Raw genomic sequence first — 55,144 nt, 5'->3', positions numbered from 1 at the left:
AGCCGTCGGATCCCGCAGTTTATGTTATCTCGAGACGGCCGTGACTCGCCCACGCCGCCCGTGACGCGACCGCTGTATCTGACGGCTCCGCCGTCGCTCGTCCTCGTCGCGTTCGGTGCCCTGACGCTCGCCGCCGCATCGCACATCCACCGACACTCCGGTGTCGAGTACTGGCCGCCTTCGTACGCGCTCGCCGCTGGCGCAGTCGTCGTGTGTGGAATCCTCTTCGCTATCGGCGTAATCTGGCGGACACACCGATACGCCCGAGCGAACGGACCACAGGGGGCAGACGACGAGAACCGAACGCTTCCCGCGGCGGTCGCCACTCAGGTGCTCGCTGTGGCGCTGGCCGGTCCGGTGTTTTACTCCTACGACGCTATCGTCGCCGGCGGTCCTGCGGTCTACTTCGAGCAGGTGGCTCAGACGGTGGGTGCGAGCGGATTGTTCGTTGGCAGCGGGCTGTTGCTGTTCTATCACACGACGATCTGGACCCGAAGCGAGTCGCTGTCGCGGTTCTGGGCCGTGTTCGTTCGGTTTGGATTCGTCGTCGCCGCCGGAGGCCTGATGGCCGGTGCTACCGGACTCTACACCGGTTCGTGGACGCTTCCGGCCGTGATCACGGGCGGTTGCTGTCTGCTCGGTTTCGTCGTGGTCGCGAGCGAGTTCTGGGAGAGACGAGAGTGAAAAGCGCGTCGAGAGCGCGAGCGCAGGCCGGCGTTTTAGTGTCGGTCCGACCGACGGGGGTGTATTTTTGTACGTTCCACGCGGGCCTCGTAGTATGGCGACCTACGTACTTGCGACGAATCACGTCGACACCAGCGCGCAACTGTGCGATTATCTCATCGATCGCGTCTCGCGGAGCGACGAGGTACACGCCGTCAACTCCTTGCCCGGCGGCGACGACACCGACAGCCAGGACGTTCGCGAGGGGGAAGAGTCGCTGAACGTCGTCTCCTCACGACTCGCCGGAGTCACCTCGGTCGAGACGCACCAGTTCGTCCGCAGCAACGCGCCCTACACGGACGTGTTGGAGCACGCCGATGACATCGACGCCGACGAGATCGTCATCGGGATTCGCAAGCGGAACCCCACGGCGAAGGTGGTCTTCGGGAGTACTACCCAGCGAATCCTGCTCCACTCGAATCAGCCGATCGCCGTCGTCCCGCTCGTCGAGGTGGAGTAGGAAGCCGCGTGCGTTTCAGGGTTCGACGGCGGTTTCGAGAAACGCCAGGCCGTGGCCGACTGCTTGTTCGACGCCGTCACCCGCGTAGAGATCGAAATGATCGACCGGGAGTCTGATGAGCGTCGCGTCGAGGAGCGAGTCCGCGGCCGCCTGGACTTCGTCGAGCGCAACGACGTCGTCGCGTGTCCCGCCGACGAAGAGTGTCGGACAGGAGATTCGCTCGCGGTCGTCGTGAGCGGTGTCTCGGGCGAGCGCAAGAAGCGATCGCCCCGGCGTCCGGTTCGTCCACTCGTCGTCAGAGACGAGTTCGCGGTACTTTCGGGACGCGTTCGGCGACGACACGAGTGCCGGACCGCGGCTGTCGTCCCCGCTCCCGGACGCGACGGCGACGTCGTGGATCCCGACCAGCGGAGACTGAATGAGGTCTCGGACGCCGGCGAGGACGCCGCGAGCGAAAAATCCCGGGCCGCGGGCGCGAAGGAACGCACGACCCGAAAGGATCGGCGTCTGTGAGACCACCGCGCGGATGCGCGTATCGTTGGCGGCGACGTCGAGGACCGTCCCCCCGGCGAGGTCGGTCCCCCAGAGCACGAGTCGATCGGTGGGGACGTCGCCCCGGCCGCGAAGGCCGGCGATAGCCGCCTCCCAGTCGGTGCGCTGGCGCGCCGGAGCCAGGAGGTTTCGCGGCGTCCCGTCGCTGTCGCCCGTGTACCGCACGTCGAATCGGAAGGATGCGTAGCCGGCCGCAGCAAGCCGCTCGGCATACTGGCTCAGACCGGACGAACTCGTGCCGAGGAGTCCGCCCGAGAGCACGACGAGCGGTGGCTCCGCCGGTCGATCCGGCCGGTAGAGTCGGCCGACGCAGCGTTCGCCGTCGCTCCGGAATGTCATCCGCACGGACGAAAACTCGTAGCGGGACGGTCGCCGGCGGCGACCCGAGGGTGCGACCGCCACACGCGACCCGTCTTCGGTCACTTGCGTGTCCTGGTCGGCGTCCGGGGCCGGAGGGGATGTCACCGGTCGCCCTCCGAGAGCGTGTCGATGACGAGCGCCGAGAACTCCTCGCCGGTGATGTCGTACTCGGCGTACTGCCGGAACCACTCGGCCTCGGCGTGCCACGTCCCCTGAACGTTCTCCTCGTGGCGGAGCACCGTCGCATCGACGCGCGCGGGGTCCCACTCGCCGTGTCCGAACGCGTCGACGAACGTCGAGAGCGCGCGTCCCATCTCTTGATGATTCACCGAGACGTCGGGAAACGCCGTCAGGTAAACCAACTCGACCGTTTCGCCGTCGGTGTCGAGCGACTCGACGTTGATCCCGTTAGAGCGGAGTTCGCCCTCGAGGCCGGAGATGACGTCGTTCATACTTACGTGTTCGACCCAGGGGGAGTAAACAGTTGCCGCGCGCAGTGCGGCCAATCGGGCGAGCGCCATCGATCGTTTCGGCCGATACCACTACTTCTCGAGGCTTCCAGGTGGACCTATTACTTCGACCGGTGAACCGCTCTCGACCCTCTACGTCGACGACGACGTGCACTTAAGGGAGTTGGTGAAGACGCATCTGGAACGTGACTCGACCGAGGTTGAGTGCGAGGTGACGATCGAAACCACACCGGGGCGAGACTCGATCGGATTCAGTCAGCGGACGCCACGTTCGGCTGCGTCGTCAGCGACTACAATATGCCCAATGTGGACGGCGTGACGTTTCTGGAAGCCGTCCGCGGCCATCGCCCGAAGTTGCCGGTACTGCTCTTCTCGGGCGAAGAACCCGACAACGTCGCCGCCGAGACCGTCCGTGCGGGACTGACCGACTGCCCTCAGAAGGGGTTCGGGACCGACCAGTACACGATGCTGGTCCGTCGGGTCGAACACGCCGTCGAGGGCGAGGGAACGTTCGATCCGGAGGTCGAGACCGAGGCCGACGGTGTCGGAATCCTGAGGGCCGACGAGCGCTTCGAGGAGGCAGATGAGACGTACGCCTCTCTGTACGGATACGCGGCAGACGAGGCACGGGGGAGACACTGGACCGAACTCCACCCGCACGACGAGGTCGAGCACATCCGCACGCATATCCTGCCAGTCGTCGAGGGCGGCGGCGAGTGGCACGGCCGGAGTCGCGGGCTTCGGTCGGACGGGAGCCTCTTCACCGAGTCCAAACTGGTGACTGCGCTCGCCGACGATCGGCTCCTGATTGCGGCTTCGGAACTGCGTGAGAGTGACTCGAACGGCGTCGGCTGACGTTTCGGTGTCGCTAGATTTCTACGCGAGGGCCGCCGCTACACCTCCGAGCGAAAGTCTCCACGCGAAGACCGTCGCTATACCTCCACGCAAAGGCCGTCGCGGGCGACCGCAACGTCGCCGTTGTAGTGAGTCCTCACGGACTCGACTAACTCCTCGTGGCGGCCTCGGGTGTGGGGATAGAGATGCGTCAGGTAGACCCGGCCGACGTCGTGGCCAGCGAGTGCGCGTCCGAGTTGCGACGGCGTCGGATGGTTGGAAACGTCGACGTCGTCGGGGAACGAACAGTCGTGCGCGAGGACGGCCGCCCCGTCGGCGAAGGCTGCCAGCCCCGGGGTCGCCTCACCGTCGCCCGAGAAGACGACGTCGCCGGCCGAGTCAGCGGTGGTGAAGCGATACGCCAGGCAGTCCATCGAGTGGTCAGTTTCGGTCGCGCTGACGTCGAACCCGGCGACAGAGAAGGAGGTCGGCCCGACCTCGCGCACGCTCAGGTCGACGCGGCCCCGCAGGTACTCGTGGACCTCGAGGAGTCCGTCCAGAAGCGACTTCGTTCCCGCGGGGCCGACCACTTCGAGGTGTTCCTCGCCGGCCAGCCAGCGGGCTTTCAACAGCGGCAGCAGGTCGGCGACGTGATCGAGGTGGTGATGCGTCAAAAGCACCGTCGAGACGCCCTCGTAGTCGACGTCGGTTCCCGCAAGTCGGTGGAGCACGCCGCTGCCGCAGTCGACGAGAAGTGAGCGGTCGTCGGACTGGAGCAAGAGCCCCGTCTGCACGCGGTCGGAAACGGGCATCGCGCTTCCGGTCCCGAGGAAGGTCAGTCGCATCGCTGGGTGTTGGGCCGGTCCGCCGATAGGCGTTCGGGACCGACGGCGGATCGCCGACGCTGTGTGGAGAGGCGAGCAGCCGACACGGCAGTTTCGTTCCGTTCCGAGATCGACGTGTCGGACAACCGCGACTCGACCCCGGACGGGTGCTACGTCACGGCAGTGCTGGCCCCGTGTTGGTATATAAAGCCTCGGAGCGATCCCGCGGGCGAGACCCGGCCCGGACAGAACCCACTTACCCGTGCGGCCTAACCGACACACGATGCCGAAACGCGGGCGCGAACTGCTACAGGAAATCGCGCGGGATCCCAGCGACGGCCGAACCACCGATGGCGACACGGCGTTCGATTTCGACCCGGGAGAAGTCGAAATCAGTGACGAACCCGTCCTGGACCGGCTCGAACCCGCAGTTCGCGAGTGGTGGGTCGAGGAGTTCGGCCAATACGTTCCGCAGAACGGCGGCTTCTTCACCCCGCCGCAGCGGGAGGCCATCCCGCTTGTCGACGAGGAAACGAACGCGCTGGTCTGTGCACCCACTGGGAGCGGCAAGACGCTCGCGTCGTTTACCGCAATTCTGAACGATCTCTTCGCGCGTGATCGCGAGCGCGAAGACGGACTGGAGAATTCGGTGTACTGCCTCTACGTCTCGCCGCTGAAGTCGCTGGCCAACGACATCCACCGGAACCTGACCGTTCCCTTGGAGGGGATCAGCGAGCGGTTGGGTGATCGTGGAGCCGACGTCGAGGTCAGACACGCCATCCGGCACGGCGACACCGACAGCGCCGACCGGCAGCGGATGCTCTCGGAGACGCCACACATCCTCAACACGACTCCGGAGACGCTCGCGATCCTGCTCAACGCGCCGAAGTTCAGGGAGAAACTCCGGACCGTCGAGTACGTGATCGTCGACGAGATCCACAGCCTCGCGGAGAACAAGCGCGGCACGCATCTCTCGGTGTCGCTGGAGCGCCTCGAGGACCTCGCGGAGACCTCGCCGACGCGGATCGGCTGCTCGGCGACAGTCGAACCGCTCTCGACGATGGCGGAGTTTCTCGTCGGCCGCGACGACGAGGGCACGGTCAGAGATCACGAAATCGTCGATACGCGGTTCGTCCGCGACTTCGACCTACAACTCGAGTGTCCCACCGACGACCTGATTAACACGCCCAGATCCGAGATCCAGAACGGGTTCTACCACCGCCTGCACGAACTGATCGACGACCACGAGAACACGCTGGTGTTCACGAACACCCGTTCGGGTGCCGAGCGCGTCCTCGAGAACCTCCGCGGGAGCTTCGACGCGTACGACGATGACAACTCCGGTTGTCACCACGGGAGCCTCTCGAAATCGCGGCGGCAGGCGATCGAGGAAGGCCTGAAATCCGGCTCGCTCGACGTGGTGACCACCTCGACGAGTCTGGAGTTAGGGATCGATATGCCGCATCTGGATCTGGTGATTCAGGTCGGGTCTCCGAAGTCCGTCGCGTCGCTGCTGCAGCGGGTCGGACGTGCGGGCCACAGCCTCGGCCAGACCGTCGAGGGGCGGGTCCTGGCGCTCGATCACGACGAGTTGGTCGAGTGTGCGGTGATGCTCCAGAAGGCGAAGTCGGGGTTCGTCGATCGGGTGTTCATCCCCGAGAAGGCCCACGACGTCGCCGCACAGCAGATCTATGGGATCGCGATCAACGCGGTCCGGCGGGAGGAGGAGGTCCTGCAAACGCTGCGACGGGCGTACCCGTATCGGAACTATACCGATCGCGACTGGGAACGGCTCTGCCGGTATCTCACCGCCGACTACGAGGGGCTGGAAGCAAAGAACGTCTACGCGAAGATCTGGCGCGACACCAACGATCCCCCGTCGGGGCCGCACCATCACGACGGGTTCGACGTGGGCGAGCCACTCATCGGCAAGCGCGGTCGGATGGCGCGCGTCATCTATATGACGAACATCGGGACCATACCGGACTCGTTCACGTGCGAGGTGCGGACCCGCAACGGTGACGAGTGGGTCGGCACGCTCGACGAGAACTACCTCGACACGCTCGAAGAGGGCGACGTTTTCGTTCTCGGTGGCGACCGATTCGCCTACCGCTACCGTCGCGGGTCGAAGGTGTACGTCGATCGGACGAGCGCCCGGCCGACGGTCCCGTCGTGGTTCTCAGAACGGCTCCCGCTCTCGTACGATCTGGGGCGCGAGATCGCCTCGTTCCAGGGCGACGTGCTCGATCACCTCCGCGCGGGGGGACGTCCGGCCGTTCGCGGGTGGCTGCGCGACTTTCCGATCGACGAGAACGCCGTTCGCGCGATCGCCCAACTGTTCGACGAGCAGCACCAGTACGCCGGGGCCGAGAGCGTCGCGACGGACGAGCGGTTCGTCGTCGAAGCGGAACTGGACAGAGAGACCTATCGCCGGCACTTCTACGTCCACTCGCCGTACGGCCGGCGGTTCAACGACGGCCTCTCCAGGCTGGTGGCCGCCCGGTGTGCGAACCGGACGAACGCGAACGTGCAGATTGCCGTCGCCGACAACGGCTTCTCGCTGTCGATGCCGCTGAACCGGAAAGTCGACGTCGCGGCCATCCTCCGGGACCTCGATCCCGCGGCCGTCAGAGTCGAACTCCGAGAGGCGCTGGAGGAGACCGATCTCCTGAAGCGGTACTTCCGGATCGACGCCACCCGGTCGCTGATGATCCTGAAGCGCTATAAGGGGTACGAGAAGTCCGCCGCCGAACAGCAGGTGTCTGCGGAGATGTTGCTCTCGTTCGCCGACGACCTGGACGATTTCGCCGTGATGGAGGAGACCTACCGTGAGATAATCGAGGACAAACTCAATCTCCGCGCGATCGAGGAGATCCTGCACGCGATCGACCGCGGCGACGTGACCGTGTCTTCGATTCGCGTCGATTCGCCGACGCCGCGGGCGTTCGGGCTGGCGACGCTGCTCGCCAGCGACGTCGTCCTTGCGGAGGACGAGAGCGCGGTGCTACAGGAGTTCCACGCACGCGTTCAAGACGCCATCGACGAGGGAGACGAGACCGTCTCCGAACCGGGGACGACGTCCTCATAGGAGAGCGGTCGCTGACGAGACGTGTTGGAGTGCGAAGCCAGCGAATCCGGCGACGAGCAGGCCCAGGCGATTTTGACCACCGGCCGAACCGTCAGCTCACGCAGCCCCCGACCGTGCCCGTCTACCGCTGCGCCCAGTCGAGTAGTCGCGCGTAGAACGGATCCGACCCGAGCGCGTCGGCGTCGCCGACGAGCGCGAGCGCCTTCTTCGCCCGCGTGAGCGCGACGTTCATCCGCCGGTGGTCCTCGAAGAGCGGGCCATCGAGCGTCCCGGTCGCGACAAAGGAAACGACGATCACCTCTTCGGCGGACCCCTGGAATCGATCGACGGTGTCGACGGTCACGTCGGTCCGGCGCGAGATCTCGGCGACCTGTGCCCTGAAGGGGGCGATGACGCCGATGTCGTCGGGATCGACGCCGGCGTCTACGTAGGCGTCGACCAGGTTGGCGACGCGGTCGGCCTCGGTGGGGTTCGTGTTGCCGACCCGCTCGCCGTCGGGGTCGACGAAGGCGACGGAGTCCCGAAGGTCAGATGGAAGCGCGGCCTCGTCGACGCCGAGGTCCGCGAGTCGCTGTGCGGCGACCGTCCCGTCGGCGGGTCTGAGCGCACCGTCGTAGAACTCGGTGGACGAGAACGCCTGGATGCGCTGGGCCATCCGGTACTGCCGGTCGAGCAGAACCGAGGCCGCCGGGTGGTCGTCGATGAGCCGCTCGAAGAGGGACGTCGTGAGCGCGTTCGCGCCGTCCTCGTGGTCCGAAGTCTCGGCAGTCTCGAGGGCCTCGACGTTCCTCGGCGACGGGCCGGCTTGCACGACCGGCGGCAGTTGCTGGTGGTCGCCGACGAGGACGAACCGCTCGGCCAAGTTGGTGGCGGCCAGCGTGCTCGGTTCGGTGAGTTGCGACGCCTCGTCGACCAGTGCGACGTCGAAGGACTGCTCGCGCATCACCCGCGACCCGCAGGTGGCAGTCGTGGCTGCGACGACCGGCGCGTCGCGAAGCGCCGCCGCCCGCTCGTTCGGGTCACCACCGCGTTCGAGACGGACGTCGAGCATATCCTCGCGGACGCCGTTCTCGGTTCCGACGCGAACGACGTTCTGGACCCCGGCCTCGCGGACCGCTTCGAGCGCGTTGTCGACCGCGCGGTTAGTGAACGCCGAGAGCAAGACGCGCTCGCCGGATTCGACGAGGGCGCGGACGATCCGTGCGATAGTGTGAGTCTTGCCCGTCCCCGGCGGCCCGTGGATCAGCGCGAAGTCGTCGGCGTCGATCGCCAGCCGAACAGCCTCGTCCTGGGCCGCGTTGTTGTCGACGTAGGTGCCGGGCGACGCTGAGCGGTCCGCGAACGTCGGCTCACGGCGGTCGAAGAGCGCGTCTTTCCTATCGGGGTCACCCTTCAGAACGAAGTCGTGGAGTGCGGTGAGCATCCGGTCGACGCCGATTTCGGAGGGGTACACGTCGAGTCGGCGGACCGAGAGCGGTTCGTCGGCGCGGACGACGACTTCGTCACCGACGTCGACGATCCGACAGAGTTCGGCGTGGCCCGCGACGGGGTCGCCATCGCTCGCGAGCGCGACGTCGCCCTCACGGAGTTTCGAGACGGCGTCGGAGGGCTTCTCGGCGCGGAGTTCCCACCGGCCGTCGTCGAGTTCGACTCGGCCCGCGGGCTCCAGGTCGATCAGCGCTCGGTCGTCGTCCGCGCGCGCTTCGGCAGACTGTTCCCAGAGCTTCCGGTATTCGGCGTGGACCGCGCGGCGCTCGGCTTCGATTGCCTGATAGAATCGGTCGAAGTACGCGCGCTCAACCTCGGGAACCGGAGTGCCGACCTGCCCGGCCTTCGATTCCTGGTCGAGACGGCCGGAGACGACCATACAAGTGTCCTGCTCGAAGCAGTACTCACAGCGGGCGTCCGCTTCGTAGCCCGTCGGCACCGACGAGTCGAACTCCATCGCCGCAATCTCGTTGCGGGTCCGGACGACGAAATCGAAGAGACCGTCACCGATCGAGAACTCCTTCGCGGGCGAGAGGTCGCCCGTCTCCTCGGTGCGTTCCAGCGCCGTGTTCTTCGTGTACAGGAGGGTACCCGTGTCGGCGGAGACGCCCCGTTCTTCGAGGATCAGCGCGTATGCGGCCGCCTGAATCTTGTCCTGAAACCGGGGCTCGCGCTTGGTGTTCTTCCCCGTCTTGAGTTCGACGGGCATCCCCCGGCGGAGCGCGTCGGCGCGCCCTTTGATGCCGTACGTCGGCGAGATCAGCGTGTACTCCGAGCGCCAGGCGTCCGCTTCGGTGAGTGTGCCCTGCGACAGCCACCCCTCGATAGCCGCCGCGTTGCGACGGACCTCGTCGCGGACCTCGTCGGCCTCGCGACCGAGAAGGCCGAGTTCCAGTCCCGCCTCGCCGACGCGTTCGTCGATCGACGCCGCGAGGTCGCGATCGCGGAGGAGATCACCGAACACCTCGTGGACGATTGTTCCCTTGACCACGGGGTAGTTCAGCGGTATCCCCGAGAGTTTGTTCAGGTAGTACATTCGCGGGCACTGGACCCACGAGCGCACGTCGGTCACGTCCACGAGGAAGTCGGGTTCGAGCACGACGTGGGAGTCGCCCGTTGTCGCGTACGTCGTCTCGCCGCGGTACTCGTCGGTTTCGAGGGCAGTCGCGAGCAGGTCCATCCCGGGTTCGGCGTGTTTGACCGTCTCAGTCCACTTGCCCCATAGGGTGAGATCGGCGGCGCTGCCCGCCACGTCGGCGTGCGTCTCGCCGCCGGATTCTGTGCCGCCGTCCGCGCTCGGCGCGCCGGCCCCCGGGGTCGGACGGACCGTGACCTCCGCGAGCGAGCGCGTCCCGTACGACGTTTCGACTTCTCGCTCGTCGCCCACTTCGACGATGCGACCGCGCAGTTTCACGTAACGTCCCTGCGGGTCGCGGGGTAAGACGCTATCGGTCGGGGAGATGGACCGACGGCCCCCCCCCAAGCACAAGAGGGAGGCGTCGTTTCCGGTGAAAATGACGACGACAGCCCTGGATTCGACGGGAGCGGAACCCTCACCGACGCCCGTGGTCGGGGTGTGGCAGGAACTCCGACCACCAGCGAAGGAGGAACCATAGCAGCACAGCGCCGAGCACGAGACCGGCGACGAGTCCGGCGGCGATAATGAAGAGCGATCCGCCGGCCTGGAGCGCAATGAGGCCGCCAGAGGCCGCGACGAGAGCGACGAACCCGAACTTGAGCCGTCGACTGGCGATGTCGCGCTCGGAGTCCGTCAGGCTCGGACCGACCACGTCAGATCGACCCCGTTCGGGGTTCGGGAGGCGATGTGTTTCCTGCCATCACTGGAACCCGCGACCGACGCCGTCCTCGTCGACGAGGTCGTCGAGATCCTTCGAGAGCAGTTCGTCGGCGTCGGCGAACTCCTCGCTCAGTTCGTCGAGTCGACCCGGGCGGCCGTCGAACTCGTAGTCCATCGGCCCGAACGCCGGACTGTCGATTGCGTCCATCACGTCCTCGAAGAAGTCGTCCGGGGACGTCGGGGCCTCGGCGTGAACCTTCACCGCCTCTTCGAGGCGCTTGGCCATCATTTCGGCGTGGTCCTCGTCTTCCGGCGGCGACTGCACCGCGAAGTTGCCCGGGTCGTCACGCTCCTGCCTGGGGAGCAACGGTTCGAGGTCTTCGTCGATCCGGCGGGCGACGCGGCCCCCGACGCCACGAAGTTCTCTCGGGTTCTTCGCGTACGTCTTCAGTGCGTACACGCCGGCATTGGGGTGCCCGAGGTACAGATCCTCGCCGAGTCCGTCGCGGCGGTCGCCGGCGACGGCCCGCCAGCCGTCAGGATCGACGCCGGCGTCGGTCACGTCCGCGAGGATGTCCTGCCAGTCTCTAACGCGCATACTTCGGATTCGGTCCCCGGTAGAAAGAGTATGACGGTTGGCGTCGGCTGAACGCCGAACGTCGGGCCTGCACCGGGCCGCTCACGGATCGACGCGGGTGAGCCACTGCAGCGGATCGTCGAGTTCCGCAGCCGTCGGGAGGTTTTCCGGGCGTTTCCAGACGGCTCCGGCGGCCTGGAGTCCGCGACGGTCGGCGACGGCCTCGAAGAACGCGGCCCCCCGCTCGTACTGCCGCCGTTTCATTCCGAGTCCGAGCAGGCGGCGGGCCAACTGCGCGAGCGGTCCGCCACCGCTGCGCCGCGCGTCGAGTTTCGCTCGTAGGTCGGCGTACTCCGCGTCGAAGGCGCGGTCCATCAGGAGTTCCGCATATCCCTCGACGGCAGTCATCGCGACGTCGACCTCCTGGAAGGCCTCGCGGTCGAGACTCCCGCTTGTGAGTTTTTCTAGGCCGTCTTCCATCCGGGTTTCGAGGTGCTCGGAGAGCCACGGCGCAGCGCCGAACTCCGCGGCGTGGGTGACCTCGTGGAAGGCGATCCAGCGTCGAAACCGCGGGTAGTCCACGTCGAGTTCCGCTGCCGCCGCGACGATGTTCGGATGGACGAAGTAGAGGCCGTGTTCCGCTCCGTCTCCCTCCGCCAGCAGCAACGGATCGTACTGGCCGAGCACGTTCGAGCCGAGAAACGAGAGGACGAAGGCCATCGATCCGGTGTTGATCACCCGGGTCGCGCTCGGGAACGCAACGCTCACTTCGGCTTCGATCGGTCGCATCACGCGGCGAAACGTCTCGACGTTGGCGTCGATCCAGTGGTGACGGCTCTGAACCTCGATGGTTTCCGGGACATCGAAGTCGAGGCCGCCGACCGATCGGAGTCGCTCACGGGCGTCGCGAACGTCCGTGGCGTACCCGCTCTGCTCGCCCTCGGAGAGGTCGAGCCCGCCGGGATCCGTCGCGCTCTTGGCGGCCGTCGCGACGGCCGTCCAGTCGATCTGTCCGGCCCCGTCGGAATCGCCCGCGCCCGCGACTGCCTGAACACTCCGAAACAGGTTCATATCCACCACAGGGGACGAGCGCGCAAAACGCTTGTCCGGGGGACAGGTGGGAACTAGTGATTCGCCTCGGCCGACAGTTCCGTGATAGTCACCGCGTACTTTGCGCCGCACTCACACCTGACGATGCCATCCGATGCCTGGCCGTGGATCCAGTTTCCACACTCACATCGGATCTGGACGGCTCCCGTTGATTCGGCCCCCATATAATGTAATTCTAATAATACAATGGGACTAATAGGTACCGGTGCCCCGCGTCGGTTTCAGACCGCGCAGTTGTTCGGGCCGAGTTCCAGGTCGTCGCCCTCGCTGGGTTCCAACTCGAAGACGCCGCGGTTGACGTCAATGACGGTCTCGAAGTTCGGCGGTTTCTCGTCGGTCCGCTCGGTGACGCGCTCGACGAACCCGTCGCGGTCCAGCGCGAACAGGTGCAGTTGCTCGCGGAGGTCCCCGAGCGTTGCGGCCACCAGTTCACCCGGTTCGCCGACGCCGAACCGACCGTCGGCGTCTACCGACACGTGACCCGGAAGGACAGTCACGTCGTCGGCGAGATCCGCGTAGACGTCGTGGAGCGTCTCATAGAGCATCTCGGCCCCCGCTTCCGCGCCCGCGTCGCCGAACTCCAGTTCGGTCCGGCCCACCGACTCGACGAACAGGGTGTCCGCCGAGAGGAGATATTCGCCGTCGACGAGGAGGTTCACCAGTTCGGTCGTGTGGCCAGGGGCTGCGAGGACCTCGACGTCCACGTCGCCCACCGAGAGCGTCTGGCCGTCCGAGACGGGCGTGAAGTCGTACAGCACGTCCCGCTCGGTCGCCTCGCTGTGCAGATAGTACGGCACCGAGACCCGGTCGGCGAGCGCGCGGCCACCCGAGAGGTGGTCGGCGTGGACGTGCGTGTCGAGAACGCCCGTGATGCGGAGGCCGGCGTCGGCCGCCACGAGTTCGAACTCGTGGTGTTGCCGCGTTGGATCGACTACGAGCGCCTCGCTCGTCTCCCGGTCACCGACGACGTAGCCCAGACACCCCTTCGCCCGGCGCTGGATCTGCGCGAGAAACAGATCGCCGTCGACGTCGAGTTCGACGACGTCGTAGAGTTTGCTCCAGTCTTCCATCCCGCCTTTGACGACGCTGACCTCCTCGTAGCCGCGAGCCGACAGTTCGAAGCCGAACGAGGTCGAGGCCAGTCCTTTCGCACAGATGACAGCGATCGGGTCGTCATCGAGGAGGGCCGCGACGTCGTCCCAGGTGAATCCGCCGCCGAGGCCGTCGACGGGGTGGTAGGGGACGCTCACCGCCCCCGGCACGTGCCACGCCTCGAAGCTCTCTGTCGGGCGCGTATCCACGAGTGTAAAGTCCTCGTTGGCGTCGATTGCGTCCGCGAGGCCGCCGACGCTCCGTTGGGCGAGCAGTTTCGACATACTCGTAGTACGACCCCGGTGTGAATAAATCTCGTTGCTGCCGCTGGCTCCGGACTCAGGCAGCGCGAAAAGTACCAGTCAGCGAATCGTCCCCTTAGATCTCGTCCTCGAAGTCTTCGAGGGCGTAGACCGTGTCGCTACCGCGACGGTCGAGCGTCTCGTTGGCAAGCAGCCAGTAGACGACCGACAGCGCGCGTCGACCCTTGTTGTTCGTCGGAACCACGAGGTCAACGTTGCTCGTCTGATTATTCGAGTCACACATCGCGATGACCGGGATACCGACCGTAATTGCCTCTTTGACGGCCTGTGCATCGCCGATCGGGTCGGTGACGACGACCACGTCCGGCTCGATGTAGCCGTCGTAGTCGGGGTTCGTCAGCGTCCCCGGAATGAAGCGTCCGGTGCGTGCACGTGCGCCGACCGCGTCGGCGAACTTCGTCGCCGGGAAGCGGCCGTACTGTCGCGAACTGGTGACCAGCATCTGCTCGGGGTCGTAGTTCGCGAGGAAGTCCGCGGCCGTCCGGATCCGCGAGTCGGTCTGGCTGACGTCCAGCACGTACAGGCCGTCGTCGCGGACACGGTGGATGAACCGCTCCATATCCTCGGTCTTCTGCTGGGTCCCGATATGGACCCCCGCCGAGAGGTAATCCTCGACGGGAATGAGGAGGTCGGCCTCCTCGTCGGGCATCACGTCTTCGTCGAAGGCGGGTCCTTCAGACTCTGTCTCGGCCTCGTCCGCCTCGTCGGCGGCCGCGCCGTCGTCGGCGTCGACCTCGTCTGCGGCGGTCTCGGCGACCGGTTCGGTCGTCTCGGCGTCGGCCTCGGTCGCCTCGACGGTGCCGTCGGCCGCGTCGGCCTCGGGTTCGTCGTCGACGACTTCGACCGCGTCGTTATCGTTCTCTGTCATACTGCGTCGTCCGCGATGCGGATGAGTTCGTTGAGTTTGGCGGTTCGCTCGCCCTGGACCGTCCCGGTCTTGATGAAGCCGGCGTCGGTAGCCACAGCGAGGTGTGCGATCGTGGTGTCTTCGGTCTCGCCCGAACGGTGGGAGACGACCGTCTCGTAACTGTTCTGGGTCGCCAGTTCGATCGCGTCGAAGGCGTCCGACAGCGAGCCGATCTGGTTCGGCTTGATAAGGATCGAGTTCGCGGCGTCGGCGTCGATGCCGTCCTGCAGGCGCTCGACGTTCGTCACGAAGAGGTCGTCGCCGCAGACGAGCGTCTGATCGCCCACGCGCGCGGTGAGATCTGCAAAGCCCTCGTAATCGTCCTCGTCGAGGGGGTCCTCGACGTAGACGAGGTCGTACTCGCGGACCATCTCGGCGACGTACTCGACCTGTTCGGCGGTCGATTTGACCTCGTCACCGTAGACGTATCCGTCCGCGTCGGCGTCGTACAGTTCCGCGGCGGCCATATCCAGGCCGAACTTGATCTCGAAGCCGAGTTCGTCGGCGGTGTCTTCGACCGCCTGATCGACGAGTTCGAACGCGTCTGCGTCCGAGATCGGCGGCGCCCACGCGCCCTCGTCGCCCTTCGCGGCGGGAACGCCCCGTTCGTCGAGGAGTTCCGAGATGCGCGCGTGGACGGCGGCGTTCGCGAAGACGGCCTCGGAGACGCTCGGGGCGCCGACTGGCGCGGCGAGGAACTCCTGAATGTGGGTGGCCTCTTTGGCGTGTTCGCCGCCGCCGACGACGTTGCCGAGCGGCGTCGGGAAGGACTCGCCGCGGAACGTCCCGCCGAGGTGCTGATACAGCGGCGCACCTAAGACGTCCGCACCGGCCTTCGCGGCCGCCATCGAGATGGCGACGGCGCTGTTGGCGCCGATCTCCGAGAAGTCGCCGGTTCCGTCCGCCGCGTGGAGTGCGGCGTCGACTTCGCGCTGGTTCCCGGCGTGGACAGCGCCGACGAGTCGCGGAATTGCTCCCTCCCGGGCCGCAGCGATCGCTTCGCTCGGCGGGAGTTCGATGGCTTCGTACTCGCCCGTACTCGCCCCACTCGGGGCGGCCGCGCGACCGAAGCCGCCGGACTCTGTCAGGACGTCGGCCTCAACCGTGGGGTTGCCACGGGAGTCGAGGACGCGGCGGAGCGAGACGTTCGTAATGAGCGTCATCTCACTCGCCCTCCCGGTTCACCGTGAACGGCAGGACGCCGGCGTCGTACTCCTCGGCTGCGACCAGAATCGGCTCGGACTGGTCAGTATCGACGAGTACCGGGGCCCCATAGGAGACCTGCAGCGCTCGCGCGCCCAGGACACGGGCCTTCTCGTACCGATTGTACTGGGTTCGTCCGCTCATTGGTAGGGTGCCACGACGTCGACGAGGTCCTTGTGCGAGACCATCATCCGCCGACAGCAGTGCCTCTCGACCCCGAGGTCGTCGAGGACTTTCGCCGGGTCCTCGTCGCCCTCGCGGGCGCGGTCTTTGAATTCGTCCCAGTGTTCACCGACGACGTTGCCGCACGTGAAACACCGAACTGGTATCATCATAGATGGATCACCTCAGCGGTAGGACTTCTGATAGCGCGCTCGGGCGCCCGGTCCGCCCCACTTCTTGGGCTCGGACTGGCGCACGTCGTTGACGAGCAGCGAGCGGTCGAAGTCCATATACGCGTCGCGAAGTTCGGCGTCGTTGAGATACTGCACCAGCCCGCGGGCGATCGCTGTCCGCGCGGCGTCGGCCTGTCCGGCGAAACCGCCGCCGGAGACGCTGACGTCGATGTCGACCTGCGAGCGGAGATCCTCGCCGGCGATGCGGAACGGCTCCAGCATCTTCAGGCGGGCCATCTCCGGCTCGACGAGTTCGACCGGCTGGGAGTCGATTCGGACGCGGCCTTCGCCCTCGCGCACGGTGGCGCGGGCGATGGCCGTCTTCTTCTTGCCAGAGGTATTCGTTACCATGTGACTTTTGCACCCAGGTTCTCGGAAATCTCTCCGAGTGAGAGGAACTTGATGTTCGAGAGTCGGTCGAGCGTGGTACCCTCGATCGCGTCGCCGTCCTCGTCGAAGGGGTTACCCACGTAGACGCGGACGTTGCCGACGGCTTCGCGGCCCTCGGTTTTGTCGGTCGGCAGCATTCCGCGCACCGCGCGCTTGAAGATACCGTCCGGACGCGACGGGTAGTTCGGTCCGCGGTCGGAGCCGACGTCGGCGCGTTTGCGGTACACCGACATCACGTCCTCCTCGGAGCCGGTAATCACGGCGTCCTCGGCGTTGATGATCGCGACTCGCTCGCCGTCGAGGGCGCGCTGGGCGACCTCGCTGGCGACGCGTCCGACGATACAGTTTCGCGCGTCGACGACGACGTCGGCGTCGAACTCGGAGAGACTCATCGGATCACCCGGACGTTGCTTCCCTCGGGGTTGTCCTCGATAGCGCGCTCGAGCGCCACCGTGTCCCCGACCTGTTCGATCTTCGTTCGAGCGGACGACGAGAAGTCGACCGCCGCAACTGTAACATTCTTCTGCAGCGCACCACTCCCCAGCACTTTGCCGGGGACCACGACGGTCTCGTCCTCGCGCGCGTACCGTTCGATACGCCCGAGGTTGACCTCCGCGTGTGTGCGCCGTGGCTTCTCCAGACGGTCCGCGACGTCCTGCCACACGTTGGCACCGGACTCACGGGAGACCGCCTTCAGCTCGGCGATGAGACTGTTGAGTCTCGGATTCGTCTTACTCATTGTCTACCTCCTGAGAGTTGGACGACCGGGGCACTCTGGCACCAGTCGTCCGAGAGAATTCAGAGTGCAGGGAGCAGGATTTGAACCGCCGGGGGACGCGTCGCGCCTCCCGTGGTGCAAATCCGCGTGCCGTGCACACGGCTCGCCCGTTCGGACGAGCCGAGAAGTGCAGGGAGCAGGATTTGAACCTGCGGACCCCTATGGGACAGCGCCCTGAACGCTGCGCCGTTGGCCAGACTTGGCTATCCCTGCTCGCACTCCGTTGTACTGCGTGTCCCTTCAAACCCCTTTCGGTCTGGCGAGGCTCGCCGCCGCAGTGCGAGTCCGCGACGGGCGCGGTGCTCACGGCGGGCGAGCGTCGGGCGACGGGTGAGGGGACAGAGATCATACGTGACTCAGATCGCGACTTTGTCTTCGAGTTCGGCTGCGCGGTCACCGAGCGATTCGGCGGCCCGCAGAACGAGTTCTCCGACGCTGAACGAACCGTCGGTCTCCACGTGGAAGACGAACGCCTCGGGCACGTCCTGAACGTCGACCTCTTTCCCCGGATACCGGTTCGTGAGGTCGTTGTCGAACGCGTCCGTCGGGACGAGGTCGCCGTCTTCGGCGCTCTCGTCGGCAGCGTGTTCGGCGGCCGCTTCTTCGATGACGCCTCGCAGGATGTTCGGCTCCTGAGACGCGAACTCGCCGGTGTCGTCGACGACCTCCACGCGCTGGAGGTGTCGGTATCCGACAGAGACGCCGCCCTGGTGTTTGGCGTGCGCCTTGCCGGTGTCGAGAACCGCGTCGGCCTCGAACTCGAGATGTTGGTTTTCTTTGAGTTCGACGATCGGGACGTTCTCGTCGGCCGGCTGGACGAGGTCGTCGGACGACTCGAGGTCGCCCGAATACGCCGTCGCCGGTCCCTCGACGTCGAGAGCAAGGGTGACGGCGTCACCCCTCTCGAAGTCGCCGAGCGGTGTCGTCAGAGGCACGAGGCCCAGACGCAGTCCGATCATCTCGTCGAACATCACCGACGAGTTCTCGACGAACCGGACGGTGTCGATACTGAACGTGGGCACGTCGGCGACCATCGCTCGGCGGATACCGTTGGCGACGGCTGGCGACGCGCCGCGGACGAGGAAGCGGGCCTTCCGTTCGCCGCGTTCGATGAACTCGACCTCGAAATCGTTCGTCATTAGTTACTCACAGACGGCTGTTTTTGGGCGCGCGCGTCCCGTCGTGCGGGATCGGCGTGACGTCCTCGATACGACCGATCTCGAGACCGGCGCGAGCCAGCGCACGGATCGTCGCCTGCGCGCCGGGACCGGGGCTCTTGTTATCGTTCCCGCCCGGACCGCGGACGCGAACGTGCAGGCCTTCGATGCCCGCAGCTTTGATTTCCTCAGCGACCGATTCGGCCATCTGCATCGCCGCGTACGGCGACGCCTCGTCGCGGTTCTGCTTCACCACGGCGCCGCCGGACGACTTCACGATCGTCTCGGCGCCGGTCATATCGGTGACCGTGATGAGCGTGTTGTTAAACGACGCGTGGACGTGGGCGATACCCCACTTGTCTCGGGTTGTCTCGGATTCGCTCATTGGTTACTACTGTCCCTCCGCGCGTTCGGGGTGGAGATCGTCCGCGAGCGGACTGTTCTCGTCGAACGTGATGGAATCCTCTTCGGCGACCTCGACCGTCTTCGATGGGCGCGTGACGCGCGCTCCGTCGACGACGACGTGGCCGTGAACAATGAACTGTCGCGCCTGGTCGGGCGTGCTCGCGAGGCCCTCGCGGTACGCGACGGTCTGGAGTCGACGCTCGAGGATGTCGGTGACGTCGAGTCCGAGGACACGACTGATGTCGTCCTCGTCAGAGAGAATGCCGTAGCGGCGGAGCCGCGTAAGGAACTCCTCGCCGGCCCCCTCTGCGGCGGTCAGATCGCCCTGCGCCTCGCCGATGAGACGTCGGGCTTCGCGTCGGTAGTTACGGAGCTCTGATTGCGCGCGCCAGAGTTCCTCTTTGTTCTTCAGGCCGTAGCGTCCGAGCAGGTCACCCTCCTGGACGATTCGTTCACCCTGGAACGGGTGATTCGGGGTCTCGTAACGCTTCGTGTTGTTTCCGGTCGCCATCGGTTATACTTCCTCGCCGCCTTCGGCGGCCTCCTCTTCGGCCTCTTCTCTGATCTCCTCGACGTTGACGCCGATCGTCCCCTCGGTCCGGCCGGTGGACTTCGTCCGCTGTCCGCGGACCTTCTGCCCGCGCTTGTGTCGGGTGCCTTTGTAGGAGTCGATCATCTTCATCCGGTTGATGTCGTGACGGCGTTTCTCGTTGAGGTCCGAGCCGGTGACGTGGGTGGTCTCCCCGCTGAAGAAGTCGCTTCGGCGGTTTGCCATCCACTCTGGGACGTGGTCGTCGATGTTCTCGACGACCTCGACGACGGAGTCGATCTCGTCTTCGTCGAGCAGTCCGAACGTCGCGTGTCGATCGACGTCTGCGACCTCGGAGATGATGCGCGCTGTGCGCTTTCCGATACCTTTCATGTCAGTGAGACTCCGCTCAACCGCCTTCGTCCCGTCCAGATCGGTCTGCCCGATCCTGACGAAGTATCGGAGGTCTTCTTCCTCCTCGGGAGCGTCGTCCTGTGGTTCTTCTGCACTCATGACTTTTGGGAGTCTGGTGAGCGTTGCGGCGGGGATTCGAACCCCGGAGGCTTGACGCCACAGAGTTAGCAACCCTGCGCCTTGGGCCAGGCTTGGCTACCGCAACATACTCGTTCTCGTACTGTCGCCCTTCCGGACTCGGGAGCCCGCCCCCCTACAGCGTATCGCAGTCAGAACAAGTCGGGGTCGCTACTTAAACATCACGATAGGGTGCAGGGATGAGAGCGGGCCACACACGTCTCGATACTGTCGATTTCGACCGAATACCGCGGTACGCCATCGCACACCGGCTGTGCGCTCGCGCGGACACCGCGCGACTCATATATACGCGTGGGCGTTCAATGCACAACCGTGACTACCGCAACACCGACTGATTCGGCGCCGGACCGCCCCGCCACTCTCGAGAGCGAGCGTGCACTCGAGTCATTCCTGTCGACGCACGACCGCGTTCTCGTCGATTTCTACACCGAGGGCTGTACGCTGTGTGCGAGTATCGAGCCCGTAATCGGGAACGTCGCTCGCGCCCACGACGACCTCGCGGTCGCGACGATCAACCCTCGGGACGATCCGGCGTTGATCGACCGGTTCGCGATCACGAGCGCACCGACGCTCGTGCTCTTCGAAGACGGCGAGGAACGAGGCCGCCTCGCCGATGGGTTCCAGGGCGTCGACGCCATCGACGCGTTCCTGGACGGCGCGAGCGACGAGTAAGAAAGCCGAGATTGCCCCGAGAACGACGCTCAGGACTCTACTTCTACCGTTTCGGGCGGCTGTCCGTCAAACGCATCGACGACAGTGAGGAAGTTCTCGAACACCCGCGTTGCCGTCTGTGTCTCGGCGTGGCGTTCCGGCGTGGCGTCGGCCAGAACGGCGTCGATTCGCTCCGGGTCGACGCCTTCGGAGCGCTTTCCCTCCGTGACTGACCGCACGGTCTCGATGTCGTACTCGGGGTGGAACTGGACCCCGAACGTCGGGCCGAGCGAAAACGCCTGACACGAGCGGTCGTTGCCGGCGAGTTCGACGGCCCCGTTCGGGAGTCGCACCACCTCGTCGGAGTGGGTCTCGAACGCGTCGAACTCCGCGGGGAAATCAGCGAACAGCGGAGAATCGTCGTACCGCTCGATGGATCGGTACCCGAGTTCGTAGCCGTCCATCGCAGCGACGCACCCGCCGAGCGACTCCGCGAGGAACTGGTGCCCCCAGCAGACGCCCAGCATCGGCACGCCGAGTTCGTGGAGGTCCCGGACCAGTTCTTCGAGGGTCTCTATCCAGGGTTCGGTGTCGTAGACGGACGTCTGTGAGCCCGAGATCACGACGCCGTCGTAGGGCCACGAACCGTCCGCGCCGGGCCACACGGGAACGTCGCTCTCGCTCACTTTGAACGCCGAGACCCGCGCGTCGAGTTCGCGTCGGAAGTTGTGCTCGGCCGGCGTCTGTCCCACCGACGCGTCGAACAGGGCGATGTGAGGCGTGGTCACACGCCCTGCTACGCGGTCAGTAGGCTTTAATATTGGTTAGTCTGTTGGTTTCTATGCACAACCGCCGGCGAGCAGGCTGGGGTACAGATCACAGTATGGGCGGGGAGAACGAGGCGATGTCCGGACGGAGGGCCGAGCGCGGAGGAGCCGGGTCAGCAGAGGGTATCGGTCAGGAGTACGTGGCGGCGGCGTCGATGTACTCGTCGTTGACGACCCACTCGCCGTCCTCTTTGATCATATACTCCCCGTAGTAGGGGACGCGGTTTGCGACGGTTTCGCGGTACGTCTCTCTGATCTCGGCTTTGCTCATCTCGCCCATCGAGCGCAGGTCGTCGTTGCGGTTGAGACATCCTTTGAGGTAGCCCTCGTGGGTGACGCGCACGCGGTGGCAGTTCGCACAGAAGTGAGGGTTCTCCACGGGGTCGACGATTTCGACCATTCCCCCCTCGCCGTTGCTGTCCTCGCCGACGAAGTACCGCCGGCGATTGTGCATCTCGCGGGTCTCGATGCGGTCGGCTTTCTCCGCGAGCCAGTCGTGGACGCGCCCGATGTCGATGTTCCACTCGGGGTGCCCGGTCAGTTCGGGCATATACTCGATGAGTTGGAGTTGGAGTCCCGAGTTCTCGGCGACGTGGTCCACCATCCCCTCGACGTAGCCCGCCGTGTGTTCGAAGACCACCATATTCAGTTTCACCGGGTCGAGCCCGGCGTCGAGAGCGGCCTCGACCCCCTCGATGACCTTCTCGTAGGCCCCCGACTTCGTGATTTCCGCGAAGGCATCGGGATCGATCGCGTCCTGTGAGACGTTGACCCGTTCGAGCCCCGCATCACGCAGTGATTCGGCGCGACCGGGGAGGAACGAGCCGTTTGTCGTCATCGAAACTTCCATCGAGTCCGGCGTGCGCGAGATGATCTCCTCGAGGTCACCACGGAGCATCGGCTCCCCGCCGGTGAATTTCACCTTCTCGACACCGAACTCCGAGACGACTTCGAGGAACCGAACAACCTCGTCGGCGCTCATCTCGTCGTCCTGGGGGTCCATCGGGCCACGGGTGTCGCCGAGCCCCTCGTTGTGACAGTAGACGCAGTCGAAGTTGCATCGATCTGTCAGGGAGACGCGGACGCCCGACACCTCGCGCCCGAAGTCGTCTTCGAGCATCGTCGGATTCTTCGTGAGGAGGTAGTTAAATTCGCCGTCGTTTCGGCGTGTTATGTAACCTAATATGGTTTCGTATTCCCAGTTGGTAACCGGTTCTCGGGGGAGTATCGGTCACAACCCTTATCGGCTACTCCGACCCACCACCGGTATGAACGTCGAAACCGTCCGGGAGCGCCTCAGCGCGGTCTCGGACCCGGATCTCGGTGACGACATCGTCTCGCTGGGCCTCGTCAACGCGATCGACGTCGATGACGACGCCGGCGTCGTACGGATCTCGCTCGCGCTCGGTGCGCCGTTCTCTCCGGTCGAATCGGCCATCGCCGACGACGTCCGCGGCGCTCTCTCAGATACCGGCTACGACGTCGACCTCTCGGCGCGGATCGCCTCGCCCGTCGACTCCGACGAGGACGTCCTCCCCGGCGTCGAGAACGTCATCGCGGTCGCCTCCGGAAAGGGCGGGGTCGGCAAATCGACGGTGGCGGTCAACCTCGCGGCCGGACTCTCGAAACTCGGCGCCCGCGTCGGCCTCTTCGACGCCGACGTCTACGGCCCGAACGTTCCGCGAATGGTCGATGCCGAGGAGGCCCCACAGGCGAAGGGCGACGACACCATCGTCCCGCCCGAGCAGTACGGAATGAAATTGATGTCGATGGCGTTTCTGGTCGGTGAAGACGACCCGGTGATCTGGCGCGGACCGATGGTTCACAAGTTACTCACCCAACTCGTCGAGGACGTCGAGTGGGGCGAACTGGACTACCTCGTCCTCGACCTCCCGCCCGGCACCGGCGACACGCAATTAACCGTACTCCAGACGCTGCCGCTCACGGGCGCGGTGATCGTCACGACGCCACAGGAGGTTGCGGTCGACGACGCCCGGAAGGGGCTGGAGATGTTCGGCAAGCACGACACCAACGTCCTCGGCATCGTCGAGAATATGTCCACGTTCCGCTGTCCCGACTGCGGATCGACCCACGACATCTTCGGCGCGGGTGGCGGAGCGGCGTTCGCATCCGAGAACGACCTCCCGTTTCTGGGTGCCCTCCCGCTCGATCCCGACGTACGGACTGGCGGCGACGGCGGTGAGCCGGTGGTCTTAGACGAGGGTGAGACCGCAGACGCGTTCCGAGTGATGACCGAGAGCGTGGCGAATATGGCCGGCGTGGTCCGCCGGCGCGACGCGTCCCGGCGATCTTAGTAGTCGCGGTCGGCGCCGGTCGGCCGAGTGGGGTCTTGCCCCGTACCCGACGGTTTTTGAGCGATCGGATCGATACACTACTGTGGACGCCGAACAGGACACTCTCGATAATCCGTTCAATATGGACGAGGACTGCCGGAACTGCGATGGGCTCTGTGACGCCCGCACGAACGTCGTCCACGGGTACGGCGACGCGGGCGCGGAGTTTCTCTTTGTCGCCGAGCGACCGCACACCGGTGCGGATCAGACCGGCGTCCCGTTCACCGGCGACGACGCCGGGCGGCGACTCCAGTCGATCCTCGCCGACCTCGGGTTCGCTCGTTCCGAGCCCGAGAGCGAAGCGCCCGACCTCCAGAACGTCTATCTCACGTACCTCACGCGATGTCGGCACCCCGAACGCGAGCCGAGCGAGACCGAGATTCGCACGTGCGAACCGTACCTCAACGCCGAGATCAGGATGATCAACCCCGAGATCATCGTCCCGATCGGACAGCGGACACTGGATGCCCTGGCCACGGACTACACGACCAACCGTCCGGGCGACGTCGAGGTCACAGAGGCCCACGCCACGACGATTCGCGGCCGTGGCTTCGAGCTCGTACCGATGCTCGAACTGACCGACCAAACTGACGCCGACAGCGAGGCGTTCGTCGAGCACCTGGTCGAGAACGTCTTCTCACGCGACTACCGCCAGACGAAGGGGCGTCGCGGGCGCTGAAGCGCTCCAGGCGACGGGACTGTGGAACGTCGGGTTGAAGAGCGCCGCCCGTCGAGAACGTGGTATGACCGTCGTCGCCGTCTTGGCCGACCCCCCGCGCCCGGGACTCGCACTGCCGCAACTCGCGGAGACCAGCCCGCTCTCGGAAGCCGAGGCCGCAACCCTCGCCGAGGCGATGCTTCGGGACACGCTTCGCGCCGTCGAGCGCTCCGGCGGCGATTTACTCGTGAACTACCGACCGGACGAGGCGTTGCCCGACGCGCACGTCGATCCCGACCAATCGGCTGAGGAGGCGATCCGCGGCCTCGCAGACGAGGCGCTCGACGCGCCCGACGCCGCCCGCTTCGAGGTCCAGGTCGGGTCGACGTTCGACGCCCGCGCCGGCAACACCCTTACGCACTTGCTCCGCGAGGAGGGCGTCCAGTCTGCGGCAGTCGTCCGCGGCGACGCGCCCTTCCTCCTCCGCTCGACGGTCGACTCGGCGGCGATGAAACTCCGGACTAACGGGGTCGTCCTCGGACCCTCGACGGACGGGCGGGTCTACTTCGCCGGCTTCCGGGAGCCAGTCGATTACGACGGCGCGTTCGCGCTCCCCGAGATGGAGACGCTCGTCGACCGCGCGAACGACGCCGGCCGCGACGTCGGCTTCATAGGGATGCAACCCACGGTCAGGACGGGCGAGGACCTCACGACGCTGGTGTCGTCGATCCGTGCGCGGTGGCAGGCCGATCGCGTCGTCCCGGCGCACACCGCGGAGTTCGTCGTCGAGACGGGACTGGCGGTCGTCGCGGACGACGACGGCGAACCCACGCTCGTCCGGGAGTGAGCGGCCGTCCATCTCGTCCGTGACCGACAAGTCTTAGACCCGGCATCGAAAACGACCACGTGCGGTGGGATGGCAGAGCGGCCTATTGCGCCTGCCTTGAAAGCAGGTGGCGTTATGCCTCCTGGGTTCGAATCCCAGTCCCACCGCGTAGTGTGCGGGCGACAGCGAGCACGATTACGGGCTCGTCTGAGAGTCGAATCGGGGAGCGGTGCGAACGCCATCGGTCGAGCGATGCGTAACGGCTTTGCCGCGGCCACCCGACTCCCGGGTATGGACTGGCCACACGACCCCGACGGCGAAGACGGATCTGAGGGACGGCGCAAGTACGGCCACGCCGTGATCGCCAAAAAGGTGAACGAAGAAACGGATTTCCCGCTCGACCGTGACGAGTTCGTCGCAGAGTACGGCGACGACCCGGTCCGCCTCGACGACGAGCGGATCGTCTCGCTGGGAGAGATCTTCGAGGGCGTCGACCAGTCTGAGTTCGAGGACTTCGTCGACTTCCACACGGCCGTCGGCGAAGCGATGCGCGAGAACGGCTACTGGTCCTACGAGGGCGCGGATCAGTTCGTCGACGGGCCGGCCTGACCGGCACCCGCTCGAGGGCAGTAATGCGCTCACGTCGAGAACTGTAGTCACATCCGCGACAGGGGCATTTGTGTGCACCGGTGCCGACCGCTTCTCTCACTCAGAGTCGCCGAACTCTCGGATCGCGCGTCTGAACAGCTCCCGGTACCCGGGCTCGATAGCGTCACACTCTACCAGTTGCTCGTCGGTGAAGAAGTCGGTGGCGTCGGCGTCGGAACCCGCAGCGGGGTCACCGCTGGTCTCGGCCCGATCGACGGCGTAGACCACGATGAGCACCGACGAGGCCTCTTCGGAGGTCACGAACGACGTGTCGAACAGCGTCGGTGCCGTAGATGGGACCGAAAGGCCGGCTTCTTCGGCCGGTTCGCGGACGGCCGCGTCTCGCGGCGGTTCGTCTACGTCGAGGAACCCGGCCGGGAGACTCCACATCCCGACGGGTGGGTTCGTCCGGCGAATCAGGAGCACCGAGTCTCCATCGACGACAACGATGCCAGCAGCGGGTTTGGGGTTCCAGTAGACTGGCTCCTCACACGCGTCGCAGTAGTCGCGGTCGCGCCCTTCGAGCCTGACGGTCCTGAGTGGAGCCCCGCACGACCGACAGTGCTTCGGATCCACGGTGACCATCTGGTAGTGCCCGGGCGCGACGGCGTAAAAAGGCTAATAGTCGGTGGGACAGCGAGTGTGCGAGGCGGGGTCCAACTCCTGGCTACCGACCGAAGAGCCGCGTCCACAGTGAACGATCGCCGCCGCGTTCAGCCAGGAGGACAGTGCAGTCGACCTCCTCCAGGACGTCCAGCACCAGCGTCCCGCGGACGAGTCGAGAGAGGAGGCCGCGCTCGGTCGCGCCCACGACGAGCATCGTCGCGTCGGCGGCGTGGCGTTCGATCGCCGTCTCGACGTCGCCCGTTTCGAGGAGCAACTCCGCCTCGGCGAGACCGTTGTCGTCGGCCCACGGTTCGAGGAACTCCCGCCCGGTGGCCTCGTTGTCGGCGACGTGGAGCACCGACACCTCGGCGTCGTACTCGCGGCCGAGCGCTAAGGCGATCTGCGCGGAGAGTTCGGAATCGGGGCCGCCGGCCGTCGGCAGCAGGATCCGCGACGGATCGAAGCCGCGGTCTCGCATCACGAGGAAGTCCGAGGGCAGCGACGACGCGATTTCGTCGATCGCGCTCTCGGCGCGTCCCGGAGCACCGTGGGAGTTGGGGCCCCAGCCCATCACCGTCAGGTCGGCGTCGTACGTCGTCGCCGCGTCAAAGATCTCCTCGAAGCCTCGGTGTGAGAGCACCGTGTGCGTCTCGATCGGCACCTGGAACGTCTCGGCGTCTTCACGGGCGCGCTGGAGGAGTTCGTGTGAGTCCGAATGATCGAGATTCTCCCGAGCGGATTCGAGCGCCGTCTGGTCCGGCACTTGCTCGATGTGGACCGCGACCAGCGTCCCACTGCGCTGTTTCGCGACGGCACTGGCGAGCGTGATGAGATCCGTCTCGTGGGCGGGATTCGCCAGCGGCACCATCACCCGGTAGTCGCCGCCGTCGGGTTGGACCGAAGTCGCCGCGGAGACGGCCGCCTCAGGCATCTCGTCGGGGCGGTTCAGAACGTGCTGTCCGAGGATCCCCTGTTTGGTCGCCCGTGAGCGGGCATACAGGAAGTACCAGGCGATCGCTGCTGCAGTAATTGCGAACGAAAGGAGTCGGGCGTTCGCCTCGACGTAGATCAGGAGCGCGAACGAGAGGATCGTCCCCAGAATCGGCAACAGGGGGTACAGCGGCACCGTGAACTCCGGCTGATACTCCTCGGGATTCACGTACCGCATCGCGACGAGTGCAATGTTCAACAGGCCGTAAATGATGAGATGGAGCCCCGACGCCGCGCCAGACAGGAGGTTGATGTCGCCGACGACGATGAACAGGAGGATGAGACCGCCGGTGATACCGATCGAGCGGTACGGCGTCCCGAAGCGTGGATGAATCTCGTTCAGTGACGGCGTAACAATGCGGTCGCGGCCCATCGCGAAATTAATTCGGGACGACGCGAGAATGGACGCGTTCGCGCTCGAAGCGGTCGCGAGGAGGCCGCCGAACAGGAGTGCACCGCCCATCAGCGCCCCCTGTATCTGGCGACCGACTTCGACGACGGCGATCGGTTGTGTCTCGCCCGGCGCGACATCGGTGACTAAATCGGCGATGAACCCTTGCGGGACGGCGGCGCTCATCACGACGAGCACCAGTGCGTAGATCACCGTGACGAGCACGACGCTGCCGATGACGGCCCGCGGGAGGTTCTTTCCGGGATCTTTGATCTCCTCGGCCACGCTCGTGATCTGCACGAAGCCCAGGTACGAGACGAAGATGAAGCCGGTCGTTCCGAGCGTCTCACCCACTGTGCTTGGCGCGGGGAGGTTCGCGGGATCGGCCTGCAGCGTTCCCAGAAGCGTGAACACCGCGAGGATCCCGACGAGGAGCGTGACGATGACGTTCTGGAGTCGGCCGGTCTCCTTCGCGCCGACGTAGTTGACGAACACGAAGAACGCGCCTCCAAGGAGCGCCGCGAGCGTCACCGCATCGATGCCGACGGGACCGATGCCGATCCGACCGCTGATGCCGAAGATCCGCGAGATGTAGCGTCCGAACCCGACCATATAGAACGCGCTGGCGAACGCGAGTCCGAGCCAGTTCGCCCATCCGGCGACCGATCCGAACAGCGGGCCCAGCGCGTGGTTGACGTAGTAGTATGCGCCTCCGGAGCGCGGCATTGCTGTGCCGAGTTCGCTGGCCGAGAGGGCAGTGAACATCGCGATGACGCCGCCGAGGATGAACGCGAGGGAGGCGAACGAGCCGGCGCGGAGGATGGCGTCGCCCGGGAGCACGAAAATCCCCGCACCGATCATCGTCCCGACGCCGATGGTGAGTGCCGCGAGCGGACCGAGATCTTTCGCGAGGTCCTCTTCTTGTCCGCCGCTCACGCGCCCTCACCCCGCGAGTCATCGCCGTCGCCCGCTTGATCGGACGTGTCGGCGTCCTCGCTCTCGAGATTCGGGAACACCACCACTGGGAGGTCGCTCTCGGTGGTGAGCGTCTTGCGCACGCTGTCCGAGAAAATGGCCCACCACGCCCGCCCACCGCGGGGTGTAAACGCAATTGCCGTCGCATCGGCGTCGTGCGCAGCGTCGAGGATGCTTGCCCCGACGTCGGTGCCGTAGTGGAGTTCGGTCTCGATATCCACGCCGACGTCTTCGGCCGCCGCGCGGATCCGGTCGAACGCCGCTTCGGCCAGTTCCTCGCGCTGTTCGACCGAGGCCTTGTCGGGTACCCCACCACCCTTCTCGATCACGTGGACCACAGTCGCCCGACCGCCAGCGGCCGCGATGTGCGGAAGCGCGGTCTCGGCAGTTGTGATCGCGTCTTCGACGTTCGCGATGGGGACCAGCGGACGACGCAGTAGCGGGTCGACGTCGCTCATCGGGCAGTCAAGAGCATCGACGTCCGGTTGCGCGCCGTCACACCGTGAGGCCACCATCCCACTGCGGGCCGTAAGTCGATCGAAGGCCGACGTCCGAATCGGACAATCGATCGGGAAGCACCGGCAGCGGGACCAATCGACCGAACGACAGCGCCGAGCATTCTGGATTCGGGACGCTGGTCAATCATACGTCACCCCAATGAAATCCTTCCGTATAGTGGTTCCCACTGCGTTCCAGCGAAACCGTCGCTACGTGTTTCCGTGGGTACGAGCCGTCGAGGGACAGTTCAGATCTCGGTCACCCACGCGCGGTAGTCGGCCTCGTGGTCGTAGACGTCGAGAAAGACGCGGTCGGCGAAGGTCGCGAGGCGGTTGGCGTCCGAGCGGGCGGTGATTCGGACGTTCGTTCCCTCGGCCTCCTCAGGGGATTCGAGTTGGTCGACCCGGAACGTCGGGAAGTCGTCCACGAGGTCGTTCAGCCGGTCGAGTTCGCCGTCGTCGACGTCGAGGTTGAACGTACTCTCGGCGAACTGCAGCCAGGGGGCAGGCGAGTCCTCGTTGTCGGCGTCGGCCTCGTGATCGGCCTCGATTGTCAGGAACGCGCTCGCTCGGTTCCGGTGAGCAGCGATGGCGTCAGCGAACAACTTCCGCCGATCCTGTGGATCGTCGGCGTCGAAGCGGGTCATATACAGATCCACACGGGGCGGCCTCAAAAGGCTGCTCGGTGTCAGCTACCCACCCCTAAAGGGGTGGGCTTCCGCCTTGCTCCGCTGTGAGCCAATCCTCGCGCCGGGAGCCAGAGGCCAGCCAGCTTCGGACGCATTTCTTCAACGTTATACGGGCGGGCCCTATCTGGCAAGGTATGGGCACACACATTCTGCTACTTGGTCCGCCGGGGGCCGGGAAGGGCACGCAATCGAAACGTTTGGCCGCCGAGTTCGACCTCGAACACGTGACGACTGGCGACGCGCTCCGCTCTAACAAGGGGATGGACATCAGCGAGATGGACACCGAGTACGACACTCCCGGGGAGTATATGGACGCCGGCGAACTCGTCCCCGACGAGGTCGTCAACGCCATTGTCGAGGAGGCGCTCTCGAGCGCCGACGGGTACGTTCTCGACGGCTACCCGCGGAACCTCGAGCAGGCAGAGGAGCTCTCGGGAATGACGGACCTCGATTCCGTCATCTACCTCGCAGTCGACACCGAAGAGCTTGTAGATCGGTTGACCGGTCGTCGGGTCTGTCCGGCCTGCGGCGCGAACTACCACGTCGAGTTCGAGCCGCCCGAAGAAGCGGGCGTCTGCGACGAGTGCGGTGCCGAACTCCAGCAGCGGGAGGACGACACCGAAGAGACCGTCCGCGAGCGACTCCGGGTCTACGAAGAGAACACCGCCCCGGTCGTCGAGCACTACCGCGATGAGGGCGTTCTCGTCGAAGTCGACGGCGAGGGGACGCCCGACGAGGTCTTCGAATCCCTCGTCGACGTCGTCGAGGGGTAAAATCGACACGACCGGGCCACCATCGTCGAGTGCGACACCCGGTCGGAGGTAGGCGGACTCTGGGAGTGCCGTGGAGCCGCGACGCGGGCCCAGAGCGCCAGTGCGACGTTCCGAGACGGCCTCCACGCCCAGTCGCAGACCCGCGGAGAGAGTAAAAGGTTCATAACTGATGGGGAGTTACTCACGGATAGATGGCACGAATTGAATCGAAGGTTCGCACCCTCGTCTCGAAGAACGATGGGATGCGAGAGGCCGTCGAAACGGTCCTCGAGGCGGCCGACGACGGCGAGGTCAAGTGGCTCGACGTGAAGGGAGACCTCACGTCCGGCCAGTGGGGCCGACTCATCGAGAAAGAGATTCTCGTCGAGGGCGAGGAAGGGTTCCAGTTGGCCGACGCAGAAGCGACGCAAGAGGGTCTCGAGCCCGCGTCTGCCACGGCGTCGTCCGGCGGAAGCGACAGTTCCGACGACGAATCGTCGTGGTCGACGTACGACAAGAGCGCTGCAGTCGTCACGCTCGGCCTCTTCGTCGGCTACTCCTGGAAGCCGCTTCGTGACGTCATCGGCACCGTGATGGACATCCCCCTGGGTCCGTTGGAGGAGATGCTCCCGTTCTACGCCGTCGTGATGGTGCTGGCGCTGGCGACGGGCCTGTACTCGACGCTGCTGCAAGCGAACCTGATGGATATGAGCAAGATGTCGGAATATCAAGAACGGATGCAAGAGATCCAGGATCGCCGCAAGGAGGCCAAGGAATCCGGCGACGACGAGGCGCTCGACGAGATCCAAGAGGAGCAGATGGACGCGATGGGCGACCAACTCGGAATGTTCAAAGAGCAGTTCCGGCCGATGGTCTGGATTATGTTCCTCACCATCCCGGTGTTCCTCTGGATGTACTGGACGATCGGCGTCGGCGGAAACGCGACGGCCCAACACACGCTGGAGCCGCTGGTGCTCCCGCTCCGCGGTGAGGTCCAGTGGACCGAGTCGGTGATCGGACCGATTCAGGCGTGGATTGTCTGGTACTTCCTCTGCTCTATGGGCTTCACCCAGATCATCCGCAAAAGCCTGAACATCGACATCTCGCCGTCGACGACATAGCCTGGACTATCCCTCCCCGTTCTCGGCACCCGGACGCAAAGACAACCTCTTTTAATCGCCTGTTCCCAGATGGAGTATGTTGTTGACCGTCTCTGGCCCGCCTGGGGCCGGTAAGAGTACTACCGTCGCGGCGCTCGCGGAGGCCTTCGATCTCGAACACGTGAGCGGCGGCGACATCTTCCGGGAACTCGCCGACGATCGCGGAATGACGGCCGTCGAGTTCAATCGACTCGCCGAGGAGGACGACCAGATCGACCGCGATCTGGACCGCCGCCTGCGCGAGATCGCACTCGAACGCGACGACGTGCTCTTGGAATCCAGGCTCGCAGGATGGCTGGCCGGTAACGCGGCCGACCTCCGCCTGTGGCTCGATGCGCCGATCGAGGTCCGCGCCGCGCGGATCGCCACGCGCGAGGAGAAGTCCGCCGAGCAGGCCCTCGACGAGACCAGAGAGCGCGAACGGAGCGAGGCACTGCGGTACCACGACTACTACAACATCGACATCACGGACCTCTCGATCTACGACGTGGCGCTGAACACCGCCCGCTGGAGCGAAGACGACGTCCCCGAGATTCTGACTGCGGCGGTGCGGGCGTACGACCCCGGTGACGACGAGGGGAAGTACGCCGTTGAGGGCGTCAAGTACGACTTCTGATCCGGGACGATGACTGTACTCCGTGCCCCACCGGCGGATCGGACGATCGAAGAACTGCTCTCGTTCGGCGTCGTGAACCTCGACAAACCACCAGGACCCTCAGCACATCAGGTCTCCGCGTGGGTCAGAGACGCCGCGGGTGTCGAGCGCGCCGCGCACGCCGGAACGCTGGACCCCAAGGTGACGGGTTGTCTGCCCGTTCTGCTCGGCGACGCGACCCGTCTCGCGCAGGTTTTCCTCGAGGGCACGAAAGCGTACGTGGCTGTCTTAGAACTCCACGGGCCCGCACCGACCGACCTCGAGGCCGTCCTCGACGAGTTCGAGGACGAAATCTATCAGAAGCCGCCGCGCAAGAGCGCCGTCGCGCGTCGGCTCCGGACGCGCGAAATCTACGGTCTCGAACTGCTGGAGACCAGCGACCGACAGGCGCTCGTCCGGATCCGATGTGAGAGCGGCACGTACGTCCGGAAACTCTGTCACGACATCGGCCTGGCCGCCGGGACCGGAGCGCATATGGGCGATCTGCGGCGGACCGGAACTGATCCGTTCGACGACCGTACACTGGTCTCGACAGCCGATCTGACGGACGCGCTCGCGTTTGCAGCGGAGGGCGACGAGACACCGCTCCGTGACGTTGTCTCGCCCGCGGAGCGTTCGCTGGCGCACCTGCCCCGACTCACCGTCGCGTTCTCGGCCGCCGAGCAGATCGCCAACGGCGCGCCGGTGTACGCGCCCGGGATCATCGACGTCGGTCCCGACGTCTCGGATCACCGCGAGGACGCCCTCGTGGCCTGTTTCACGCCTGACGACTCCGCGGTGTGTTTAGGCCATCTCGTCGGCGACCCGCAGGCCGAAACGGGCGAGGTCGTCTCGCTCGAGCGTGTGTTGGTCTGAGCGGAAGACCGTGCGACTGCTTGGCTCCCCCGTCGATGAAACGAAGGACTTAACGGTTGCAGTTGCTTCTCTCCGAGTAGATGTCGGGACCGTGGGGTAGTGGTATCCTCTGCCGATGGGGTCGGTAGGACCTGAGTTCGACTCTCAGCGGTCCCATAGCAGTTCTACCGTACGCATTCGAAAGCAGTGTGTATTTGTCAGTTCAAGAAGAGTGCGATAACGGCTCCGAGTAGGAGGATTACCCACAGCAACAGCGATGCGTAGAGCATAAATCGATCGCTCCCTTCCATTGTGTTCGTCTATCAGAGCAAGAAAGTTATATTCCCTCCTCACAGGCGTTTGTGCGTAGCGGCGACTCGTACCCAATCAGGAGGGACAGCCGTCGTATCACGTGAGCACGTCTATGTGGGAGCTCTCAGGAACAGTCGGCCGAGCGGCTGGTCCGGGGGAGCAACTATGGCTTATCATTCATCACGTTTCTTTTCTATAGTGGCGTTTGCGAGTGATTGTATAGCCGATCGCACACAGTCGTGCGATCGAGTGAGCGAAGACTTGCAAACGCCAGTATAAGTGGTATAGTAGCAATATCGCGTCCGAGCCGCCGCTGTCGTGTGATTCTTCAGCGCCACAGTGCCGCGGGGTATTCACCCGCTCTGTCCGGCGTGACATCCGAATTCTATCATAAAGCGGTATGCATTCCAGCGTCGCATAATCTCGTACGCGGAGCGCCACCGACGCCCGCGCTCGTGCCTATAACCGAGGACGACGGCGTCGGACCGCGAATCAGCCGTGAAGCGGCCGAACGAATAGCCCACCTCGCGGACGACGAAGTTGACGGTGTGATTGCCGCTGGTATGCCGTTTGCGTAGCGGTTCGAGACCCTCCTGAGGAAGTGTGAATGACGAACGCACTCCGGTGGTCGCGGTGCCGTTCTCCAGTCTCTCGCCCGCCGAGGAGTCTGTGGAGGTAGATTACGTCACCGTCTTCACCCGGCGTACGCGCCGGCCGGCCCACCGAGCACGGAGCCGACGAGCACCGACGCCCCGAGAGCCGCGCCGATGAAGAACGCCCCGAGGCCGGGGAAAAGTCCGGCACTGAGGGCGACGATCACGCCGGCGACGAACCCCCCCGAGCAGGCCGCCGGCGACGACACAGTCTGGGTCACTGAAGCAGCGATTTCAGCTATCTCCGGGTATAAGCCCCTACAGCCACCAGGAGCGGATATGGTCCTCGCATCCTCCCTCAGCGGTTGTGAGGTGATGACGACCGAGGGGAAAGAACTCGGAACAGTAGAGAGTATGACGATGGATCCGCGGACTGGAGCCCTCCAGTTCCTGCGCTTGGGACCACATAACGGCGGAGGCAGCGGCTTCCACCGGATCGAAAACGGGCAACTCCTGATCCCAGCCGATCACATCGAAGCGAAACAGGACTACCTGCTCGTCCGGCCACCACGGTAGCGAGTCGGTGGGAGTCGTCCATTCGGTAGTCGGGCTGGTGAACCGGCGGGGCAGGGTTCCGCGCTCCCGAATGCCGCGTCTCGATGGCCCGTGACGACGACACGCCCGTCCACGGAGGCGTTGCACCAAACTCATTAGTATCACTGCACTTCACCGAAGCAGCGTGACCTCTCCGTCCTCTCGCGCGGTCTCGTCGACGATAGCAACGGTGCTGTTAGTCGCGATAGTGGTTACACTCGCAGCGACGATTTCGGTGTTTGGCTTCGGTAACGTGGAGGACCTGCGATCGCCGGCACCCGTCGTCGGTGAATCGAGCGGCGAACTCGTGCCACAGGATGGGAACAGTGGCGGTATCGTTCGGATCACGCACCTCGGAGGCGATACGCTACAGGCGTCAAATCTCGAAATTGTCGTCGACGCAGAGGAGGCCTGTGGGAAGACCGGTCGGTTAGTGAATCTGCCGGCGAGCGGCGGTGATCCACGACCCGAAGACGAGTACGAAGGCGGTGACTATGTCTTCGACAACAGTTACAATTCGGTGAGCGGACCGATCGGTGAGACGGGCGGACGGTGGGACGCCGGCGAAACCAGTTCGTTCCGCATCGCCGTGTCCGAATGCGGACTCGATCAGGGCGAAACTATCGTCGTCCGCGTCGTTCACACTCCGTCGAACTCGGTCGTGATCGACGAGACGCTGACCGTCGAGTAGATTCGAGACGTAGTGCGATCGAGCGACCACCCGACGGAGACGGACCACGCTGATTTACTAACGTCCACGGCGTGGTCCCTTGTGACGACAATTCTCGCTCGGCGAGTGACGATCCCCCCGCAGGGAGACGCCGTAGATCCGCGGTGCAAGAGCGAACTTCTCGCGCGCGGGTGATCTCTCACACTGACAGTCTCGGCGGTGGGACGGTCAGGGAATCCGCCGCCAGTTCGGTCCGGTCAGCCGGGACCGGAGACTCACTGTCTGCGGTGTCGTCGTGACGGCTGCACGAGAACCGCCAGTCGACGGTTCCTTATGCCTCGGAATCCGATTCAGACGGAGACGCAGTTTCCCGCTCGTCTTCGTCGCCGTTGTCGTCCGTCGTGGCGTCATCGAATTCGAATTCGAGTTCGTCCGAAGCGTCGTCGGTCTGGGCGGTGAGTTCGACGTCGTCGGTCGAAGGGAGCGTTACCGCAATTCGGCCGTCGGTGTCGGTCGTGCCCACTGCCCGGTCGTTCATCAAGAGGGTCACGTTCTCGGCTGGATCACCGTCCGCGAGAACTTGAACCGTGATTCGCTCGTTGGGGGCCGGTGTGCCCTCGGTGATGGTCATCGTCAACTCGCGGTCGCTGTCGTCCGCGCTGTCACCCTCGGGAGTTTCGGTTTCCTCGGGGGCTTCGATTTCCTCGGCCTCCTCGAGAGTCTCAGCTTCGTCGGCGTCCTCGGATTCGTCGTCGTCTCGCGGTTCGATCGACTCTTCGAGTGCAAAGATATCACCCGAGGATCCGTCGACGGAGACTTCCGCTTCCCCGGTCAAGTTGGCGGCATCCCGAAGTGCGAACGTGTACTCGTAGGCCCCGTCGTCCTCGGCGGTCTCTGAGTCGGTGAGGACCCAGTTCCCATCTGTGGCAGAGAGTGCGCCCCGAGCCGTTTCGAGGGCAGTGGCCCGACTCACGGTGAGAGCGCTGTTGTCGTCGCGGGGCCGCTCGAACTCTCTGGATCGCTCACCGTCCTCGCTCTCGACTTCGATTGAAAGCCCCCCTGCCGTTTCGAGTTCGATTTCTCCCTCGGATTCGCCGGTGAACTGCTTAAAGAGCGCCCTGGCACCGGTACCAGTGACGCTACTCAGGTTCTCGATGGATCTATTGAGCGCCGACTCAGTCACGCCAGCGTCTCTGAGTTCGGATGCGGGGACGGCTTCAGTTCGCTTGCGGAGTTGCTCGTAACTGTTGTGCAGGTTGGTTGCGCGGGCGTTCAGAACTGCGAGACGTCGAGCGTACGCGGATTTGGTGATCTCGCTTTCCTCGTACGCCTCCGTAGCCGCCTCGTAGTCCTCGCGGATGGATTCGGCGCGGTCGCGAAGGTCCTCTGCCCGCTCTGCGATCACTTCCGCACGGTCCTCGTCGCTTGCGCTCTCGATGGAGAACTCGAAGGCGGCGTTCTCGAAGTCGGTCTGCACCTCGTCGCTCGAGACGTCGATGACCGTCGAAAGCTGCGGCCCGACCGTGGCATTCACCTTTGAGTTATTCTGGGCCATCCGGTTGGTAGTTGCATTCTGCGTCGTCTGGTTCGTCGCCGGGGTCTGGGCTACCTGATCCGTCAGCGTAGTCTGTGCCACCCGGCCTGCGCCCGCTGTCGACGTCCCCGTGAGGTCGCCGGCGGATGACTCGCCAGTGCTCGACGAGAGCGCCATCGCTGGGACAGCCATTCCGACGACGACGAGAATCGCGAACAGAACGGAGGCGAGTGCTGTCCGATCAATCATTGGCGAGACGTACAGTGCACTGGCTAATAAACCGCTGAGATACTGGGGCCAGTTTGCGGACGCTTGCACTCGTTTGTGCCGCTCTCACTCACTCCGCGTGGAACACGAGCGCCGCTGAGAACAGTCGAAGTCGACAGTTGCAGTGAGTTTCGGACGTTTGCAGCCGGTCCGTTCTTTCCCGCTCGTTTGTGCGTTGCAACTCACTGCCAACGTCTTATCGGTTTATTGTCATACCACCCCGAGGTCAAACCGCAATGGATTCCATCAAGATCCTCGCGGCCGGTTTCGTGGTGTTGCTCGCGGCCGGCGGTGTTGCTGCTGCTGACGGGGGTGCCGGCGCCCTTGCGATAACTGGCGAAACGGGTAGCATAAATGACGCCGACGTGGACGCGACGTCCGAGAACGGGACGGTGACTCTGACGCTCGTCGACGAAGGCGATGGCGTCGCGAACGCGACGGTCGACGTGAAGCGCGAGTACCAGCACGAGTACGACGATCAAGACGGCGAAAGCGACAACGAGTACGACGGTCGGGAGAGCGAAAGCGACCACGCGCACGAACGGGTCGGCACGACCGATGCCAACGGAAGTGTTTCCTTCGTTCTCAGCCCCGAAAACGAATCGCGGAACGTCACCGCTCTCGAAGTCGAACTCGAAAAGGGTTCGTTCAGCGGGGAACTCACGTACCGCGTCGAGAACGGCTCGCTCGTCCTGATCGACGAGTCGTACGAGTACGAAGAAGAGAGTGCGGATCGAGAGAATAACGACACAGCGTCGTACAACGAGAGTAAGCAGATGAGCGTCGGGATGTCTGACGCCCGCGACATCGCAGCGGACACGCTCAACGAGTCGTCACAGGGGCGCTGGAGACTGGTCGAAGCGGACACACACCCGGGTGACAACTACTACAAATTCGAGTACGTGCTCATCGACGCCGATCAGTCCGGTGAGGCCGAAATTCGGATCGACGGAAGCACCGGCGGAGTGATCAAGTACGAACAGGAGATCGAGGGCGAAGGCGAGAGAGAGTACGAAGACGACGAGGATGAGAACGAAGGTGACGAGCAGGGAGACGAAGACAAGACCGACGAGCGTGAAGACGGCCGGGAGATCGAGGACGAAAATGAAACTGACGATGAAAACGAGCAGGAACCCGAAGACGAAGACGAGGGAGACGAATCCAGTGACGAGGAGACGGAGAACTGAGACGGCACGGTCGCAGGTGACCGCCTCAATCAAAAAAAACCCTATGCGCCGGACCGCTCGTCGGTCAGGATCGGTGTATCGGAGCGGTAACACTACCGACACGTAGGGAGGAAAGAGATTGAAACGTTCATATGATCACTGTCATAACTTTCTATAACTGAATGGCTGTCACCTCGAACGCTGGTCGCCGGGCGGTTATATCAGTCCTCATCATCGGCCTGTTGGTCGGTGTGGTGCTGACGCCGATCGCAACGGGCGAAGCCGCCGCCCAGCAAGCACAGCCAGAAGCTGACAACACTGTTACACGAATTGACGTGTTCGAAAACGGGTCGGCGCGTTGGACGATTCAGATCCGGACGCGACTCGACACCGACCAGCGCGTCGCCGAGTACACCGCGTTTCAGGACCAGTTCAAAAGCGACACGGCGGCGTACCTCGGGCCGTTTCGCACGCGGATGAAAGGGGTCGTCGCGGATGCAGAGAATGCGACCGGCCGCCAGATGCGGGCGACGAACTTCTCCGCCTCGACCAGCATTCAGGAGGTCCCCCGACGATGGGGCGTCGTCACCTACGAGTTCACCTGGACGAACGTTGCGACCCGGGAGAACGGGCGGGTGATCCTCGGCGATATCTTTCGAGGAGGGTTCTTCATCTCGGCCAACGACACGCTCCAAGTCGTTGCGCCCGAAGAGTACGGGCTCGAACGCGTCGAGCCGAGCCCCGATAGCCGAGACGCGGGGATGCTGACGTGGAACGGTCGCGAGGACTTCGCGGACGGTCGCCCCCGCGTCGCGTTCGCTCCGGCCACCGAGCAGGCAGGAGAAAACGGCGCGAACACGGCTGTGAACACCCCATCGACCGGCCAAAGCACACTCCTCGGACCCGTCGGGGGGCCCACGGTTGTCGGCCTCGTCACTGTGGTCCTCCTCGGACTCGGTGGCGCCGCAGTGTACAGTCGGCGCACCAGTGAACCGGTCGACTCCGGGGACCCCGACGCGAGCGATGGAGGGGCCGAACCGCCGCCGGCCCCTGACAGGGAGAGCGTGACGACAGCGCAGGGTCCGGGACAGTCGGTTTTGACAGACGAGGAGCGGGTCCGCGAACTACTCGACGCGAACGGCGGCCGTGTTCGTCAAGCGATGATCGCCGAGGAGTTCGATTGGTCTGCGTCGAAGACGTCGCGTGTCGTCGGACGGATGGCCGAGGAGGGAACGGTCGAGAAACTCCAATTGGGGCGGGAGAATCTGGTCACGCTATCAGACGACGACGCGTGAGGACCCTCACGACCCGAGAAGGCAGTCCGTCCGAACGCAGTTCGGCGGTCAAAGCGACGTTGTAACGAATACAGCGATAGAGAGCCCTCGTCGGATCCGTTCGGTGCCCACCTACGTGTGCAAGACGCGGTCGTATCCGGCCAGAAGTCCGATAATCGCTCCGGCACAGTGCGCGAGCAACGCGCTCCCGGGCGCACTCCACTCAACAGTCAACCACGCCGCGACGATTGCCACCACGACCAGAACGACCCGTGCCGAGAGGTTCAACCACCCCGTCACGTGCTGCGATATCGGGTTCGAGGTCAGCACGTAGCCGACTAATGCGAATGCAGCGCCGCTTGAACCCAACACGGCGGTCGGCGTTCCCAGAGCCCCCGCGACGAGGACCTGAACGACCCCGGCGGCAGCGCCGCTCGCGACGAAGAACAGATGAAATCGGGCTGTGGACGTCGAAAGCGCGACGACGCCGCCGGCGAGGACGATCAACACGGCGTTCGCCAGTAGATGCCCCGGTCCGACGTGTGCGTAGACGCTCGTCACCAGCGCCCACGGCCGGCTGATGATCGGGGATGCAAGTACGAACAACCGCCCCGCACCGACGAGGGTGGCCGCCCACGTCGCAAGCGAGGCGATAGTCATCGCTCCGAGTGTCTGGACGACCGGGTTGCGTGCGATCACCCTGGGGAATGGCTCAGCGGCGGTGGGTCCAGCGCCCATACGTCTAACAAAGGATGGGAGCAGGTAAAACCGACCGCAACGGTGCGCGGAGAGACCCCCCCTTACCACGAGCGAGCGAACCCACCACTCGGTTCGCTACCGATCCGAGAGCTCTGTAGCCAGTTCGCGGGCTCGTGCGACGTGCTCGTCGGCCGTCGGGTCTCCCGTTCCGTCGACTTCCGCGAGCAGGTCGACGACGATGCCCGCCCGCTTGGTCACCACGGCGTCGTCGTCGACGTCCCGGACGTCCGCCGCGACGGCCTGCGCCTCACCCAGCAGACGGCTGGCGGTCCGCTCTACGGGGAGTTCGGCCGTTGCTTCGAAACGCTCGTGCAGTTCCGTAGCCGGGTCGCTCGTCATAGATGCACTCCGTGGCGAACCCTAGACGCCGGTGCTACTTGGCCCTGTGGGTCGGGCGGTCGGTCACACGATGGACGTGATGGCACCGACGATGGGCGCGAGAACGAGAAGATACACCGCCGCTTCGACGCCCCACGCCCGGCGGATTGCGGACAGTCGCTGTTTCGACAGCCCTTGCGACCGCGGGAGCACGACGAGGGCGAAGAAGCCAACCATTAGCGGGTAGCAGACCGCAACAGCCGCGACGACTGCGATCGGACCGCCGCCGAACAATGCGGACGCTACGAGGACCAGCCAGACGAACAGCGGTCCAGTGAGCGTGCCCGCGACGTAGTGGACGACCGAGGCCAGTCGCTGCGGCGCACGGTCGGGTTCGGTGTCGGTCAGTACCCCGCTGGCGACCTTCGGCGGCGTTTCCCCCTCGTCAACGCGGGCCATCACCGCGTCCATCGCGAGCGTGGCCACGATACCCCCACCGGCCCCGACCAGAAACAGCAGCGGGACCGAGAGCGGAGCGGAAACCTGCAATATCGACATATCCGGTGGCAGGACCGCACCCGACCTATGCGTTCCGGTCGACCGGGAGACCCCTCGACGGCTGTCACGCCGACGGCCGTGGGGCGATGCTTTATCGAGCGTTCGTAACCGGAGCGCCGATGATCCGCTTCGAGACAATCGAGACCGGCCGTCCTCCGGCAGCAACAACGCCCGTGACAGAGGCGACGTTTTCGCGGTCGCCTGTGACGACTGCGGGCTTACGATCTGAGGCCGTCAGACGGCGCTGGGAGAGGGGCCAGGACGGTGTCCATCCCGATAGCGAGGAGGCCGCGGACGAGTAGGCAGGCCGTGAACGCGATTGTCCCGAGTTTGCCGCCGAAGCCGACGAGGACGGTCCCAGTGGCGGCGAAGAGGAGCCCACAGAGCGCCCCCGTCGCCACCATCGTCAATTCGCCCGGCACCCGTTCTGGCTTGGCCATTCCGGCGAATGACGCACAGAAGATGACTGCGGCGACGCCGTCGCCGACGGAGAGAAGCGGCGGACAGACGAGTCCGCCCACGAGGCCGACGAGCGCGGACGCCTGTACCGGACCGTGACCCAGGCGGACAGAACTGACGTACGTCACACCCGCCGCCGCCGCGCCAGCGAACGCGTACCCGATCGCCGTCGGGAGGGCGACGATACCGCCGGTTCCGCCGGTCGTCCCAGTCGCCAGTGCAATTGCGGCACAGCCGACGAACGCGGTGGTACCGAGTTTTCCCCCGAAGCCGTCGAAGGCTCGGTCGGCGGCGACGAACACCATCCCGGCGACGACCCCCGCAGCCGTCACGGTCGCGACGTTCGCGAACAGTGCAGCGGAGGCCATCCCCACGAACGTGCCGCAGTAGACGGCCGCGCTGTAGGAGGGGACTAAGCGGTCGGCGAGGAGACCGACGAGCGCGGCGGCCACAACGACTCCCAGTCCGACGTCGGCCGCCAGTACTCGGGTGAGTGGGGCGCCGGCCGCTACCGCGAGTACCATCGCCGCATCGGTCGTGTTCAGCATCTCCCAGTCGTCGGTCGGACGGCGAAACAGTGACCCCGCTTCCAGGCACGCGACGTAGCCAGTGCACGCGATGGCTGGGAGGACAGCGACCGTCAGAACTAGCGAGGGGATCGACGTGGTGGCTTGGACGGTCCCGAAAGCGGCCGCGCCGAGTAGTGCTGCGGGTGCGATACTCAGCGGAAGGACTCCGATTCCCTGAAGAACGGTTCGCATACGAGTCTATCTACCCCCGGCGGTCGGGTGTGTCCTCGCCGTAATGTTGTGTCTGTTTATACCCCTCACCGGTCAAACGGGGAAATGAATCGGTGAACGCTCCCACAGGTCGTACGAAAGAAACAGTACCTTCGATTGCGTCGTCAGTCAGTTTATTAAGTCGCAGCCTGGTCAACCGCCGGCATAGTTCGGAGGTATCGATAAAACCCCGCAGAGTACGAGGCAACTCTCGGGCGGATACGTGACCTACATCGAGGCGGTGACGACCGAGGATGAGCGATGCAGAACACATCGTAGAGCCGCGGGAGAGCATCTGCCCGTTCTGCGGCGTCGGCTGTCGTCTCACGTACAGCGAACGGAGTGGCAAGACGACCGGTGCGGAGGGCCCGATCAATACGAGGGGTGAAATCTGTCCGAAGGGCGCGGCCGCGTTCGACGTGGTCGACCACGACGAGCGCCGTACGGAACCACTGGTCCGCGAGGGTGACCAGTTCGTCACGGTACCCTGGGAAGAAGCCCTATGGCTGACGAGACGCGCATCGGCTCGACTGTAGCAACTGACGGCCCCGACGCCGTCGCGTTCTTCGCGTCGTCGAGCTGCACGAACGAGGCGAACTACGAACTCCAGAAAGTGGCTCGCGTCCTCGGGACGAACAACGTGGACAACTGCGCACGGTTGTGTCACGCTTCGACCGTCGCAGCGATGCAAGACCGGTTCGGTGCCGGAGCGATGACGAACTCACTTGACGACCTCAATGAAGCCGACGCCTTTCTCGTGACGGGGGCGAACCCAGCAGAGCAGCACCCGGTCGCGTTCCGGTCGTATAACTGCCCGCCGTCCGCGACGGTGCGACGCTGATCCGCGTCGACCCGCGGGCGAACGATACCACGGAGGCGGCCGACGTCCACTTGCCGGTTCGTCCGGGCCACGACATCCCACTGCTCAACGCGATGGCCGCGGTCATCGTCGAGGAGGGCCTGGTCGACGAGGCGTTTCTTGACCGCCGGGCGACCGGGCTCGAGGGGTTCAAGACGTTCATCGATGGGGTCGACGTCGCCGAAAACGCCGACCGAGCCGGCGTCGACGAGGCCGAACTCCGCGAGGCGGCCCGAGCATACGGCGAATCCCCCCGTGCGGCGGCGTTCACCGGGATGGGGATGAGCCAGCACTAGTGTGGGACCCGGAACGTCCACGCGCTGGTGAATTTGGCCCTGCTGACCGATAACGTCGGCCGCCGGGGGACGGGCGTCAACCCGCTTCGCGGACAGAACAACGTGCAGGGGGCCTCCGACGTGGGCGCGCTTCCGAGCACGCTTCCGGGCTATCGCGACGTTTCCGATCCCGACGACCGGGCGGCCGTCACCGAGGAGTGGGGCGTCGAACCGCCCGAGAAACCTGGACGCACGGAGGTCAAGATGACTCACGCGTTCGGCGAGGAGATCCGTGCGGCCGTCGTCCTGGGCGAGAACCCGGCGATCACAGAGCCCGACGGCAACAACGTGGCCGCGAAGTTCGACGACGTAGACTTCCTCGTCGTCATCGACTTATACGAGACCGAGACGACGCGACACGCCGACGTGGTCCTGCCAGGCAGCGCGTGGGCCGAAACGGACGGCACCGTCACTAACACCGACCGACAGGTCCTCCGGATGCGATCGATGACCGATCCGCCGGGCGGGGCCCGCCCCGACCTCGACATCGTCGCCAATCTCGGCGAGCGCCTGACCGACTGCTCGTTCCCGGCCGATCCGGAAGCGGTGTTCGAGGAACTCACGCGCGTCTCACCGATCTATGCTGGGATGACCTATGCGGGGATCGACGACGGGGGCCAGCGCTGACCTTTCCCCGCCGGCGCAGACGCCGGCACGCAGGTCTTCCACCGAGAGCGGTTCGCCAACGGGGAACTGACGGCCCCGCTCGTCCCCGTTGCGCACGTACCACCGGCCGAGGACCCCGCCAAAGACGAACTGACTCTCACGACCGGTCGCATCATCACCCACTTCAACAGCGGCGAACTCACGCGGCGCACGGAGGCACTTCCACGGATGGTCGAAGCGGCCACCCTGCAGATCCACCCGGACGACGCCGCGGAGCGGGGAGTCGTCGACGGCGACGAGGTCCGCGTCGCAAGCGATCAGGGGATGGTGACTGTGCCCGCCGACGTGACGTCCGCAATCCGCCGCGGAACGGTGTTTCTGACGTTCCACTTCGACGATACGCTGGTCAATCGCGTGACGGGCGACGCGCTCGATCCGACGGCGACGATTCCGGAATTCAAGCACACGCCGGTCAGCGTCGACCCACGGTGACCACTCGCAGTGAGCGTTTCAGTAGCCGGGCTTTAGGCACCCATTTTCGAAGGACGACGCAACCTTCGGTGTTGGAATCTTTCGGCGGCTCTATCCGGCGACGGGCCGGTAATCGGGCGTCGGTTCGGCGGCCACCCGGCAGTTCTGTGGCGGCCACCTGCGTCTCCGTCGCGGCCGGTCAATCGCCCGTGCCGCCGCCGGAAGTCCGAAGCAGGTTTTCGAGGAGTTTCGACTGGGCCTTCGAGAGGTGTTCTGCGAGCGTGGAGTCGTTGATCCCGAGCGACTCGGCTACGTCGCCGGCGTTCGCTCCGCCGCGGTACTCGAAGTAACCCAACCGATAGGCCGTCCGGAGTACCTCTCGCTGACGCTCGGTCAACGCCCCACGGTTGACAACGATCGGATCGCGGCCGTCGTCCTCCTCGGCAGTCGACCGAACGAGATACTGGAGGGCAACGCGGTCTGCGAGGTCGTTGAGTTCGGCAACGATCTCACGGAGTCGCTCGGTGTCCGGCAGACAGAGGGTAAGCACGAGGGTGCCGTCGGTCGCGTAAACGTCCGAGATGGGAGAGTCCAGCCGTTCGACCACCTCGCAGGCGCAGGGCACATCGGCGTCGCGCGTGAACTGGTAGACCCGGTCGTCGCCGATCTCCATCACCGAATCGGCGTTCGCGACAGCTTCTGGATTCTCGACCGCGACCGTCGAATCGACGCGGAACTCCTCGGTGACCGTGTCGTCTGTCGCTCGCGTCCACGTCACGTTTCGAACTGTCGGGCGCTCGCTCCCGTCGGCGTCTTCGAGCGCCGAAAGTTCGGCGACAGGACAGTCGGCGGCCACGTCTACGGCCAGTTTGGCGCGGATGCCGTCAGCCATCAATAGCAGTCTTTGGCCGGACAGTGAAGTTCACTACGGTCAGCCAGGCGGAGGCGGGACGCACAGGCAGTCATCACTCGAAGCCGCTGACGAGCGTGACCACCCACTGCGCGGGGTCGCTCTGGCGGCGCACTTCGACGCGCTCGACCCACTTGACCCACTGGAAGCCGCGCCTGCCGGGCGCGATCAGTCGTATCGGGCCGCCGTGGCCGTGGCTCAAGGCCTCCTCGCCGACGTGCGTGGCGAGCAGCGCCTCCCGTGCCTCCTCGATCGGCAGCGACCACCGATAGCCCGTGACCGAGACGAATCGGACGTATGCGGCGTCGTCGTCGGGCTCGGCCGTCTCGAGAAGGTCGCCGACGCGGATCCCACGCCAGCGTTGCACGGTGTACCAACCGCTCGTACAGTCGAGAAGCGCCTCGCGCTCGCTCTCGGGGGACACCTCGTCGTACGACAGCGACAGCGGCGTGTCGATCGCCCCACGGACCGACAGCGACCACGCCTCCCGATCGATCGGGTCGGGATCGTCTGCGACCCACGAGGTCACGGGGAACGCCTCGTTGCCGTCGCCCGGCCTTGGCTGCGATCCGGTGAACCGGCGGTCGGAGCCGTGCGTGTCGAGGACCTCGTTGACGAAGGTCTGCGCACGGTAGAGGACTGCGCCGCCGAGCAAGAGCCCCGTGTATTTGATCGTCGTCCGCCGGCGGTGGAAGTCCTGTCGGGTCGGTCGGCGGAACCGCGTCGTTAGGTGAGCGACGACGAGAGGGACGAGAACGAGTCCGAACCCGACGTGGACACTCAACAGCGTCCAGTACGCGAGGCGCACGTCCACGCCGGCGACCCACACAATCCCTGTCGCCAGCGAGCCGACCGCCGCGAGCAGTGTAACCACTGACAGGGCCGTCGTCGGCCGCCATTGTGTGCTGTCGGTGAGCCGGTAGCGGACGCGAGCGAGTTTGTACCCGAGCAGGAAGATGAGCGTCAGGCCGGCGATCCGGTGGGCCCAGAACAGCGGCCACCCGTCCGGGGTGCCGATCGTAAACGAGACTAGACCGGAGACTGTCTCGAACAGGACGACGGCCAGAATCGACCAGTCCACGAGTCGCGGCGGTGGGCGCAGCGCGGAGACGAGGTCGCTGACGCGGGACTGAGGGCGCACACTAGAGCGTTAGCACTCGTCGCGCAAGAGTTGCCGGGTCGGTCGAGTCGGGATTGGGCGGCTCGGCGAGTGGCGAGCAGTCGGCACAGTCGCGTCGGCCCGCGGCGGTGTGCCGAGCAATCGCTGCCCGACGCGGGGTAGCCGTCAGCGCACACGGGCTCTGGCCGCGTCTCAGTATATAAACGCGCGCTCCGGTCGGAGCCGTTGGTGCAGCCGGAGCCGTCGGAACGTTCTCGTGGAGAATCGGCTCCGATAGTATAATATCCGGGCAACGACGCTGTATCCGTATGGAGCGATTCGACGTGGCAATCGTCGGCGGGGGTCCCGCTGGCTCGGCGGCTGCACACGCCGCTGCGTCGGCCGGTGCGTCGGCGGTGGCCCTCGAGAAGGGCGTCCCGCGGTCGGACCGGCCCGACCGACTGGGACCGGATTCGACAGACGCCGCAGGTATCCTCGATTACTGGGTCGATATTATGGGCATCCATCCCGACGAGATGCCCGAAGAGGTCGTCCTCGGCGAACTCGACCGCGCTGAGTTCATCGGTCCCTCAGAGTCGCTTACCCTCCACTCGACGGGAATCGAGTCCTCGTACGAGAACTTCGGATTCTGTATGCACCGGGCGCGCTTCGACGACTTCCTCCGCGACCGCGCTGAGGAGGCCGGAGCCGAGTACCGGGCCGGCGTGTCCGTCCGCGACGTCGAGACGGATCGCGCGGGCGACGGGCCGCGACACCGACTCGAACTTGCAGACGGGGAAGAGATCGGCGCGACGTTCCTGATTCTCGCCGACGGGCCGCAGCGACAGGTGACGAATCGCGTAATCGACGAGTATCTGCCGTTCGACGTGACCGAGCGCCTCTCGACCCGGGAGACGAACCACATCGCCTACCAGGAGCACCGGCGACTTCCTGAGGAAGTGTACGAAGAGGTCGACGGCGCGATCAAGTTCTGGTGGGGACATATGCCGGGGCACACGGCCTATCCATGGATCTTCCCGAACGACGGCCGCGTGGCCCGCGTCGGGCTCACGATGCCGATCGGAATGGACATCGACGGAATCGAGACTCCCGACGCGTACCCCCTACTCGAACCGGACGACGAACGGATCCCGCAGGGGAGCGAGTACCTCCACCGCCTGCTCGAACGCGAGTACGGCGACGAGTACGACGTCGAAGCCGACTTCCCGCTCGTCGAGGACCGCGGGAAATCTGATGGGACGGAGACGTACGCCATCTCCTCGACGCAGCCCATCGACTCCCCGACTGCCGCCGGGGTCGCCGTCGTTGGCGGCGCGATGGGGGCGACGTCGGCCTTCCACGAGGGAGGCGATCACACGGCGGTTCGGACCGGGGCAATCGCGGGCGAGCTCGCCGCAGCGGGCGACCTCTCGCCGTACAACGAGCGCTGGAAGGACGAGATCGGTGAGGAGGTACTCCGGAACGTCACGATGGCCGATGTCGTCCACGACTACGAACCCGACGACTGGGACTGGGCGTTCTCGACCGCGCAGAAACTCCTCGAAGACAGCGAGGGCTACGGCCTGTTCGACACGAGCAACGTCAGGGCGGGCTTCGGTGCAGCCAAACTCGTCACGACGTACAAGCGCACGAAGTTCTCATTCCGGAACGGCAAGTACGTCCAGATCACCGAGTCCGACTACGCGTTGTAAGCAAGAGCCGAGTCAGCGGAGTCGGAACGGCCTTTGGTCTCGACCGTCTGCGTATAGATGCGCACCCTTAGTCCCCGCCCGAGTACTCCCACTATGGGAGCGATGACACGGCGGCGAACCCGGGTGTGCGACATCTGCGGACAGTCCGCGCCCGAAAGGCGGACCGCCCGACACGAGGGTTTCCCGGCCGACGCGGCACGCAGCCCCGGGATGAGGCCGGCCGTTAGTGTTCCGGGCGCACATCGACCTTTTACGCTGCGCGCTGGCTCCGCCAGCGCTCGGTAAAAGCTCGACCAAAAGCTCTCCTCGCTCCCGTTGGTCGCTCGTCGGCCTCGCGCTCACGTCCGTTCACGCGAGTGAACCGGCGACCTACCGGGCTCTCCGAGCCGCTCGGTCGCCGGATGCTTGCCACTTCCACCGATCACTAGTAGTCTCTTGCCCGGTAGTGTTCCGGGCGTACATTTCAGAACTGGAGAGAGGGTCCACTGATTCAGCGGTGAGTAGCAGATACGGAAGTTACTATTCGTATTAGCAGTATGCTTTTGCGGGAGTAACAGCAACGTGTAGGTATGTCCGAGGGTGAATCCCGGCGGATCGCACGCGAACTCCTGAGCGAGCCCCATATTCGCGGCCGCAGGATCAGCGTCCGCCAGGTGTACGCCCTCGTTGAGGAACGCGGTGAGGATCCTGAGGCCGTTGCCGATCGGTACGATCTCGACGTAGCTGACGTGTATCACGCGTTGGCGTACTATCACGATCACCCGCGAGAGATGCGTGACGTAGAAGAGGCGCGCGAAGACGCTATGGAAGACTTCCGCGAATCCATCGACCGACCCGAAGGCGTCGGTCCAGACGCCGCCTGAAATGAGCGAGTGGCGTTTTCTGCTTGACGAGAACATCGACCCAAAGACGGCCACGTATTTGGAGAAGGAAGAGATCTATGCGGAACACGTCCGCGATGCGCTCTGGCAGGGAGCCGACGATGAAGCAGATGTGCTACCGTACGCACGGGAACACGAACTGATCGTCGTGACGAGCGACGTGAAAGACTTCGGTGGAGTGCCGGCTGATCGTCACGCTGGCATTGTTCTCCTCTACGACGATACGATGCCGGCATATCGGGTTGCAGCTGGTCTTATTACAATGACCGACGCATACCAGGATCGAGATTCGTTCGGCGGGCGCGAGGAACTCGATCCGTGGATTTGAACAGATGCATTGATTTTACGCGTTCAAGCGCCTCAGACCGTCTGGTTCACTTCCACTGGGCCTACTAGTAGATCCTCGTCCGGTAGTGTTCCGGGCGTACATTTCAAATATTCAACGGAAAGGAACTCTATAGCCAGTTCCGACTCACGTATTCGAGCGTCACGTCGGACTGGTTGATGTACTCGGAGAGCTCGTGTACGATGTCTCCGACCTCTTAGGCCGAAAGTGTCTGATTCTTCTGGAAGAGAATTCCAGCAGTGTCTTCGGCACCTATCTGGGTGAAAAAGTCGTCATCTTGAGTGAGAAGGAGACGGTTTGTCTCGCGTCCGTACGCAGCAATCGACTCGTCGTCAGCACCGAGACCGAGCTCTTCGACATCGCCGACCCGTTTGACATCATGACCGAGCTTCCGCAGATAGTTGATCGTCGCCCGCTCGACGTTTTCGTCAGCGAGGATGCGATACATTAGTCACGCACGTCGTCAGGGTCGGTCGTCAAGTGGTCGTGTTCCTCAATCGCAGATTGCCGCTGACGTTCGATCGTCCGCATCTCTTCGGGATGGTCGTGGTAGTACGTGAGCGCCCGATAGACATCAGCCACGTCGAGGTCGTGGCGATCGGCGACTGTTCTGGGATTGAGCCCCCGCTGTTCAACCTGTTCTTTGATAAACTGAACAGTGATACGTCGGCCTTCGAGATGCGGCTCGTCGTGGAGTTCCTGCACGATACGTCTCGCCACTTGGCTCATACCGCAGACTACGCCGCCATCATACTTGAACGTCTGGACTGGATTTCGGCCCGATTTTACTTTCACCGAGCCTACTAGTAGAAACTCGTTTGGTAGTGTTCCGGGCGTACACTTCGAACTGAATACGATAGACAGTCGAATAAAACGTCGCGTAGAAAGCTACATTTTCTCGGCATCCGTGGGCGCGAACGAATGAGCGACTCGCTCTGGTATCCGTCGGTAAAGGACGTCATCGACATTCATAGCGACATCGTTTCAGAGTACCCGGATACCAGCCCCGGTGTCCAGAATCGAGGGGACGTGGAGTTCGCACTTGAGTTCGTCGAAGAGGGAACTTTCGGGTCGGTTCCCGGCACGATTTACGAGAAGGCGTATCACCTGCTTCGACTGCTCGTTGCCAATCACCCGTTCGTGGACGGGAACAAGCGGACAGCGCTCAACACAGTCGTCGTATTCTATTTCCTCAACGGATATCGGTTTGACTACGACGACGAGATGCGGGAGGTTCTGAAGCAGTTCGGTACAGACGAAACCACGGTGAGCGAAGAACGGGTCATCGACTACCTCAAAACGGGTACCGAGGAAATAGACCTCGCTGAAGAAATCGAACAGTGGCGAGACGGCCTCATTCGGCACGGACTCGAACAACTGACAGACGAGTCGTCGGACCCGAACGATTAACCGCGCCCGCGGACAAAAAGTAGGTATGACAACGGAGCAGAGACAGGGCGAAAACACCCCACTCGACGACGTGTTGGAAGACATTCGACGTGAACTCGTACGTCGGGTTGCCGAGGCTGACCGGGACGAACACCGCGAAATCTACGACGCCCTCGAGGACGAGTGACGTTCTGAATTATTCTGTCTTTTCCCGCTATTGCAGAGGGTTTCAGTTCTACCCTCCTGCTAGTAGAAACTCGTCCGGTAGTGTTCCGGCGTACACTTTCGAACTACCGCAGATGCGTCTCCAGTGAGTCTACGACGCGATTCACGAATTCGTCAGTGACTCGACCCTGCCGCGCGACGAGGTCTTCGCTCCAGGCGAGTGAATCACCCACGGCGAGACGAACGACTCCCGTGGACCACCGCCAGTTTCCCAGACACCTTCCCCGAGGCGAAGCGAGTCGTCGTATCTCTTCGGCGAGATAGCGACCGCGACGTGTTGCTCGTCGGCGAACAGGAGGGAACTGTTGTTCACGACAAGCCACGGTCGCTGGCGATCAGCGACGAGTTTGAATGGCCAGTGCTCCTGACGATATCGCCGCGTTTCGGCACCATCGATCACTCGTCTTCACTCGAATCCTGTTCGCTCGGATGCGGCAAGTCGGGGGCGACAGCGTCCCAGTGCTCCGACTCGATTCCGCCATCGGCTTCGTCGAACTGTTCGCTCACATCGTACGAGTCGCACGCTGCGGCGACCCGCTATTCATCCTCCGTGATCGCCCAGCACTGCCTTCGACGGCGGGCGAAATCACGCTCTTTCAATCGCGTGAGCGCGGTGCCGACCGTGTCTGGGCCCTCGTCGACGGCAGTAGCTATCTCTGACCGGGTGAACGCCGCGTCCCGGTTCGTGTGGAGATTTGTTTGGCGAGCGAGAGGAGCTTGATCCGTGGATTTGAATAGATATGTTGATTTCGCGGTTTTGAGCGTCTCAGGTCAGCTAATACACCTTCGTCAAGCCTACTAGTGAACCGTCTCGGGTTCGGTCCCCGGGATAATCGTATTGTTTCGTTGATAATTCGTCTTCGAGACGGTACTTAACGGTACCAGTGCCGGTACACGAATCGCCATCTGGCGGATGAAACACTGATGCGTCAACACTCACCCGCGCACGGAATAATAGATACTCCCAAGCCCAAGCCCAATCAGTAGCGACTCAATCGTGTAAAGGATCAGAAGCGTCGATCCGGTGATTTCGTAGATTCCGATAATCGCGGGTGCGTAGATGACTTCGGCCACGGTGCTGAGCGTGACGAGTCCGAAGCCCAGTGTGGTAAACTTCAAACTGCTCTTGCCGACTCGCCGCTGTGCTTGGAAGCTCAAGTATGCGAGAGCGCCACCGATGGCGAAAACGAAGACGTTGCTCAACACCAGCATCCAGAGTGTGGGTAGACTACTCATTACTCCTCCTCATTGGCCTCGGATCGTCCTCCAGATTCCTGAAGGTCCTCGATGAGTTCAGCGAACTGATCCACGGTATCCCGTTCGATGTCGATATCGACGGTAAGTTCTCCTTCCTGTATGCTGATCCTGATTTCATTTAAATTACTCTTGTATTCGTTGTACTGTGTCCCGTCGGGGTCTCTCGTGAGTTCTTCGGAGAGAAGGTTATATTCTTTCATAATGTTAACACGGCGGTAGATGGTCGCTAAGGATCGGTCACAGATCTCCGCTAACTCCTTGGCAGACATCGGTTGGACGCTCGCGGCAACGAGGATGCGACGGACATCCTCACTGGCCAGGACGTCGAAGATGTCACTGGGATCCCACGCTTTACTCACATATGTTCACTTTGGATCTGACCATTACTACTGGGTCGGAGAGTCGGTCGCTGACACATCTGTTCAGTATGGAATGCACGTTATCCACGTGTTTAATTCTCGGTCCCCGGCTGACGGTCAGGGAAACACGAAACGTGAGTCGAACCACTGCCCCTGCCGCAACCACAGATCCGCTTGGATTAGTTTTCACGATGACTATCAATCATCAGCAGCGGCGTTTTCCCCGTCGTGCAAGCCTCATCGGAATCGTTCCAGATAAGAATTGTGCCAGAGTAGACTGTTCTGCGACCCCCAACACGGTAATATCGTGATTTCTGGTGAGCCTGACCGACGCCCCGGTAGTCGTCTCTCCCAGAATTATATTTGTTTGGATTGTGTCAGTCTCGTCAGGTACGTCTGGGTGACGTTGCTGTTCAGTTCGTTTGATCGTCGAAGTGTCGGCCGTCTCCGACAGGGCAGTCACCAGCTGTACGCGCATATTATAAACAACCCCGATCTCGGAGGCAGCGCGCGCCGCGGCCGCAGTGTGTGTTCCTGCGGCGATCGGGACGAGGACCGAGTCGTCCGGTGCGTCCGGACCCGGACCGATCCGCTCAACGAAGAGATCACTACTGACTCGAGTACTCAGCGTTTCGATGGAGACTCGCCTGAGCAATGATTCTCTGAACGGTGATAGCTCACTCGATCCCACGGTAGTAGCGTTTGCAACTGATTACACAGTCGATCGCACGCAGTCGCGCGATCGAGTGAGCGAGGACTTGCGAACGCTACTATAGAAGCGCTGAAGCGTCTACTCGCTCAGTGAGAGAGACGATTGACTCCACAGGGTCGTGGCTCGCCGGTGACAGACCATCGGCGGATACGTCGAACGACTCAAAAACTGATACTGCTCGTTCAACGATCGCATCCTGTGCGGATCCGATTTCGTTAGTTGCCGTGAGTAACTGATCCGATAACTGTGTGACACTCACTATCTTCACCGTTCCAACGTTCGCTTGAGCGAGCGTACACCCATCCGAGTGAGCGCATCTACCGAAGCAGGGTTTGCAACTGCCACAACAGCGCAGTAGTCACTCATCGACGATGGGGTCAGTCGACAGAAGCCACGTCGCGTCACCGCAGCCAATGTATTGACGATGGTTCTTTGATTCAGTTTCGGGGCGCTCTCCATCACATCGAGCCTCCCGCTGCGTCAGCGTCGAACCATTCGTCGAGCCGAACGGTGACCACCGGGACGTCGGCGGTCCGTACGGTCCGTTCGGTGATACTGCCGAGAAGGAACTGTTTCACGGGTCCGCGCCCGTGTGTCCCCATAATGATCACATCGATGTCGTGGTCATCGGTGTACCGTTGAATCGCGCTGTAGGGCGTTCCCTGCTGAATGACGGCTCGAGTCTCGACACCAGCCGCAGTCGCTCTCTCGACGGCTTCGTCGGTCACGTTCGTGTGAAGCTTGTCGGTAAGAGATCCGAGTTCGTACGTTTCGTGTTTCGTCGCTTGGGCTCGAATGTCGACGACGTAGAGCACGTGCAGTGTCGCGTCGAAGCGTGCCGCGAGGCTGATTGCGTGGTCGATCGCGAGTTCAGAGCCATCCCCACCACGTGTCGGTAAGAGCAGGTCGGTATACGTCCTGTCGACCGATGCGTCGGACCCGCCTGCCGTCCCCACAGTCATTACCGGAACAGGTGACGTGCGGACAAGCTGTTGTGTGACGCTTCCGAGCAGGTGGCGTTCGATGTTGCTTCGGCCGCGCGTCCCCATCGCGATCAAGTCAATACCGTTGTCACTCAAGTACGCCTGAAGCGCTTCTGCCGGCGTGCCGTCGACCAATGCAGTAACCACGTCCACTCCAGCGTCTTCGCTGAACGTTACGACTTCATCGAC

60 protein-coding genes, 4 tRNA genes and 1 pseudogene (1 of these 65 cut by a window edge) are annotated in these 55,144 nt (G+C 64.1%); 25 read left to right on the top strand and 40 right to left on the bottom strand.

The window, feature by feature from the left end:
- A protein-coding gene (locus ABEI27_RS04700; protein WP_375798251.1) for a hypothetical protein crosses the window boundary here: on the top strand, positions 1–684 show its 3' portion. Its footprint begins 1,032 nt before the window's first position; 684 of the gene's 1,716 nt are visible here — the last part of the coding sequence; its start codon lies beyond the left edge, outside the window; the stop codon is at positions 682–684.
- Positions 685–778: 94 nt separating this feature from the next.
- Entirely contained in the window at positions 779–1,183 is a 405-nt protein-coding gene (locus tag ABEI27_RS04695; RefSeq protein ID WP_375798250.1) for a universal stress protein, read from the top strand.
- 15 nt (positions 1,184–1,198) lie between these two features.
- Here ABEI27_RS04695 and ABEI27_RS04690 read toward each other — a convergent pair whose 3' ends face one another.
- The gene (locus ABEI27_RS04690) at positions 1,199–2,200 is read right to left on the bottom strand and encodes an alpha/beta hydrolase (RefSeq protein ID WP_375798249.1); all 1,002 of its coding nucleotides are present in this window, start codon (positions 2,198–2,200) and stop codon (positions 1,199–1,201) included.
- Positions 2,197–2,547 (bottom strand): hypothetical protein, encoded by a 351-nt coding sequence (locus tag ABEI27_RS04685; RefSeq protein ID WP_375798248.1) that lies wholly within the window; start codon positions 2,545–2,547, stop codon positions 2,197–2,199. Before ABEI27_RS04685 ends, ABEI27_RS04690 begins: the two co-directional genes overlap by 4 nt.
- A gap of 222 nt (positions 2,548–2,769) precedes the next feature.
- On the opposite strand from ABEI27_RS04685, the gene ABEI27_RS04680 reads away from it, so the two are divergent.
- Positions 2,770–3,420: a response regulator gene (locus ABEI27_RS04680; RefSeq protein ID WP_375798247.1), complete on the top strand. Its 651-nt coding sequence runs from the start codon at positions 2,770–2,772 to the stop codon at positions 3,418–3,420.
- A gap of 77 nt (positions 3,421–3,497) precedes the next feature.
- Here ABEI27_RS04680 and ABEI27_RS04675 read toward each other — a convergent pair whose 3' ends face one another.
- The gene (locus tag ABEI27_RS04675; RefSeq protein WP_375798246.1) at positions 3,498–4,244 is read right to left on the bottom strand and encodes an MBL fold metallo-hydrolase; all 747 of its coding nucleotides are present in this window, start codon (positions 4,242–4,244) and stop codon (positions 3,498–3,500) included.
- A gap of 262 nt (positions 4,245–4,506) precedes the next feature.
- Between ABEI27_RS04675 and ABEI27_RS04670 the strand changes: the two genes are divergently transcribed.
- Positions 4,507–7,311 (top strand): ATP-dependent helicase, encoded by a 2,805-nt coding sequence (locus ABEI27_RS04670; RefSeq protein ID WP_375798245.1) that lies wholly within the window; start codon positions 4,507–4,509, stop codon positions 7,309–7,311.
- A 121-nt stretch (positions 7,312–7,432) separates the two neighbouring features.
- On the opposite strand, the gene ABEI27_RS04665 is transcribed toward ABEI27_RS04670, so the two are convergent.
- The 18 genes from ABEI27_RS04665 to ABEI27_RS04580 all read right to left on the bottom strand — a co-directional run bounded on the left by ABEI27_RS04665 (position 7,433) and on the right by ABEI27_RS04580 (position 20,082).
- Positions 7,433–10,213 (bottom strand): AAA domain-containing protein, encoded by a 2,781-nt coding sequence (locus ABEI27_RS04665; protein WP_375798244.1) that lies wholly within the window; start codon positions 10,211–10,213, stop codon positions 7,433–7,435.
- Positions 10,214–10,352: 139 nt separating this feature from the next.
- Entirely contained in the window at positions 10,353–10,589 is a 237-nt protein-coding gene (locus ABEI27_RS04660) for a hypothetical protein (protein WP_375798243.1), read from the bottom strand.
- A 48-nt stretch (positions 10,590–10,637) separates the two neighbouring features.
- Complete coding sequence (locus ABEI27_RS04655; RefSeq protein WP_375798242.1) at positions 10,638–11,195, bottom strand: hypothetical protein; 558 nt, start codon at positions 11,193–11,195, stop codon at positions 10,638–10,640.
- Between the two features lie 81 nt (positions 11,196–11,276).
- A complete protein-coding gene (locus tag ABEI27_RS04650) occupies positions 11,277–12,245 on the bottom strand; it encodes a zinc-dependent metalloprotease (RefSeq protein WP_375798241.1) in 969 nt (322 codons plus the stop codon).
- Positions 12,246–12,505: 260 nt separating this feature from the next.
- Positions 12,506–13,660 carry a rhodanese-like domain-containing protein gene (locus tag ABEI27_RS04645; protein WP_375798240.1) on the bottom strand — a complete coding sequence of 385 codons (1,155 nt, stop codon included), beginning with the start codon at positions 13,658–13,660 and terminating at the stop codon, positions 12,506–12,508.
- Positions 13,661–13,754: 94 nt separating this feature from the next.
- Entirely contained in the window at positions 13,755–14,567 is an 813-nt protein-coding gene (gene rpsB / locus ABEI27_RS04640) for a 30S ribosomal protein S2 (RefSeq protein ID WP_375798239.1), read from the bottom strand.
- Positions 14,564–15,769 (bottom strand): phosphopyruvate hydratase, encoded by a 1,206-nt coding sequence (gene eno, locus ABEI27_RS04635; RefSeq protein ID WP_375798238.1) that lies wholly within the window; start codon positions 15,767–15,769, stop codon positions 14,564–14,566. The genes rpsB and eno overlap by 4 nt, the downstream gene beginning before the upstream one ends.
- A gap of 1 nt (position 15,770) precedes the next feature.
- Positions 15,771–15,953: a DNA-directed RNA polymerase subunit K gene (locus ABEI27_RS04630; RefSeq protein ID WP_089767065.1), complete on the bottom strand. Its 183-nt coding sequence runs from the start codon at positions 15,951–15,953 to the stop codon at positions 15,771–15,773.
- Positions 15,950–16,144, bottom strand: a complete 195-nt coding sequence (locus tag ABEI27_RS04625) for a DNA-directed RNA polymerase subunit N (RefSeq protein WP_089767064.1) — start codon at positions 16,142–16,144, stop codon at positions 15,950–15,952. Before ABEI27_RS04625 ends, ABEI27_RS04630 begins: the two co-directional genes overlap by 4 nt.
- Positions 16,145–16,156: 12 nt before the next feature.
- Positions 16,157–16,555: a 30S ribosomal protein S9 gene (locus ABEI27_RS04620; RefSeq protein ID WP_375798237.1), complete on the bottom strand. Its 399-nt coding sequence runs from the start codon at positions 16,553–16,555 to the stop codon at positions 16,157–16,159.
- Positions 16,549–16,986, bottom strand: coding sequence for a 50S ribosomal protein L13 (locus tag ABEI27_RS04615; protein ID WP_375798236.1), 438 nt, complete (start codon positions 16,984–16,986; stop codon positions 16,549–16,551). Before ABEI27_RS04615 ends, ABEI27_RS04620 begins: the two co-directional genes overlap by 7 nt.
- Positions 16,983–17,333, bottom strand: a complete 351-nt coding sequence (locus ABEI27_RS04610) for a 50S ribosomal protein L18e (protein ID WP_375798235.1) — start codon at positions 17,331–17,333, stop codon at positions 16,983–16,985. The genes ABEI27_RS04615 and ABEI27_RS04610 overlap by 4 nt, the downstream gene beginning before the upstream one ends.
- A gap of 167 nt (positions 17,334–17,500) precedes the next feature.
- Positions 17,501–17,585: transfer RNA gene (locus tag ABEI27_RS04605), tRNA-Leu, on the bottom strand.
- Between the two features lie 143 nt (positions 17,586–17,728).
- A complete protein-coding gene (locus tag ABEI27_RS04600) occupies positions 17,729–18,511 on the bottom strand; it encodes a DNA-directed RNA polymerase subunit D (protein ID WP_375798234.1) in 783 nt (260 codons plus the stop codon).
- A 7-nt stretch (positions 18,512–18,518) separates the two neighbouring features.
- Positions 18,519–18,914: a 30S ribosomal protein S11 gene (locus ABEI27_RS04595; protein WP_375798233.1), complete on the bottom strand. Its 396-nt coding sequence runs from the start codon at positions 18,912–18,914 to the stop codon at positions 18,519–18,521.
- Between the two features lie 6 nt (positions 18,915–18,920).
- Complete coding sequence (locus ABEI27_RS04590; protein ID WP_375798232.1) at positions 18,921–19,445, bottom strand: 30S ribosomal protein S4; 525 nt, start codon at positions 19,443–19,445, stop codon at positions 18,921–18,923.
- A 3-nt stretch (positions 19,446–19,448) separates the two neighbouring features.
- A complete protein-coding gene (locus tag ABEI27_RS04585) occupies positions 19,449–19,976 on the bottom strand; it encodes a 30S ribosomal protein S13 (RefSeq protein WP_375798231.1) in 528 nt (175 codons plus the stop codon).
- Between the two features lie 21 nt (positions 19,977–19,997).
- Positions 19,998–20,082, bottom strand: a tRNA-Ser gene (locus ABEI27_RS04580).
- Positions 20,083–20,327: 245 nt separating this feature from the next.
- Here ABEI27_RS04580 and ABEI27_RS04575 point away from each other — a divergent pair.
- Positions 20,328–20,687, top strand: coding sequence for a thioredoxin family protein (locus ABEI27_RS04575; protein WP_375798230.1), 360 nt, complete (start codon positions 20,328–20,330; stop codon positions 20,685–20,687).
- Between the two features lie 29 nt (positions 20,688–20,716).
- On the opposite strand, the gene ABEI27_RS04570 is transcribed toward ABEI27_RS04575, so the two are convergent.
- Together ABEI27_RS04570 and moaA are read right to left on the bottom strand one after the other, a co-directional pair.
- Positions 20,717–21,454, bottom strand: a complete 738-nt coding sequence (locus tag ABEI27_RS04570; RefSeq protein WP_375798229.1) for a type 1 glutamine amidotransferase — start codon at positions 21,452–21,454, stop codon at positions 20,717–20,719.
- A gap of 169 nt (positions 21,455–21,623) precedes the next feature.
- Positions 21,624–22,613: a GTP 3',8-cyclase MoaA gene (gene moaA / locus ABEI27_RS04565; protein WP_375798228.1), complete on the bottom strand. Its 990-nt coding sequence runs from the start codon at positions 22,611–22,613 to the stop codon at positions 21,624–21,626.
- Between the two features lie 148 nt (positions 22,614–22,761).
- On the opposite strand from moaA, the gene ABEI27_RS04560 reads away from it, so the two are divergent.
- The 5 genes from ABEI27_RS04560 (at position 22,762) to ABEI27_RS04540 (ending at position 25,940) form a co-directional block, all read left to right on the top strand.
- Positions 22,762–23,808 (top strand): Mrp/NBP35 family ATP-binding protein, encoded by a 1,047-nt coding sequence (locus ABEI27_RS04560; protein ID WP_375798227.1) that lies wholly within the window; start codon positions 22,762–22,764, stop codon positions 23,806–23,808.
- 82 nt (positions 23,809–23,890) lie between these two features.
- On the top strand, positions 23,891–24,526 hold the full coding sequence (locus ABEI27_RS04555; protein WP_375798226.1) for a uracil-DNA glycosylase family protein: 636 nt from the start codon (positions 23,891–23,893) through the stop codon (positions 24,524–24,526).
- A 64-nt stretch (positions 24,527–24,590) separates the two neighbouring features.
- Positions 24,591–25,352 carry a DUF2064 domain-containing protein gene (locus tag ABEI27_RS04550; RefSeq protein ID WP_375798225.1) on the top strand — a complete coding sequence of 254 codons (762 nt, stop codon included), beginning with the start codon at positions 24,591–24,593 and terminating at the stop codon, positions 25,350–25,352.
- A 63-nt stretch (positions 25,353–25,415) separates the two neighbouring features.
- Positions 25,416–25,498 (top strand) — tRNA-Ser (locus tag ABEI27_RS04545).
- Positions 25,499–25,622: 124 nt separating this feature from the next.
- Positions 25,623–25,940: a DUF5785 family protein gene (locus ABEI27_RS04540; RefSeq protein WP_375798224.1), complete on the top strand. Its 318-nt coding sequence runs from the start codon at positions 25,623–25,625 to the stop codon at positions 25,938–25,940.
- A 96-nt stretch (positions 25,941–26,036) separates the two neighbouring features.
- On the opposite strand, the gene ABEI27_RS04535 is transcribed toward ABEI27_RS04540, so the two are convergent.
- From ABEI27_RS04535 to ABEI27_RS04520, 4 genes are all read right to left on the bottom strand, one after another.
- Positions 26,037–26,564 carry an NUDIX domain-containing protein gene (locus ABEI27_RS04535; protein ID WP_375798223.1) on the bottom strand — a complete coding sequence of 176 codons (528 nt, stop codon included), beginning with the start codon at positions 26,562–26,564 and terminating at the stop codon, positions 26,037–26,039.
- 82 nt (positions 26,565–26,646) lie between these two features.
- A complete protein-coding gene (locus ABEI27_RS04530; RefSeq protein ID WP_375798222.1) occupies positions 26,647–28,902 on the bottom strand; it encodes an amino acid permease in 2,256 nt (751 codons plus the stop codon).
- Positions 28,899–29,399 (bottom strand): universal stress protein, encoded by a 501-nt coding sequence (locus tag ABEI27_RS04525; protein ID WP_375798221.1) that lies wholly within the window; start codon positions 29,397–29,399, stop codon positions 28,899–28,901. The genes ABEI27_RS04530 and ABEI27_RS04525 overlap by 4 nt, the downstream gene beginning before the upstream one ends.
- A 287-nt stretch (positions 29,400–29,686) precedes the next feature.
- Positions 29,687–30,085 carry a hypothetical protein gene (locus ABEI27_RS04520; RefSeq protein WP_375798220.1) on the bottom strand — a complete coding sequence of 133 codons (399 nt, stop codon included), beginning with the start codon at positions 30,083–30,085 and terminating at the stop codon, positions 29,687–29,689.
- Between the two features lie 176 nt (positions 30,086–30,261).
- Here ABEI27_RS04520 and ABEI27_RS04515 point away from each other — a divergent pair, with 176 nt between their 5' ends.
- The 5 genes from ABEI27_RS04515 to ABEI27_RS04495 all read left to right on the top strand — a co-directional run bounded on the left by ABEI27_RS04515 (position 30,262) and on the right by ABEI27_RS04495 (position 33,705).
- A complete protein-coding gene (locus ABEI27_RS04515; RefSeq protein ID WP_375798219.1) occupies positions 30,262–30,900 on the top strand; it encodes an adenylate kinase in 639 nt (212 codons plus the stop codon).
- A 191-nt stretch (positions 30,901–31,091) separates the two neighbouring features.
- A complete protein-coding gene (locus ABEI27_RS04510) occupies positions 31,092–32,000 on the top strand; it encodes a DUF106 domain-containing protein (protein ID WP_375798218.1) in 909 nt (302 codons plus the stop codon).
- Positions 32,001–32,076: 76 nt separating this feature from the next.
- Positions 32,077–32,655, top strand: a complete 579-nt coding sequence (cmk, locus tag ABEI27_RS04505; protein WP_375798217.1) for a (d)CMP kinase — start codon at positions 32,077–32,079, stop codon at positions 32,653–32,655.
- Positions 32,656–32,664: 9 nt separating this feature from the next.
- Positions 32,665–33,549 carry an RNA-guided pseudouridylation complex pseudouridine synthase subunit Cbf5 gene (locus tag ABEI27_RS04500; protein ID WP_375798216.1) on the top strand — a complete coding sequence of 295 codons (885 nt, stop codon included), beginning with the start codon at positions 32,665–32,667 and terminating at the stop codon, positions 33,547–33,549.
- 85 nt (positions 33,550–33,634) lie between these two features.
- Positions 33,635–33,705, top strand: a tRNA-Pro gene (locus ABEI27_RS04495).
- An 829-nt stretch (positions 33,706–34,534) separates the two neighbouring features.
- Here ABEI27_RS04495 and ABEI27_RS04490 read toward each other — a convergent pair.
- Positions 34,535–34,714 (bottom strand): hypothetical protein, encoded by a 180-nt coding sequence (locus tag ABEI27_RS04490; RefSeq protein WP_375798215.1) that lies wholly within the window; start codon positions 34,712–34,714, stop codon positions 34,535–34,537.
- A gap of 58 nt (positions 34,715–34,772) precedes the next feature.
- On the opposite strand from ABEI27_RS04490, the gene ABEI27_RS04485 reads away from it, so the two are divergent.
- Both ABEI27_RS04485 and ABEI27_RS04480 read left to right on the top strand, forming a co-directional pair.
- Positions 34,773–35,009, top strand: coding sequence for a PRC-barrel domain-containing protein (locus ABEI27_RS04485; RefSeq protein ID WP_375798214.1), 237 nt, complete (start codon positions 34,773–34,775; stop codon positions 35,007–35,009).
- A gap of 163 nt (positions 35,010–35,172) precedes the next feature.
- On the top strand, positions 35,173–35,718 hold the full coding sequence (locus ABEI27_RS04480) for a type IV pilin (RefSeq protein ID WP_375798213.1): 546 nt from the start codon (positions 35,173–35,175) through the stop codon (positions 35,716–35,718).
- A gap of 310 nt (positions 35,719–36,028) precedes the next feature.
- On the opposite strand, the gene ABEI27_RS04475 is transcribed toward ABEI27_RS04480, so the two are convergent.
- Entirely contained in the window at positions 36,029–37,480 is a 1,452-nt protein-coding gene (locus ABEI27_RS04475; RefSeq protein WP_375798212.1) for a hypothetical protein, read from the bottom strand.
- A gap of 254 nt (positions 37,481–37,734) precedes the next feature.
- Here ABEI27_RS04475 and ABEI27_RS04470 point away from each other — a divergent pair, with 254 nt between their 5' ends.
- Both ABEI27_RS04470 and ABEI27_RS04465 read left to right on the top strand, forming a co-directional pair.
- Positions 37,735–38,685, top strand: coding sequence for a hypothetical protein (locus tag ABEI27_RS04470; RefSeq protein ID WP_375798211.1), 951 nt, complete (start codon positions 37,735–37,737; stop codon positions 38,683–38,685).
- Positions 38,686–38,846: 161 nt separating this feature from the next.
- Complete coding sequence (locus ABEI27_RS04465; RefSeq protein ID WP_375798210.1) at positions 38,847–39,959, top strand: helix-turn-helix transcriptional regulator; 1,113 nt, start codon at positions 38,847–38,849, stop codon at positions 39,957–39,959.
- A gap of 111 nt (positions 39,960–40,070) precedes the next feature.
- Here ABEI27_RS04465 and ABEI27_RS04460 read toward each other — a convergent pair whose 3' ends face one another.
- The 4 genes from ABEI27_RS04460 to ABEI27_RS04445 all read right to left on the bottom strand — a co-directional run bounded on the left by ABEI27_RS04460 (position 40,071) and on the right by ABEI27_RS04445 (position 42,793).
- Positions 40,071–40,676, bottom strand: a complete 606-nt coding sequence (locus ABEI27_RS04460; protein ID WP_375798209.1) for a rhomboid family intramembrane serine protease — start codon at positions 40,674–40,676, stop codon at positions 40,071–40,073.
- A 96-nt stretch (positions 40,677–40,772) separates the two neighbouring features.
- Positions 40,773–41,036, bottom strand: a complete 264-nt coding sequence (locus ABEI27_RS04455) for a hypothetical protein (RefSeq protein WP_375798208.1) — start codon at positions 41,034–41,036, stop codon at positions 40,773–40,775.
- 63 nt (positions 41,037–41,099) lie between these two features.
- Positions 41,100–41,573, bottom strand: coding sequence for a hypothetical protein (locus ABEI27_RS04450; protein ID WP_375798207.1), 474 nt, complete (start codon positions 41,571–41,573; stop codon positions 41,100–41,102).
- A 218-nt stretch (positions 41,574–41,791) separates the two neighbouring features.
- Positions 41,792–42,793 (bottom strand): hypothetical protein, encoded by a 1,002-nt coding sequence (locus ABEI27_RS04445; protein ID WP_375798206.1) that lies wholly within the window; start codon positions 42,791–42,793, stop codon positions 41,792–41,794.
- A 272-nt stretch (positions 42,794–43,065) separates the two neighbouring features.
- Between ABEI27_RS04445 and ABEI27_RS04440 the strand changes: the two are divergent.
- Positions 43,066–45,103 (top strand): annotated as a pseudogene (locus ABEI27_RS04440) (molybdopterin oxidoreductase family protein).
- A gap of 178 nt (positions 45,104–45,281) precedes the next feature.
- Here ABEI27_RS04440 and ABEI27_RS04435 read toward each other — a convergent pair.
- Positions 45,282–45,974 carry a helix-turn-helix domain-containing protein gene (locus ABEI27_RS04435; RefSeq protein WP_375798205.1) on the bottom strand — a complete coding sequence of 231 codons (693 nt, stop codon included), beginning with the start codon at positions 45,972–45,974 and terminating at the stop codon, positions 45,282–45,284.
- A 73-nt stretch (positions 45,975–46,047) separates the two neighbouring features.
- On the bottom strand, positions 46,048–47,133 hold the full coding sequence (locus ABEI27_RS04430; protein ID WP_375798204.1) for a molybdopterin-dependent oxidoreductase: 1,086 nt from the start codon (positions 47,131–47,133) through the stop codon (positions 46,048–46,050).
- Between the two features lie 287 nt (positions 47,134–47,420).
- On the opposite strand from ABEI27_RS04430, the gene ABEI27_RS04425 reads away from it, so the two are divergent.
- From ABEI27_RS04425 to ABEI27_RS04415, 3 genes are all read left to right on the top strand, one after another.
- Entirely contained in the window at positions 47,421–48,803 is a 1,383-nt protein-coding gene (locus tag ABEI27_RS04425; protein WP_375798203.1) for an NAD(P)/FAD-dependent oxidoreductase, read from the top strand.
- 569 nt (positions 48,804–49,372) lie between these two features.
- Positions 49,373–49,666, top strand: a complete 294-nt coding sequence (locus ABEI27_RS04420; protein WP_375798202.1) for a DUF433 domain-containing protein — start codon at positions 49,373–49,375, stop codon at positions 49,664–49,666.
- A gap of 1 nt (position 49,667) precedes the next feature.
- A complete protein-coding gene (locus tag ABEI27_RS04415) occupies positions 49,668–50,012 on the top strand; it encodes a DUF5615 family PIN-like protein (RefSeq protein WP_375798201.1) in 345 nt (114 codons plus the stop codon).
- 214 nt (positions 50,013–50,226) lie between these two features.
- Here ABEI27_RS04415 and ABEI27_RS04410 read toward each other — a convergent pair whose 3' ends face one another.
- Together ABEI27_RS04410 and ABEI27_RS04405 are read right to left on the bottom strand one after the other, a co-directional pair.
- Positions 50,227–50,478: a DUF5615 family PIN-like protein gene (locus ABEI27_RS04410; protein ID WP_375798200.1), complete on the bottom strand. Its 252-nt coding sequence runs from the start codon at positions 50,476–50,478 to the stop codon at positions 50,227–50,229.
- Complete coding sequence (locus ABEI27_RS04405; protein ID WP_375798199.1) at positions 50,478–50,759, bottom strand: DUF433 domain-containing protein; 282 nt, start codon at positions 50,757–50,759, stop codon at positions 50,478–50,480. The genes ABEI27_RS04410 and ABEI27_RS04405 overlap by 1 nt, the downstream gene beginning before the upstream one ends.
- 192 nt (positions 50,760–50,951) lie before the next feature.
- On the opposite strand from ABEI27_RS04405, the gene ABEI27_RS04400 reads away from it, so the two are divergent.
- Together ABEI27_RS04400 and ABEI27_RS04395 are read left to right on the top strand one after the other, a co-directional pair.
- Complete coding sequence (locus ABEI27_RS04400) at positions 50,952–51,440, top strand: type II toxin-antitoxin system death-on-curing family toxin (RefSeq protein ID WP_375798198.1); 489 nt, start codon at positions 50,952–50,954, stop codon at positions 51,438–51,440.
- 25 nt (positions 51,441–51,465) lie between these two features.
- Positions 51,466–51,606, top strand: a complete 141-nt coding sequence (locus ABEI27_RS04395) for a hypothetical protein (RefSeq protein ID WP_375798197.1) — start codon at positions 51,466–51,468, stop codon at positions 51,604–51,606.
- Between the two features lie 974 nt (positions 51,607–52,580).
- Here the strand turns inward: ABEI27_RS04395 and ABEI27_RS04390 are convergent.
- From ABEI27_RS04390 to ABEI27_RS04380, 3 genes are all read right to left on the bottom strand, one after another.
- A complete protein-coding gene (locus ABEI27_RS04390; protein WP_375798196.1) occupies positions 52,581–52,880 on the bottom strand; it encodes a hypothetical protein in 300 nt (99 codons plus the stop codon).
- Positions 52,880–53,260: an ArsR/SmtB family transcription factor gene (locus tag ABEI27_RS04385; RefSeq protein ID WP_375798195.1), complete on the bottom strand. Its 381-nt coding sequence runs from the start codon at positions 53,258–53,260 to the stop codon at positions 52,880–52,882. Before ABEI27_RS04385 ends, ABEI27_RS04390 begins: the two co-directional genes overlap by 1 nt.
- 1,170 nt (positions 53,261–54,430) lie before the next feature.
- The coding region (locus ABEI27_RS04380; RefSeq protein ID WP_375798194.1) for a universal stress protein at positions 54,431–55,144 on the bottom strand (714 nt) is incomplete at its 5' end.

The sequence above is a fragment of the Halobellus sp. genome, from assembly GCF_042218505.1.
Classification (GTDB): Archaea; Halobacteriota; Halobacteria; order Halobacteriales; family Haloferacaceae; genus Haloquadratum.
Note: the sequence above shows the minus strand (reverse complement) of the source record. Positions and strands in the feature narration are given on the sequence as shown.

Bases quoted from the DNA above. Each gene is read 5' to 3' on its own strand.
- ABEI27_RS04560 (WP_375798227.1), top strand. From the start codon at position 22,762: ATGAACGTCGAAACCGTCCGGGAGCGCCTCAGCGCGGTCTCGGACCCG.
- ABEI27_RS04410 (WP_375798200.1), bottom strand. From the start codon at position 50,478: ATGTATCGCATCCTCGCTGACGAAAACGTCGAGCGGGCGACGATCAAC.
- ABEI27_RS04470 (WP_375798211.1), top strand. From the start codon at position 37,735: ATGGATTCCATCAAGATCCTCGCGGCCGGTTTCGTGGTGTTGCTCGCG.
- ABEI27_RS04535 (WP_375798223.1), bottom strand. From the start codon at position 26,564: ATGGTCACCGTGGATCCGAAGCACTGTCGGTCGTGCGGGGCTCCACTC.
- ABEI27_RS04450 (WP_375798207.1), bottom strand. From the start codon at position 41,573: ATGTCGATATTGCAGGTTTCCGCTCCGCTCTCGGTCCCGCTGCTGTTT.
- ABEI27_RS04685 (WP_375798248.1), bottom strand. From the start codon at position 2,547: ATGAACGACGTCATCTCCGGCCTCGAGGGCGAACTCCGCTCTAACGGG.
- rpsB (WP_375798239.1), bottom strand. From the start codon at position 14,567: ATGACAGAGAACGATAACGACGCGGTCGAAGTCGTCGACGACGAACCC.
- eno (WP_375798238.1), bottom strand. From the start codon at position 15,769: ATGACGCTCATTACGAACGTCTCGCTCCGCCGCGTCCTCGACTCCCGT.
- ABEI27_RS04500 (WP_375798216.1), top strand. From the start codon at position 32,665: ATGACTGTACTCCGTGCCCCACCGGCGGATCGGACGATCGAAGAACTG.
- ABEI27_RS04415 (WP_375798201.1), top strand. From the start codon at position 49,668: ATGAGCGAGTGGCGTTTTCTGCTTGACGAGAACATCGACCCAAAGACG.
- ABEI27_RS04590 (WP_375798232.1), bottom strand. From the start codon at position 19,445: ATGGCGACCGGAAACAACACGAAGCGTTACGAGACCCCGAATCACCCG.
- ABEI27_RS04485 (WP_375798214.1), top strand. From the start codon at position 34,773: ATGGTCCTCGCATCCTCCCTCAGCGGTTGTGAGGTGATGACGACCGAG.
- ABEI27_RS04650 (WP_375798241.1), bottom strand. From the start codon at position 12,245: ATGAACCTGTTTCGGAGTGTTCAGGCAGTCGCGGGCGCGGGCGATTCC.
- ABEI27_RS04670 (WP_375798245.1), top strand. From the start codon at position 4,507: ATGCCGAAACGCGGGCGCGAACTGCTACAGGAAATCGCGCGGGATCCC.
- ABEI27_RS04600 (WP_375798234.1), bottom strand. From the start codon at position 18,511: ATGACGAACGATTTCGAGGTCGAGTTCATCGAACGCGGCGAACGGAAG.
- ABEI27_RS04510 (WP_375798218.1), top strand. From the start codon at position 31,092: ATGGCACGAATTGAATCGAAGGTTCGCACCCTCGTCTCGAAGAACGAT.
- ABEI27_RS04550 (WP_375798225.1), top strand. From the start codon at position 24,591: ATGACCGTCGTCGCCGTCTTGGCCGACCCCCCGCGCCCGGGACTCGCA.
- ABEI27_RS04460 (WP_375798209.1), bottom strand. From the start codon at position 40,676: ATGGGCGCTGGACCCACCGCCGCTGAGCCATTCCCCAGGGTGATCGCA.
- ABEI27_RS04625 (WP_089767064.1), bottom strand. From the start codon at position 16,144: ATGATGATACCAGTTCGGTGTTTCACGTGCGGCAACGTCGTCGGTGAA.
- ABEI27_RS04515 (WP_375798219.1), top strand. From the start codon at position 30,262: ATGGGCACACACATTCTGCTACTTGGTCCGCCGGGGGCCGGGAAGGGC.
- ABEI27_RS04585 (WP_375798231.1), bottom strand. From the start codon at position 19,976: ATGAGTGCAGAAGAACCACAGGACGACGCTCCCGAGGAGGAAGAAGAC.
- ABEI27_RS04390 (WP_375798196.1), bottom strand. From the start codon at position 52,880: ATGAGTAGTCTACCCACACTCTGGATGCTGGTGTTGAGCAACGTCTTC.
- ABEI27_RS04620 (WP_375798237.1), bottom strand. From the start codon at position 16,555: ATGGTAACGAATACCTCTGGCAAGAAGAAGACGGCCATCGCCCGCGCC.
- ABEI27_RS04615 (WP_375798236.1), bottom strand. From the start codon at position 16,986: ATGAGTCTCTCCGAGTTCGACGCCGACGTCGTCGTCGACGCGCGAAAC.
- ABEI27_RS04395 (WP_375798197.1), top strand. From the start codon at position 51,466: ATGACAACGGAGCAGAGACAGGGCGAAAACACCCCACTCGACGACGTG.
- ABEI27_RS04645 (WP_375798240.1), bottom strand. From the start codon at position 13,660: ATGTCGAAACTGCTCGCCCAACGGAGCGTCGGCGGCCTCGCGGACGCA.
- ABEI27_RS04420 (WP_375798202.1), top strand. From the start codon at position 49,373: ATGTCCGAGGGTGAATCCCGGCGGATCGCACGCGAACTCCTGAGCGAG.
- ABEI27_RS04425 (WP_375798203.1), top strand. From the start codon at position 47,421: ATGGAGCGATTCGACGTGGCAATCGTCGGCGGGGGTCCCGCTGGCTCG.
- ABEI27_RS04405 (WP_375798199.1), bottom strand. From the start codon at position 50,759: ATGAGCCAAGTGGCGAGACGTATCGTGCAGGAACTCCACGACGAGCCG.
- ABEI27_RS04595 (WP_375798233.1), bottom strand. From the start codon at position 18,914: ATGAGCGAATCCGAGACAACCCGAGACAAGTGGGGTATCGCCCACGTC.
- ABEI27_RS04675 (WP_375798246.1), bottom strand. From the start codon at position 4,244: ATGCGACTGACCTTCCTCGGGACCGGAAGCGCGATGCCCGTTTCCGAC.
- ABEI27_RS04540 (WP_375798224.1), top strand. From the start codon at position 25,623: ATGGACTGGCCACACGACCCCGACGGCGAAGACGGATCTGAGGGACGG.
- ABEI27_RS04610 (WP_375798235.1), bottom strand. From the start codon at position 17,333: ATGAGTAAGACGAATCCGAGACTCAACAGTCTCATCGCCGAGCTGAAG.
- ABEI27_RS04465 (WP_375798210.1), top strand. From the start codon at position 38,847: ATGGCTGTCACCTCGAACGCTGGTCGCCGGGCGGTTATATCAGTCCTC.
- ABEI27_RS04520 (WP_375798220.1), bottom strand. From the start codon at position 30,085: ATGACCCGCTTCGACGCCGACGATCCACAGGATCGGCGGAAGTTGTTC.
- cmk (WP_375798217.1), top strand. From the start codon at position 32,077: ATGTTGTTGACCGTCTCTGGCCCGCCTGGGGCCGGTAAGAGTACTACC.
- ABEI27_RS04655 (WP_375798242.1), bottom strand. From the start codon at position 11,195: ATGCGCGTTAGAGACTGGCAGGACATCCTCGCGGACGTGACCGACGCC.
- ABEI27_RS04630 (WP_089767065.1), bottom strand. From the start codon at position 15,953: ATGAGCGGACGAACCCAGTACAATCGGTACGAGAAGGCCCGTGTCCTG.
- ABEI27_RS04525 (WP_375798221.1), bottom strand. From the start codon at position 29,399: ATGAGCGACGTCGACCCGCTACTGCGTCGTCCGCTGGTCCCCATCGCG.
- ABEI27_RS04475 (WP_375798212.1), bottom strand. From the start codon at position 37,480: ATGATTGATCGGACAGCACTCGCCTCCGTTCTGTTCGCGATTCTCGTC.
- moaA (WP_375798228.1), bottom strand. From the start codon at position 22,613: ATGCTCGAAGACGACTTCGGGCGCGAGGTGTCGGGCGTCCGCGTCTCC.
- ABEI27_RS04435 (WP_375798205.1), bottom strand. From the start codon at position 45,974: ATGGCTGACGGCATCCGCGCCAAACTGGCCGTAGACGTGGCCGCCGAC.
- ABEI27_RS04445 (WP_375798206.1), bottom strand. From the start codon at position 42,793: ATGCGAACCGTTCTTCAGGGAATCGGAGTCCTTCCGCTGAGTATCGCA.
- ABEI27_RS04455 (WP_375798208.1), bottom strand. From the start codon at position 41,036: ATGACGAGCGACCCGGCTACGGAACTGCACGAGCGTTTCGAAGCAACG.
- ABEI27_RS04695 (WP_375798250.1), top strand. From the start codon at position 779: ATGGCGACCTACGTACTTGCGACGAATCACGTCGACACCAGCGCGCAA.
- ABEI27_RS04400 (WP_375798198.1), top strand. From the start codon at position 50,952: ATGAGCGACTCGCTCTGGTATCCGTCGGTAAAGGACGTCATCGACATT.